Source organism: Bacillus sp. CR71 (genome assembly GCF_003429245.1).
Taxonomy (GTDB): Bacteria; Bacillota; Bacilli; order Bacillales; family Bacillaceae_G; genus Bacillus_A; species Bacillus_A thuringiensis_S.
The window spans coordinates 3,321,676-3,379,159 of record NZ_CP031748.1 but is presented as its reverse complement, the minus strand read 5'-3'; the positions used below and the strand labels follow the sequence as shown (position 1 = coordinate 3,379,159).

Below are 57,484 nucleotides of genomic sequence, written 5' to 3'. Positions count from 1 at the left end.
TGAGATACGTTAGTTATGAGCTCATTTTTTGTACGTTCTAATCGTCTTTCTTGTTCAAATGTATTTTCCAATTCCTTGGACATATAGTTGATATTTTGAGCAAGTTGGGTCAATTCGTCCTTCCCCTTAATCCCAATTGTCAAACCCAGTTTTCCATTGGCAATATCATTTACATTATCCGAAATGAGCTTCAAATATACTATTTTCTTTCGAACCAATATCAAAAAAAGTATGATAAAGGTAAAGATTGCGAACGCGAATAAGAAAAACAATGCCAAATTGCCTTCAAACATACCAAATTCTTCGTTATTTACAAATAATGGATCTATGACGTATACCAAAATGAGGATTGTTAAACCAAATGAAATAAAAAAACTAACTGCAACAGCACCAAGAAGTTTTATAATGATCTTATTTCTGAAACTAACATTCTTCATATTTTATATCCAATTCCCCACACAGTTTTAATATAAATGGGATGTTTAGAATCCTCTTCTATTTTGTCTCTTATTTTTGTAATATGCACCATGACGGTATTGTCTGATTTATAAAAAACCTCTTCCCAAACTGCTTCATATATTTTTGCTACACTCAGGACAATCCCTTTATTGCGGGCAAGTAGTTCGAGAATAGCAAACTCTTTTGGAGTTAACCTTGTTTCTTTTCCTCTTATCCATACTTGACGTGTATCTGTATTCACGGTTAAGTCACCAATTTCTAGAATGCTTTTATTATGTTCTATTGATGAATTGTATTTTTTAAACCTTCTTAATTGGGATTTTACCCTAGCGATTAATTCCAATGGGTTAAACGGTTTTGATAAATAATCGTCTGCACCAGAGGCTAGACCCTGAATTTTGTCTATATCCTCAGATTTTGCAGATAGCATGATGATAGGTATATTGCGGTCTTCCCTAATCTTCATACACGCTTCAATACCATCCATATTAGGCATCATAATATCTAAAATAATCAAATCAAACTCCTTTTCTTCTAACAGTTGTAAAGCTTCCATAGCATCTTCTACCTTTTGAGTTTTCAGACCTTCATTTTCCAAATAAACAGAGATAAGATTTCTAATTTCTTTATCATCATCAACAATAAGAATTTTTGACTCCATAGGATTCCTCCATATTTTTTCTCGTATTAAACAGCTAAAGACATAAGCAGGTGAGACATTTTTATCTTCTCTTTATTGTAAACTTGCAAACGGAAGACAAGAAATAACATAATAGATATAAGTAATATCGTTCCCCTAATATATTGTTCAATATTTACTGCTGAACCATATATAATTAATACGTTCTCTTTTTCTTTAAATTTTGCTTTTAGTAAAAAAATAAAATTTCTTATTATTTTCCACTAATAAAATAATTGTCTTGTGATTTCTTCTTTTAATTAATTTTTCTGTGAATACACCTGTACTCAGTCCATATTTGACAATATAATTTACTTTCTTCAAATCAATTCCTTCAATTATTTTGTCTCTAAGAAACCTTGAACTTGGACTGGCTGCACCAATTGATTTTTAGTGAATTATATACAGAAATAAGAAAGCGAATTGTTTTCATACCTAATCATCCCACAGGTTTGAACTCATAATCATACTCTAGAGTCCAAACCTTAAGAAAAAGGGGCAAAAGTTCTTAAGAATTCTTAAGCTTTCTACAGCATTTTGTCATAAGAATATATGACGACTCTTGAAATGTTAGCGGGATCCCCAATAACACTTACTATTCGTCAATCCGAAGAACAAAAAGAACTTGTAGGAATCTCTACAAGTTCTTTTTTAGATAATGTAAAAAGTTAAAACAAACTATCTCATAATTTGAATCGGAGCAAACACTATAACCACGGGTTAATTTTATTATATGCCGATTCCTAACTTATGCCCTTTTTATATTTGAAAATTCTGTGAATTAGTAAAATGAGTTTTACGTTATAACTAACTATAATTCTTGAATATATGTAAATGGAATTGTCTTATCTTTTTTTATTTATGTGATAAAGAAATTAGGTATAGGAAGATTATACAAATGTTTATTTATAATATTTTAGCGATGAAACAATGTTTGAGATATGGAATGATTTACGGAGGCCAATGGTCCGCTTTGTTAAATTCCACGTTTATTATATGAATTTTATATAACAAAGAAAAAAGTACCGCTCAATTATATTTTCTATTATCGGTACAGCTTTAGGTAAACTATTTTGCTTTCATGTGTGTATGATGTATATTTAGTTTTGGTCTTGTCCGAGAGAAAACTCACAGCTTTACTGTGTCACGGAAGTATAAAAGCCTGGGAGAAACTGTTTAACAGTTTTCTCTTAGGCTTTTTTTGTTTTTTTTGGTAAGAATAAAATTGGAGGTGTCTTTTAGATGAGTAAAGACTGGATTAAAGTATTTATTGCTGCTTTCTTTGAAATTTTTTGGGTTATTGGTTTAAAAAATGCTGATGACTTTTGGACTTGGACGGGGACTATCATTGCTATATTTTTAAGCTTTTATTTAATGATCATGGCAGGAAGAAAACTTCCCGTGGGAACTGTTTATGCTGTTTTTGTTGGGTTAGGTACAGCTGGAACTGTCTTTTCTGAAATCCTGTTCTTTGGTGAACCATTTAAAGTGGGAAAAGTACTCTTGATTTTATTTTTATTAGCTGGAGTAATTGGCTTGAAATTAGTTACAGATAACAGAGTTCAGAAAGGTGATGAATCCTAATGGCATGGATTTCTTTAATCTTAGCAGGGCTTTTTGAAATGTTTGGTGTTGCTATGATAAATAAACTGCATAAAGATCGAAATTGGCAATCATTAGCTTTGTTAATTCTCGGATTTGGATTAAGTTTTATATTTCTTGCTTACGCAATGGAAACACTACCTATGGGAACAGCTTATGCAATTTGGACTGGAATTGGTGCGTCTGGAGGTGCAATTTTAGGCATGATTTTTTATGGAGAATCAAAAGACTGGAGAAGACTTGTCTTTATAGGTATGGTTTTAGGTGCTGCAATAGGTCTAAAACTCGTTTCATAAATGCTTTTTTAGATTGTACTATGAGGGGGCGCCATACATGCCCATCAACTTAAAAATGAAAACAAAGTGTACTTTCATTTTGTGGAGGTAAAGCATTCCTAAAATAGAAGCATACTCTTAATAATATGCATACCAAATAAACCCTAACGGGTTTCCTTTTTTAAATTATGCAACTTTCTTTTGTTTTTTCAACCCATTATACTCATAAACAACACCCATAATATCAAAAACAGTCTTCTTCTCATATCGATGAGATTTTCTTCCGTTCTTCTGTAGGAGGTGGAACAGGCTGATTAGGATCTTTGTTATTTCTTGGATGTTTTGTTGTATGGCTTGATACAAACTCGATAAGTGATCTTGAATCATTCCAATTGCTTTATATTCACTTAATTCTTGTTTCTTCTTTTGTAAAATTAATTGTCGCATCTTAAACATAGTAGAAGAACATAGAAAAATGGCAATGAGTTTTCCATAAACATGGCATTCTAATCGCTCTTGTTTAATATGTTGCCAATGATGAATTTGAAATAAGGATTTCCAATTTTTAAAAATGATTTCAATTTGCCAGCGGAGAGAGTAAAAATTATGGATTTGTTCCATCGGAGCAATCTCCCAAGGTGTATTGGTAACATATAGGTTCATGCCAGCTAATCGTTTGCTTTTTTCCGAATATGTAATCCCTTTTTTACTTTCTGTGTACACTTGTTTTTTCATACGCTCACGAAGTTGTTTTTCTGTTAATCGATACATAATCACCCGAGTAAATAGTTTTTTATCCTTTCCAATATAAGCTTCTTTTATTTCATAGGACTGTCCTGGTTTTAAGGTATTCATGATGTGCTCTAAATCAACTTTGATGTACTGAGATTGTTTTTTTATTGTTCCGTTTCGAAAGTATTCAGGAAATTCATTTTTGACATATACCCTATTGTTTAATTTGAGTCGCGATATATAGTACACACCACGTTGATCCATTTGATCTAAATCATCCAGTGAATAATAGCCTAAATCCCGAATACATAGGTCACCAGGGCGTAATGTTGATAAACACTCTGTTCCATAGGTTTTATCATTATTTTTCCCTGGTTCCACTTGGAAATTTAAAAACTGACCACTATGTAAATCATATTCTAACTGGATTTTTATACCCGCTGTTTGTGCACAACCACCTGATCCAGGATATACATTGGCCAAGTGTTTTGGTACGTGAAAAATGGTTGCATCTAAAATACGAATTCGCTGAAAATAGGTAAGTGAAGCACTTGGAATTGCTGACTTTCCACAAACTTTATTTTTTAATAATGTGGAGAAAATATGTTTCAAAAAGAACACTGCCTTTTTATTAAAGCACTTATTTAGTCCTTCAGGACTCATAAGAGTTCCTGTTGATGCATGTAGCTGACTACACAATCGGACTAATGAATCACTCGCTACTCGTTGACTAATCCAGACACATATAGTAGCTAAATCATACCCTGAAAATTTACGTTTTCGTTTTACAAAACCTAGCTCTCTAGCGAGATTTTCCAAAAATGAAGGGGTAAGATGTTCATATAATTCTTCAGCAAATAATTGTAATTCGTCAGAAATTGATAGATACATACAAAAACGCCATCCTTTCCTATGATTCTACAGAAAGAATAGCGTATTTTTTGGTTTTTGTGCAAAGGTAGTGGAAAAGAAAATATAACATATATATTTCTAGCATAATGGTAGGATAATCCTGGTTCCTCATCATTTCTACTCTTACTTTTTTCCATTTGATAAAAACACCCATCATATGGATAAAAATTTATCTTAGCTTGATAGTGATCGGGTACCGCTGTTTTGTGCAAGCAACAATCCCTGAAAAATGCAGAAAAAATTCCAGAGGCGCGCAGCTATTTTTTTAAATGTTAATTTTGGTATTTCCAGAAGATAAAGCATTTCGCAAATGATAACTTTCACCTGTGAATGCAATGATATGAGCATAGGTCCCCTTTTAATACTTATAAATAGCTTTCTTAAATGGATTTCATCATATCTATATTTGTAATTTCATAGCCTAACTTTTCATATAATCCACGAGCAACTTTGTTATGACCAAAAACATGAAGTCCAATTTTTTTCATTCCTAATTCTTTAGCAATCACTTCAATTTCTTTCATTGCCTTTTTACCATATCCTAACCCTTGATATTGCTCAAAAATAATAAAGTCATAAATAAAACCTTCCTCATTACTTGTAGGCGATTTTTGCGCAATCCAAATCATTCCAACTAGATTTTGATCATGAAAGATAGAGTATAAATAATTGTACTCCGTTTTTTCACCTTTTGGTAACAGCTGATCAAATTCTATTTTGGACAAGTTAACAGCTTCATCTTCACTCCAATTTCCAGCAGCAACCTTCTCTTTCGCATAATCTTCAATCTCATTCTCATAATAACGCTGAAACTCCTCTTCGGCCATAGGCTTTAGTGTAATCACGTATTTCCCCTCCCGCTATGTTAATTATTCTTTATTTTAAATTTTTAATCTGAGGCGTGCAAGCAACAATCCCTGAAAAATGCAGAAAAAATTCTAGAGGCGCGCAGCTATTTTTTTAAATGTTAATTTTGGTATTTCCAGAAGATAAAGCATTTCGCAAACGATAATTTTCACCTGTGTATGCAATGATATGAGCATGATGGACCAAACGGTCCACTAATGCAGAAGTAAGCCGGTTATCACCAAATAGGGATCACCATACATGCCCATCAACTTAACATTTTGAAGTATCCCCCAAACAAAAAAATTGCACTGTTAAAGGTAAATATAGAGCTAGAATGTAGGTTATTAAGAATTAATAATTATTAAAGTAGAAGATTTTAAGAATGTTTTAACCTGGCTGAATGAAGGTTCGTTTATTTCCCCCTTAAGTTGATGGGCATGGGGGGCGCCATACATGCCCATCAACTTAAGAACCCAAACAAAATGAACTTTCGTTCATATGAACGGAAAAACTCTTAAAATACTTTGTGTCCTTAAAAATGAGCATACTAAATAAACCTCAATCGACCCAATTTTAAAAATCATGCAATTTCCCTTTGTTTTTCCAATCCACTATACTCATAAATAACACCCAGGATATCAAAGACTGTTTTCTTCTCATATCGGTGAGACTTTCTTCCATTTTTCAGTAAGAGGTTGAATAGACGGCACAAGATTTTGGTTATTTTTTGAGTGTTTTGTTGTATTGCTTGATACAAGATGTATAGATGATCTTGTATCATTCCAATGGCTTTATATTCGCTTAATTCCTTTTGTTTCTTTTGTAAAATTAATTGTCTCATCTTAAACATAGTAGAAGAACATAGAAAAATAGCGATGAGTTTTCCATAAATGTGGCATTCTAATCGCTCTCGTTTGATATTTTGCCAATTATGAATTTGAAATAAGGATTTCCAAGTTTTAAAGATAATTTCAATCTGCCAACGAAGGGAATAAAAATCATGGATTTGTTCCATCGGAACCCATTCCAAAGGTGTATTGGTGACATAAATATTCATACCAGCTAATCGTTTGCTTTTCTCTGAGTACGTAATACCCTTTTTACTTTCCTTATACACTTGTTTTTTCTTACGTTCTCGAAGTTGCTTTTCAGTTAACCGATATATAATAACGCGTGTAAATAGTTTTTTATCCTTTCCAATATAAGGATCTGCTATTTCATAGACCTGTCCCGGTTTTAAGGTATTCATAATGTTTTCTAAATCAATCTTGATGTACTGAGATTGTTTTTTAGCTGTCCCATTTCGAAAGTATTCAGGAAGCTCATTTTTGATATACACCATATTATTTAATTTCAGCCGCGATATATAATATCCCCCACGTTGATCCATCTGATCTAAATCGTCCAGTGAATAATAGCCTAAATCTCGAATACATAAGTCGCCAGGCAGTAATGTCGCTAAACATTCTGTTCCAAAGGTTTTATCATTATTCTTCCCTGGTTCAACTTGAAAATTTAAAAACTGTCCACTATGTAAATCATATTCTAATTGAATCTTTATACCTGCTGTTTGTGCACAACCACCCGAGCCAGGATACACACTAGCTAAGTGTTTTGGTACTTGAAAAATTGTTGCATCTAAAATGCGAATCCGTTGAAAATGGGTAAGTGAAGAACTGGGAATCACTGAGGTTTCACAAACTTTATTTTTTAATAATGTAGAGAAAACTTGTTTTAAAAAGCAAACAGCTTTTTTATTGAAGCGTTTATTTAGTCCTTCTGGACTAATAAGAGTTCCTGTAGCTGCATGTAGTTGACTACACAGTCTAACTAAAGAATCACTCGCTATCCGTTGACTCACCCAAACACAGATAGTGGCTAAGTCATGCCCTGAAAACTTACGCTTTCTTTGAACAAAATCTAATTCTCTAGCAAGCTCCTCTAAGAATGAAGGAGTAAAATATTGATATAATTCCTCAGCAAATAATTGGAGTTCATCTTGAATCGAAAGATTCATAAAAAATACCATCCTTTCTGTATATTTCTACAAAAAGAATAGCGATTTTTTTGCTATATGGATACAAATTTATTTTAATTTGATGGTGATGGATGGTGACCACTATTAAAAAGATACTAACATACTTTATAAAATATAAGCATTTAAGAATCAAATTTTTAATTTGAATTATGCCCTTTTCCCTTAAGGGTCTTTACTATATTAATAAAGAAGATTAGTCCTACGGTAAAGAATGTAAGTGGATGTAGCCATGTTCTAAAATTAACCAAAGTTACAATAATCATTATTATAGAAGCTATAAAGCCTATAATATCAATGCTAGAAGATAGTTTCCCTTTTGTTGTTTTCATTTATAACATTTCCTCTCCAGATACAACTTTAATTTTAAATTCCCTATATAATAATAACACGGGCTTAGATTTTTAACTATTTTGTACATTAAATTACTTTCGTTGGTTCTGGTGCAAGAAATACTGTCATTGTGTACACTGGGGTATCTACCACATCGCCATCAACCGGAAATTTTATAGTACCCCCAGAACGAAATTTTGTGCTAACTTGTAACAAAAAAACTCATTTTTTCGTTTTGGGGTAATTCTAAATTCTTAAGTTGATGGGCATGGGGGCGCCATATCATTGCGGGAAAATTGTACGTTTAGACACATTTTAGACACAGAAAAACAAGGGTATAAATTTAGATGATGGTTATAATTTCAAAAGTGGAACTGATTTTTTTATTATGACTAAAAAATCAATCCCACTTATTTGTGTCTTTAAGAATAATGATTTTTTCAAAGATGATTAATATGTTCTATACTTTTATTCTATATAAAAGTAATTGTTTACTTTTCAGTGATATTTACAAAATTGACGGCTCTGTTTTCCTCAGTAGCCAAAGCCGCATTCACTTTATTTATTTCCTTTGTTAATTCTGGTGCTTTCCCCTGAGAGGACAAATTAAGATTCCCAAAAGATTTATTAAAAGATAGAAATTGTCTTGTTTTTTCTTTCCCATTTATTTCTTTAAATACTGTATCATCTACAATTAATAGGATTTCGTTGGATTCACCACGATATGGAGATAGCCATACATCCCCTTTGTATTGAACATTCATTTTTTTCTCATCAAATGTTAGTTCCTTCAAGTCTTTATATTCTTTATTTGCAAATAAGATAGTTTCATCTTTTTTTATTTTTGGTAACGAATCAATAGGGACTGAAGAGGTGAGCCCCTTATTATTATCTCTTTCACGTATAAGTCCTTTTTTGTCCATTTTTTCAGCAGTTGTTCTGCTTATAAATAATAAATTACTAGGAGCATCCTTAAACTCTGCCGGAAGCTTTACGTTGAGCTTATTATTATCTATGGTCCCTTCTTTTATTTGATATAGGTCTTGTGATGTTATTATATCTTTGTACAAGTCTATTATAGAGTTTCTTGTTTGTTCGTTTATCTCCCCTACTTCTATTGAAATTCCATTTGCTGGGGAGTTTTTTGTACCAAATAATGAACATGCTCCTAACATGGTACTCAAAATACCAGCTACTATTAATAATCCAAGTCTTTTTTTCATCCTATATTCCCCTTTCTTAAATTAAAAGATTGTTTTATACATTTTTTTCAAATATTGAGCACGAACAAAGTAAAAGTATATAATTTGCATAACTAAGAAACAAATCAATACCATAACGGAACTACCTAAGACTGAAAAATTGGCTAACTTTTGTAAGGCCATAAAAGCAACCGCACTATGTGTAATTGCTATTGCAATTGGTAAAAAGAATAACAATGCAAGTTGACGTGTCACAATTTTCTTTAATTCCGGTTTGCTTAAACCAACTTTTGCTATCATTTTATATTGCTGCTGATTTCGTTCTAAGTCTGTGTATAATCGGAAATATAAAAAGCTTGCAGCAAACGTAAAGAAAACAATGCCTATTAATACACTCATGATAGATGCAAGTCCAAAACTTTGCTTCATCACTATCCATGTAAGAATTAAAGTCGAAAATGTATATTTTTCGTTGTCTACTATATCCTCAATTTTACTTGTATTATCTTTCTGAAAAGCAGCTACAATATTTTCTGCAACTTTTTTTGTTTTCTCCCAATCTTTCACAATAAAACCATTAATAGTGGTTTCAAAATAGTAATTCTCTGGATCCGCTATCATTTGATTATATACAGCGTCTGGTACAATAATTATCGTTTTGATTGTATCTTGTAGTTCTTTCGGAGTAACTATTTTATTTACATGCATATCTTTTTTTATATCCCTATACAACAATTGAAAGTTATTTTGATTAGATTTTGTATTAGCAACTTTTTTTGAAGGTATGACAAGACTATCATTTTCATCTTTTAAATTTTCTTTTTCAAAACCAAATGCCTTAGCTAACTTATTATAATCACTTAATTTTATAACGGTTGATAATATATTATTATTATAGAGAGTATCTCGAATTTGTTTTGTTGAATAAGTCACCTGTTCGAAATTAAACTCACCATCATGGAGTTCGCTTTCTATTTTTTTTAAATGTTCTTTTTCTAAATGGTTATTATTATTAGACTGATAAATAAATGCAAAAGGGCTTTCCGATTCAGCCATGGATGAGTTGCCTAATCCCATACAAGTCCCCACTGCAGTGAAGGCAACTGTAGAAATAATAGTGACCATAAAAAACATTTTTGCATTATCTTTTAATTGATACACTAAATCTGAGATGGTGAGTATGTTTGTTTTCTTAAAGAAAATATTTTCCCGTTTCTTTAATGCACGTAACACATACACACTGAGCTGGGTAAATAAGAAGTACGTTCCAAGTACAACAAAGCTCACCCCTGCCGCCATCATGAAAAATACATAATTCGCACCCTTGTACTGAATTGCGTTAACACTATGGAAAACAGTCGTATATCCTAGTCCAATGCAAATAAGTGCAAATAAAGATAGCCCAAATGATGCTTTTGGTTCGGGCTTTGGCTTTTCTTCTGCTTTTATTAATTCTACTAGTTTCTCTACATTTACTAGTCGAGAAGTGAAAAGTGAAATAAATAAAAATAGTAAGAAGAAAGCTCCAAATGTTATTCCAATTGCTTTAAGAGGTAGGTAAAATGGGAGTCCTTTATCAATCATTAACAGATTGTTGCTCATAATTAAGATAAACTTAGAGAACACCATTCCAATTGTAATTCCTGTTAAAATAGAAGTGATACCAATTATTATATTTTCAATAAATACTAATTTGTTCAATTGTGAACGTGACATCCCATGTAGCATTAGAATTCCAAAATCTTTTTTTCTTGTTTTTAAAAATGCACTTACAGAATATAGGATGAAAAAGAATGAGAAGAAAAATATTAACCCCTGTGATATCTGTAATCCTGACTTTGCAAATGTATTGATTGTTACACTGGCAGCAAGATCGCCTTGTAAATTAGGATGAAACGCAAGTAATGCATAAGTAAAGAAAATCATAATAGCAAAGGTACTACTTAAAAAATGAGCCAAATATGTTCGTTTACTTCGAATGACGTTATTAAATGCGAATTGTCGAAAAGTCATGTGCATTTCCTCCTAATAATGCTAAAACCTCTAGAATTTTTTCATAGAATACTTTGCGATTATCTCCACAATAAATCTCATTGTATAACTGTCCATCTTTAATAAACACAATTCGATCACAATAACTTGCAGCCATTGCATCATGTGTCACTAGCATCATCGTTGTGCTATTTTCTTTATTAAGCCTTGTCAATAATTCCATCACATCACTAGCAGATTTTGAATCCAGATTTCCTGTAGGCTCATCCGCAAGTAATAATTTCGGATTATGAATAGTAGCTCGTGCGATTGCTGTTCTTTGTGCCTGTCCACCTGAAATTTCATACGTACGTTTATCTAATATTTCAGTTATCCCTAGTTTTTTAGCAATAGCTTCAACTTTCCCTTCCATTTCTCTAGGGCTTACACCATCAAGTGTAAGTGGAAGAACAATATTTTCTTTCACTGTCAATGTATTAAGGAGATTAAATGATTGAAAAACAAACCCTAATTCACGTCTTCGAAATAAAGACAACTGATCTGAAGATAACAGATATGGGTTTTCTCCATGAATTAATACTTCTCCTGATGTTGGAGCATCTATAGTAGACACCATATTTAATAGCGTTGTTTTACCACTCCCAGATGGTCCCATAATTCCTACAAATTCACCTTTGTTTATTTTCAAATCAATATGGGATAATGCTGTATAAGAAATTTTCCCAGGATAAACCTTTCCTAAATCTGAAACATGTAGTATCTCCACAAGTATTTCACCTTCCATTTCTCTTTTCGATACATGAAGTGTAACTTATATATAGTATGGCTCATATCGATTTCCCTAACATTTATCTAACAAGTTTGTAAGATTCAAAAGAAAAACCGATGAAAGGTATACCTTTCATCGGTTAACGAGATGCATATGGAAATATGATTCTAACTTTTGTCCCCTTACCTACCTCAGATTCTAGCTCAATCTTATGATTTAATTTTTCACATACTTCTTTAACAAGATATAATCCCATTCCCGTAGACTCTTTAAATTTCCTACCATTTTCTCCAGTATAGAATAGATTGAAAACACGTGGTAAATCAGCAGTAGGAATACCAACTCCATAATCTTTTACTTCCAAAATAATTGCTCGTCCTTTTGAATACGCCGATACAATTACTTTTTCTTTCTTACTTGATGAATATTTAATTGCATTTTCCAGTACTTGATTGAGTATAAATCGAAACCATTTCTTATCTGTTTCTACAATAAGATTCGGATCTACTTTTACCTCTGGATACACATAACTACGTATAAATAGACGTTTATTTTCATGAATAGCAGAATCAATCATTCCCAATAACTGCAATCTGTTCACTTGAAAATCTTGTTCAAATGTTTCTAAGCGAGCAACATATAAGACCATTTCTAGTCCTTTTTTGATTCTTTCTGTTTCTTCATTAATACTGTCAAATCGTGAGTCTTCTGCATCTTGTGTAATTAACTCAATAACAGAAATAGGTGTTTTCATTTGATGAACCCATTGATTCATAAAAGTCATTTGTTCTTGTTGTTTTCGTTCCCATTTTTTTAATTGGTTTTGATAATATTGATATTGAGATTGTAGTAATGTTTCTAAGGCCATTGATAATGGAGTCAAATCACTATCTTTTATTGACTCATTTAAAGTTTCCATTGGTGTTGATAGACGCTTGTAGAATGAACGATGACTATAATAACGATAGATTAAATAACCCATTAATAAAAAAACACCCAAAAATACAGAATATAATGCTGTCAATATATGTGGATAACCATCAAACCAATATATAAAAAGAATGATAAGCAATTGGGCAAATGTATAACAAATAAGTGGAATATGTTCTTGTAAAAATAATTTCATTATTCCTTTCCTTCCTTTTTCCAAGTAGCATGCAAACGATATCCAGCACCACGAACTGTCTCCAGTGCATTTTCAATACCTAAATCTTGCAGTTTCCTTCTAATTCTCCCTATATTTACACTCAATGTATTTTCGTCTATATATGAACTATCCCATAGTTGTTCTAAAATCACTTCACGTTTTACAAGGAGCGGAGACTTTGTTATTAATATTTCTAATAAAGTTGTTTCTTTTCTAGTAAGTAAAATTGTCTTATCATTTAGTTGAAGTTCCATTCTTTCTGGGAACAGGATTAACCCTGATTGCTCAACTATTCGTTCTTTTACTTTAGGAGCATATTCACCGTATGCTCTTCTGAGCTGGCTACGGATTTTAGACATAACAACTTCATAATAAAAAGGTTTCGTAATGTAATCATCACCACCATTTTCTAAAGCCATAACTTGATCCATCTCTCCACTCCTTGCAGATAGAAATAGAATTGGACAAGTAGAAATAGCCCGTATTTTACGACACCAATAATAACCGTCAAAATTAGGTAAATTCACATCTAATAGCACTATATCTGGTTTTATATCTTGAAATATATCTAAGACATTTTCGAAGTCCTCTATAATAACACTTTCATATCCATATTTTTTAATATGAGTTCCCAGTAATTCAGCAATTTTCATATCATCTTCTACAATCATGATTGTATTCATAACGTACTCTCCTTTAATTTAAGTGCAATTTCTAAAGTTCATTTGTTATTTAATATTTTACTTATGTAAAAAAGATGATATCTTACCTCTCCCCTTAAATGCAATAAGTATCCAATAAACCTTAATCTGTTGTTACTTAATTAATCATTTCAATAGGGATTGTTTCTATCTTTTTTCTTTACTTACGTAGACTCTTTTTAAAATACACAAAAAGACCGTCACAGTATTGTGACGGATAAACGGGAAAATATTAATAACTAATTACTATTATTATTTATTTGTCACTTTTAAAGCTTCTAACACTATCTTTGTTACTTCTGCAATAAACTTATCATCGTATTTAGCATCCTCTTTATCATGTTTAGAAAGTATCGAAATTATTTGGTGATCGAATAATTTCGATATCATTTCGGATTCCATAAGATTCCGAGTCAGTCTTATCAGCTACTTCCCATCCTCCTGGAACTCCAGCACGAATTAAGTTGTCTCCTGTAGTATTCCTTTGCATCCAATCTATTAATAAATCCCGTTTCTCAGTTGAAAGTACATCTCCTATCGTAAAATCCTGAAGACTAGTTGCTAATGCTTTTGGGGTACTAGTATCATGGGCGTCTCCTGGATGCACTACGTTTAACTCTGATTTAAAACGTTCAGTATTTGTAACGGCATCTCTTATTTCTCTCATTGAGTTTTGGAATTCTCTAGGTCGACCTAATTGTTTAAGAATAAGATTTTGTGCATTATTATCACTATATTGGAGGGAAGCATCTGCAAGCTCTTTCAGAATCATACCTGTATCAAAATTCTTCAATAAAATAAACCCGGTTTATTTCGTATGCAAACCTTTAAATTCCCTACATGTAGCCTAAAAAAGAAATAACTTCTACTATAAATTGATGTTGTATTTTCTTAGCTTGATAGCGATGTGGTACTACCCCATGCCCATCAAGCTGAGATTTCAAGACATTCCCAGAATTAAAACTTCATTTTTTTGCAGTTAAAAAACAAATAAAAAAGGTCCTTAACAATTTGTTAATGACTACGGAATAAAGCCGCAATTTGGGTTGAAATCCAATCAGTTTGTAGAAAATAAATTGCAACTATAATAGCAATTGTATTCCCAAAAGCAATGTTTCAAATGGATTTTAGCATACCTGTAACTGTAATGGTATCAATAAAATGTGGATTGGATTACAAATACTGGCTTCAAAGACTAAAAAAATCCTGCATGTCTAAACCATGCAGGATTTTTTTAATCTTTGTTTTTCATAATATAAGAAACCAGACGAAGGATTTCAAGGTATAACCATACTAATGTCATCATAAGTCCTACTGCACTGTACCATTCCATATACTTCGGTGCTCCACTTTGAGCACCATTTTCAATTGAATCAAAATCTAGTAATAGATCTAGTGCAGCAACAATAATTACAATCGTACTAATAATGATACTAATTGTCCCACCTTGGTGAATATATGGAACAGTCACCCCTAAGATGCCCAGTAAGAAAACAATAAAATACATAATAAGAATTCCAAGTGTTGCAACCGTTACAACTGCACGAAACTTTTTAGTTACTTTGACTACTCGAGTTGCGTATAACACTAACATGGCAAATAAAATTGAAATTGTCAGTAATACGGCAGTTAAAGCGATAGAATCTCCAAATCGCATTGTATAAAATGCTGAAATACTTCCTAATAAAATCCCTTGTAATACTGCGTAAATCGGTGCACAAATTGGTGATATACGAGGAATGAATATAACTACAAATGCGACAATTATAGTAACTATTACAATTCCACTTAATACAGGTATCTTCATTGTCCCTTGTGTCATCTGTACGTATGAATAGACAGACGCTGCAAGAAGTAAGGTAAGTAAAATAAATGTTTTTGCTATTGTTCCGCCAATAGTCATCGTAGAAGCATTTGTATTTTCTTTATGAAATTTTTCTTTTTTTAATATTGGATTAGTTGTTCTCATTTTTTCCTCCTAGATACACTCTACCTTTAAAGCAGATCTTTATATTTCTAATTTTTTATCAATGATACGACCTGTAATAGCTGTTAAGACAATTATGAATAAGCAAGTAAAACATACATCTAAAATAGTGAAGTCTTCACTAGGATACAGTGAAGTATCAATAAAACCATTTTTATCTATGAACCACGTACTCTTTATGGTGATTGCATATTCACCTAATTTACTTAAAAAATCCAATACTAATGTTTGTATGATTAAAAATAAAGCAAAGAGAGTTATTGATAAAAATCCTTTACTCACTGATGACTTTATAGGAATAAGTTTTGTAATTACTATGATGAAATAACAGGAAATTAATATACTCATGAAATCGATTCCCCATAACAAAACGGAAAGTATGTGATGTAGAATTCCATATGCATATAACTTATGAAATTCTTGTTGGTAGCCTTCGGTTACTTTTGCTCCAAGGTTACTTTGAGAAAAATAGTATAGAAAAATTAAGCCTATTACTAATAAAAGAATAAACATTAATGTGAAGAAAAATAAATTTGCATATATATACTTTTTTCCTGAGATGGCTGTATAACGAATCATCGTATTTTTTAGCATTTTATTGAAAGAAGGCAAAGCTATTAAAAGTAGTAAAAATGCAGCGCCACCTATGATGAATATAAATATACCTAATGTTATATCCTTTGTAAGTTGATTTGTTACCTTTGATAATCCCACCATCTTAAATAAAAGAAGTAATGAAATAGTAATAAATCCAAGGTAAAATACAGCAATTCTTTTTCTATTGCAATTAAATAAATAGCGGAAAAGTGGGCTCATTTCTCAAAAACCTCCTTAAATAACTCATGTACTGCTTTACCATGATGAAAACGAATTTCTTCTACATTTTCATATAATACAATCCCGCCGTCTTTTAAAAAGATTACCTCATCAAATATATTTTCGATTTCCTCTATTAAATGTGTTGAAATAAGAATGGTACTATCTTCACGATAAAATTTAAGAATTAAATCTAATACATGCTTTCTAGAAACAAGATCAATTCCACCTAATGGTTCGTCTAATACATATAACTTTGCTTTCCTTGAAAAAGTTAATATAAGCTGTAATATTCCTGTTGTTCCTTTTGATAAGATACTTATGTTCTCTTCTAGAGGTATTTTAAACTCGATTATCAAATCTATTGCATGCTGTAAATTAAAATCAGCATACATATCTCGATAGAACAACAAGGCATCTTTTACAGTCATCCATGTTTCAAAAACGGGATTATCGGGCATAAATGAAACGATTTCTTTGGTTGATAATCCCACCTTGTTATTTTCAATTCTAATACTTCCTTTAGAAGGAAAACGTAAACCCGAAATCATTTTTAATAATGTCGTTTTTCCACTACTATTTGGACCAACAAGACCGATAATTTTTCCTTCTGCTATTGTTAAGCTTACATCTTGAATCACTGTTTTCAAATCATATCTTTTTGATAGATTTTCAATTTTCAATAATTCTTTCATTCATTGCCCTCCTTTTTCTTTTCCAAAGAAGAATGGAGTATTGAGAGAATCTCCTCTTCCGTAAAACTTAAATTATTCATTCCATTTATAAAATTATCAAGCAACTCTTTAGCCATTTCTTTGCGTAGCTCTGTGATTTTTTCTTCATTCATTGTTACAAATCTTCCTGTTCCTCTACGTGTCTCCGCAATACCTTCCCGTTCTAGCTCTTGAAACGTACGTTGAATTGTATTTGGATTCACTTGTAATTCACCCGCTAATTCACGTACAGCAGGAATTTTTTCACCTGGTGCCAAACGTCCTGTTACAATTTCTTTTTTGATGTATTCCATTACCTAAACATAAATGGGGATATTAGGAGAAAACTCAGTTTTCATTTCTTTCCTCCTCTGTATTAGTGTACTAGACAAATAGTACACTAATGTAAATTATATGTAAATAGTTATTTTGAAAACCATAATAAATGGAAGGTGATATATTTAGTGAATTCATGTAAGCGTCCAAGTACCAAAAATCATATCCAAAAACAAAGTTCCTTATTTAAATTCAACAAGGTTTTGAGTACTATTGTTCTTCAACAATGTTTCAAATGCGTCAGTTTCTGCTTGAAAAGAAAAAGCAGGAGCTGAATGAATACAAAGCAATTTATATGATTAAAGATTACTTTCCGTTACTGTTTCAAGCGATAGCTTTTGGTACAGAAGAACTTTTAAAAATTCTACATCGTCTTTATCAACTACTCAAAAAGAACGGTCGTAAATGTCATAGGCATAAGAAGTTGACCGTCTTTGATATTCTAGGGATTGTGTATAAAACGACATTGAAGCATAGACAAGCTGCCTAGCGAAAAAATCAGATTTTAATAGGCTTCTTTAGCATGCCTACTTTTCTATCAATTACTAGATATGAAACAAGGATCGTTTCATATCTAGTAATTTACTTGGTTAGCTTGATGGGCATGTGGCGATACCCCATCGCTATCAAGCTAAGCTCATACAACGTCAATTATAGTAGAGATTATTTCTTTTTTCTAAAGGCTACGTATAGGGAATTTAAAGATTTGCATACGAAATAAACCCTAATGGGTTTCATTTTTTTGATTTAAGCCGCTTGATTATCAGACATGGTACAATTGTAAACGACACCTAATATATCAAAGACTGTTTTCTTCTCATATCTATGAGATTTTCGCCCGTTTTGCTGTAGGAGATTGAACAAGCGAATTAGAATCTTTGATAGCTCTTGGGTGTCTTTTTGTATAGCTTGAAAAAGAAGAAGAAAGTAATCTTTAATCATATATATGGCCTTATATTCACTCATTTCTCGCTTCTTTTTTCTAAGAAGTAATTGCCGCATTTGAAACATGGTAGAAGAACAGAGTAGAATGGCAATCAGTTGCCCGTACAAATGGCATTCCAATCGTTCTCGTTTTATCTTTTTACAACGATGAATATGAAAGAATGATTTCCACGTTTTAAATAAAATCTCAATTTGCCAACGTAAAGAATACCCCTACAGATATTGTCCCATTGGGACAATATCTGTAGGGGTATTTGTCATATATACATTGATACCGCTAAGTCGTTTACTACGAGCAGAATACTTCATTCCTTTCTTTTTTTCTCTTACAGTTTGATCTTGTAATCGTTTTTGTTGTTGTTCTTTTGTTAGTCGATGAATAATCACACGAGTTGGGACTTTATCCGTCATTCCTACATAAGCGTTGAATATTTCATATGTTTGTCCTGGTTGAAGAGAGCTCATTAATACCTCCATATCTATCTGGATATACTCTGTACCTTTCTTGATTCTGCCATCTTGAAAATAATCAGGATTAGGATTTTTTTGATAAATACGTGTATTCGATTTGATACGTGAGATATAATAAGCCTTTTTATCTTGTATATGTTGAAGATCTTTCAAATGGAAATAACCTAAATCTCGGATACATAAATCATTCGCTGTTACAGTTGGGACACACAGGGAACCGTAGGTTCGATCATGTTGTTTACCTGGACCTGTATGAATATGAAGGAATTGCCCACTTAATAAATCATACTCAAGCTGAATCTTTACTCCCGCTGTATGGCTGCATCCTCCTGCGCCCGGATAAACGAATGAAAAGGGATCTGGGAGTTGAAATGCAGTTGAATCTAAAATACGGATACGCTTGAAAAAAGAAGTATATGGAGACGAAATCTGTATAGATGAGGTCAATTTTCGGCTTAGTAGTTCAGCTAGTATGTGTTGTAAAAATTGAACGGCTGCTTTATTAAATCGTTGGTTCATTCCCTCGGGACTGATGAGCACTTCTGTCGAGGCTTCTAACTGCTAGATAACTGAGTTAAAGACGTCGTAGTGATATTTTGGTTCATCCATACACATAAAGCGACTAAATCTTTTGCTTGGTACTTACTGGTTCGTTGCACGAAACAAACATCTCTAGCAAGATTCCGTAAGGTATTTGGAGATAAAAAACGTTGAATCTCTTGAGCAAATAGTTGTAATTCATCAGACACAGAAACAGACATAAAAAACGCCATCCTTTCCTATGATTCTACAGAAAGAATAGCGTATTTTATCTTTTTATGGATACATTTTTTAGCTCGATGGCGATGTAGTGTTACCTCAAATATAATTATTTTATTTGAAGGTCTCTTTTAAATTTTTATCAAATCTTTTCATAGGTTGATATACAAGGACGTGCAGTGATAAACCTATCACTGCAGTAATGTTTAAAATAATACTTATAATCATTAAAGACCCTTCTATAACTGGAGAAAAGTATCCGTTCGTGCTTAATGTAGAAGAACTTATACCTAGTATTAAAATCACTATTAGTAAAGGTAAGTTTTTAACCAATTTGAATCCCCCCTTTAAATATAATATCTTTATATTATTATACAACACTTAACTATGTACTTAATATAAGATAATTATCTATGAGAATTTAACATATTTCCTCTTTTTGGGGGTGACCTACTTCTTTAGCTTGATAGCGATGTGGCGAGACCCCTACCAATAAATAGAGAGCTAATCAGTAATGTGGAAACTGAATAAGCAAAAACTCTCATACATGTTGCAACTCCAATTAAAATAAGACAAGCTAGAATTGCCTTTTTTGCTCCATACTTCTTATTCACCTTACCTGTAAATAATGCAAACACACCCATACATAATACGGGAATAGATGTTTGGTGGTGTAATTATTTATTTAATCGTTTCAGTAATAACTCTCGTAAGCTGTCCGATAGTGCATCCACCTCAATTATCTGTTCTATTGCTTCTATATTGTATTTGTCGTGGAACTTAACATGATTGACTTGTGAAATTGATACTTTTTTAGGATGCGATGCAACGAGTTGTAAAAAAACGAACTTTAATCAATCCTTTTTTTTACATTCCCTTTTTCTAAAACCACAGAAAAGATAAGTACTATAGTTAACACCATAATAAACCTTACTTCACTTCCATCACTTACAAAAAATGAATACAAAGTATAAATTAAAATTAATATTCCATAAATAATTTTGTGCAATGAACTTCCACCTTTTTCTATATATATTTTAGTATAAAAGTTTAATTCAAGTCCTAGATCAAAATAAAAAGCACCTGTGATATACACAAAGTGCTTTTCTCTTGTCAATTTATCTATTTTCACTATACTTATCTATTTTCTTTTTATAACTCAAACTTCTTAGAACCGTACTTTTAGCTTGTTGCAATTCATTTTGTTTATATGGAATATGTTTATCTGTCTGTACATCTTCAACATTTTCTCCATCTGCTAATAATCTCCTGTACTTAAAAGAGTGCCCTGTTAATACTGTTGTAACCCCCTCCTTTTGTTTGATTATTTGTATCATAAAACAAGTATCTGAAGTTTATATGTAGTCTATCTAGAGTCTATGTAAATTTAAAAAATCTCTAACAAAATGTTTGTATTGTAACGTTACCACCAAAACTATTGCTCTAAACACCATAATTTGAAGAAACAGTACCCTATGTTCTAATCCTCAATTCCCCATACAGCTCTATGTTGAGTAAAACTAGTTAATCCCTATAATATAAAAAGGGCACCCCTTTTGGGATGCCCTTCGTTATAACTATATATTATTTAATTTTCTTCATTTGTTGGTACCATTTTTCCTTATTGAGAATCCGTACCTGTACCTTCTGATTTTTCAACAGTTTTTGCATGTTTTCCAGGTTGTGATTCTGTACCTCCATTTGTTTCTACCATTTTTCCTTCTTGAGAATCTGTACCTGTACCTTCTGTTCTTTCAACAGTTTTTGCATGTTTTCCAGGTTGTGATTCTGTACCTTCTTTTGTTTCTACCATTTTTCCTTCTTGAGAATCTGTACCTGTACCTTCTGATTTTTCAACAGTTTTTACATCTCCTTTAGATGCTGGCACTGCATCTTTAGGTAAATCAAAGTTTTGTGAGGAAGACGTTGTTCCATCTACACTCTGTGTAATTACTTGATTTGAATTTTCATTTGACTTTAAATTGTCCGTTTTCGCATCATCTGCACCAATTGCACCACCCGCTAATAATCCTGTACTTAAAAATGCTCCTGCTAATAATGTTTTAATCATTTTCCATTACCTCCTGTTTATTTGTAATATTCATCAAAAAAGTATCTAGAGTTAATGTTTTAGACATTATCTTTATCTACTTGCTTTTGATTACATTTAGCATAAGGCAAGAATCTATAGTTGATATGGACTGTATCTGGAGATTATGTAAAGAAAAATAGATGATCAATTGTATATCCTAATGAATGCTTAGACAAGATTAAAATTTTATATGAGGTTGATAGTTGAATTACCCTTTGTTTTTGATCGTAAGGTTTATGGCTGGGGTAAAGCCCATTGAGGACCTAATCTTTTCTAATTTGAAAGTAAACTTTTGGGTAAAAGTTTACTTTGGAGTTTTGAATCATTTTATAACTAATTTTGCAAAAAATTTCTCAATATAGATATAATTGTTAATTATAGTTATAATATTCAAAATTAACAAAAAATAAATTATAATAAAAATATGATGGTTATTCCCTTTGTTTACTCCTTGTGCTAAAGATAAGATTGTGTTCCCGATCTTATCTTTTTTCTTTGTAGATTTTTGATACAAAAAAAGAATCCTTATAACAAGGATTCTGCAACAGGAAATAACAAAATATAAACGATTGTAGCATATATAAATTTAGTTCTTATTATAATGGTAATCCTTTGGCTACTCTATTTTGATATTCTTTAAGGGGTAGTGTAATAGATTTATTTGGTGCATCTATTGGAGTTGCTTTAACATATATCTCAGAATAATGACCACCTTCACCGCTAAACTCAGATTGAATATCTACTACTGGTATTTGTATATTTTTATTATCTGGTTGTACATAAGATTCAAAGTTTAAATATGATGGTGTTGGTTTTGAACCATTCGTAAGTAAATAATACACTTTTGAATTGTAAAAATTAGGACGTGATTCCTGCCACGTCCATCCATATCCATTTTGATCATAGTAGGATAGTTTCGGAACATGAACTTTTGATTTTGTTTTAAATGTTCCTGAGAAATTAGCGGCTTTCACTATACCAAAATATGTTGTGGTATAACCAGCCTTACAAATTACAGGCTGTGATTTAAATATAATTTGTTCTTCATGAGTAGATGTGTTAGAACTTGTATGAGTATAATTAAATTCAGATGAAAGTGTAATCTCTTGACCGCCTTCAGCAACAAAAGGAATTTTAACTGCTAACGTTGATTTTGAAGATACTCCTAATTTAACCCCTTCTTGGTTTGAATAGGTAAAAGACTCTGTTGTTTTGATACTTTTTTCAGGAGAATACCATGTTTGGTCTACTAATCCATCATTTTTGTATGATAGTAGTTCGATTTGTTGTGTAGGTCCCCAACTATCAAAATGTGCTGTTATATCTAAGTTATTAACATCAGTATGATATTCGGGCTTAGATACATATTTAGTTGCAGTATTTGGATTAGCTGCAGTACCTTCTGGAGTCATTCTATCTTTTATATCTTGTATAAACTTATCTTCATTATAAACATTATCACTCTTTGTATTAACATTTAATATTGTACTTTTTGTAGCATCTGCAAAAGAAGTAGTAGGCATACTTACTACTCCTATACTTAACATACATGCGAATAGCATCATTACAGCCATTTTTTTATATGATTTCATCAATATTCCACCTCTCTTAATAGATTTAGCATTATGCTATTAATATATCTAATTGACGGAAAATACTCAATATTCCGTTTGATCAGTCACTATTGGATAAAATTAACTAGTTTTTTATGTTTTATTACATATATGCATCTAGAAATATGTTAATTTTTTTTGTTAATGTCATATTTAAGATAAAAAGATATATAGAAATTAAGAAATCTACTGTTAATTGTCATAAATTCTACAATGTTTTTAAATGTGTTTATCTTTCTGGCGTACCGCCAGCATTTCGGAAAAAAACCACGTTAAGCAAAAAATAAAATAAGCTGTCCAGATGGACAGCTTATTTACATAACTACCGTTAGCGGAAGTTGATTTATAAAAAATGTTCCAAGTATTTTCAATTTCTTTTTAAAAGATATCTTTCACGGGAACCGTAATTTTGCTCAGCTTGAAAATATGCAAGTTTGTCTGGGACACATGAAATGATAGAAGATAAACCATAAAAAGCTATTTTTTCTACCGCAATGTGTAAAGGTAAGTGTTTACCGTCTATATCTTCGTTTAAGGACATAACATAACAGTTATCATCGGCACCATGATTTTTTAATAGTTGTAGGAGTTCGTCGATGTTAGCTATACGTTGTGTGATGCTTACGATGTATTTCTCATTCAAGGCAACGCTGTAGTTATGATTTAAACGCCATAAGGCATCTCTTCTTTTTTTAGGAGAAAATAATTCAAATAGAACCCTGTCACGTAATCTCTTAGAAAAAAATTTTTTGACAAATGCTTCTTCATATTCTTTGTCCATATATAGTCCTCCGAGTAAATGATTTCTTTAAGGTTGTATTCCATACTAATCAGAGGTAACCTTCTCCGTATATCATATTCATAGTTGGTTAACATAACGTCCTATTATCGGTAGCAAAGAAAAAGACGTCCCCTTACTCTCACAAGGGATTCGCCTTTTTCTTTTTCTATGACCCTATGCATCTTTTTATACATTCCTATTCTGAAGTGCCTTTTGGCTTCCCTATGTCTCCCTATTTTTCGCATAAAATCTTGCATACTCTTAGCGTGGTTTTTTTCCGAAATGTTGGCGGTACCTCAGTATGTATTACATAGCAAGTGTAGAGATTGCTTGTTTGTAGATTAGTTGTTGTTTACCATTAACCATCATTAGGACGGTAAATTTATCTATTGCAAGGATCTTCCCACGTACTGGAACGCCATTCTTTAAAAATACTGTAACTGCCCCTTTTTTCTCTTTCAATTGTTCATACATATCTTCTTGTAAATTAAACATGAAATGCGCCCCCCCCTGGTTTGTTTGTATTTACTTTTCTTCTAATACCTGCTGCTTTTCACTGTTGGATATTTTTGATTCCCATTCACTTTCTATTTTTCTAAACCATTTTCCTATTTTGCTTAGATAATATCTTTTTACTTCACCATTAGGTATCCAAATTTCACGTTCCTGTATTTGATTCATCACTTCATGAAGAATCTCATCATGTTCATACTTTTTAGGTTTTCTATAATGTGTTTTTACAAATTGTGTATATTCTCTACGTAACCAATTAGAAATATGTTGTCTTTGTCTTTGCTTGAGATGTGACCATTTTTTATTTGTTTGAAGGATTTTTCCATTTACTTTTATGTGGTTTTTCATCGACACTCATCCCCTTTCACTAGCAAAACGAATATATCACTATCGTATCACATTTAAATTGAAATACTGCTCTAGGTACATATTTCGCAAGAAATCTATCCAAAATATACAATACATTCTCTATTTAGCTGATTAAGTCTACACAAGATTAAATGTAGACTATTATTGTAGTGTTTTAGTTTTTTAAATCATTACGGTACGTGAAATTATTTTGTTAACCATAAAAAAAGCCCCTTGAAAGGAGCACTTATTTGACAAGGTACTGTTCTATTTCTTTTATTAATAGTTCTGCACCTTCTGGACTCAATGAGATCTTACCCTTTGCTAATGCCATATTACGATTTGACACTTCTCCTGTTAATGCACAAACATGACCAGGCTGATACTTCTTTAAAATGATGTCTTCCCCTTCTACAAAAATCTCTAATGGTGATTTTTCTTTAATCCCAAGCGTATTTCTAAGTTCCTTTGGAATTACTATACGCCCTAATTCATCCACTTTTCTAGTTACTCCGGTTGCTTTCATCCAGCATATTTCCCCATTTCATTATCAATTTGTACCCAATTTATTCTTTACTATTGTAACAGAATTTCTCCATATATGAGAAACATAATAATCCCAAAACTAACGATCATAACCAGAAATTATTTAAATCTTTGCTGAAAGGAAATACGCCCTTCTTCCTCTTTTCGCAATACTGCGTAAAATAACTATACTTTTATGGATTAAGGCATGAATTTCCTGTCAAGGAGTTACTTCAACTCGTTAATATTACTCGTAGTACGTACTATTATTGGATGAAACAGCTCAATCATCCTAATCCAAATGCGGAGGTAAAAGAACTGATACAAGCTATTTATGATTAACACGATGGGTGTTATGGCTAGTAACAATACAGCTCATTCTTTCGTTTTGGAGTATTTCAAAATGTTAACTGGATGGGTATGTACGGTGACCTCTACTTAATTATCAGAAAAACATTAGCCTTTACTTGTACACACAATAATTACCATTATTTTCCGATGTTAGCATCATAATAAATCTTTCCTTTTCCTCTTTTTATCAGTATTGGTAGGTAAAGAGGGGCTAGGCACAAAAACAGGTTGTGGAGAAAGTCTTCTTCACAACCTGAGAGTAAGTTATATATCCAAATATGACCTGTTCTTTTAACTATTTAGTCTTTTATAATCTGTTATAGTCGATATAACTAGAGTCATAGTAAATCCACTGACCTGTTCCAATTCTTAGCCAACCATTCTTTTCTTCATATACTGTAACTTTTTCGCCTTTACTTGTCTTTCTAACAATAGAATAGTTTGTCCCTAATCCGCTTCGAACATTTACCCCAATACCATTAATTTGAGCCGTTCCAATTACCTTTTCAACACTACCATTTTCAATTACTTGTAGCATATTTAGAATGAATGTTGCTGTTTCACCACGAGTCGTTGTTCCTTTAGGGTCGTATTGATTGTCACCCTTACCTCTTACAATACCTAGGCCATACAGTCTTTGTACATCTTCTTTATAAATAATTTGGTCTTTGTCTGAGAATGGTAGGTTTACAACTGGTCCCCATATACCTTTATACTGTAAAGCCTTGTTTACAATAATTGCTGATTCTTCTCTTGTAATAGGTGTGTTTGGGTCAAAATAACCATCTCCTCTACCTTGAATGATACCTGCACTTGCAGTACGTTGAATACCATCTCGTAAAGTTGAATTTGCATCGTTTAGGTCTTTAAATGAAGCATCTCCAGCTGGCAGGTTTAGAGATTTAGAGATTAATTGAGCAAATTCGGCTCTTGTTATCGCTCTATTAGGTGCGAAAACTCCGTTTCCTTCCCCTATCATAATACCTCTTCTATTTAACTCTCGAATAGCTTCTTCATACCAACCTCCAGTAATGTCATCTTTTGGTTGATAAAGATTATTATAATACCCACCAACGCCATTTACGAATGCATCCCATTGTCCATTATTAATCATATTAGCAGGACAGATTTTACCACTCCATCTTTGGTGTTTTACAATGTTATTTAACGGTACACCAGTTTCTTTCATTAAATAAGCTACAAGTTTCTTAGCATTATCTACTGCTTTACTATAGTTACCGTCACTGTTAACTGCGATTTCAATTGCAATAGATTCTCTATTACCTGGACCATCACCGTCTCCTGCGTGCCATCCGTTCTCGTTTAATGGTAGATGTTGATAAATCTCTTTATCGTCTACTGTAAAATGCCACGATGCAGCTCGGTCTGTGTTCCCTACTGCTTGGTTATATAGGTATTGAGCGTGGTTTCTAGCACCTGCTCCTACACTTGTATTATCAGTCTCATGGATTGTAATATACTTTGGACTCATGTAGTTTTGAGGACGAATATTATCGTTACCTGCTGGAACAATCCATTCAGTGAATGGAACACCATTTATTGTACTAGAGGTGCTAGGTGATATGGGAGACAGACTACGTTTTGTTCTGTTTGAATTGTTAGGAACAGTTAATGTACCTGTTTCTTCATGAATGCCTTCTGAACGTTGAAGATTATCTACTTTCTTATTGTCGACAGTACCTCCACCACGTCCGTCTACCTCTTCAAAACTAGCTTCAATACTTTTTAAAGCCTGTTCATCTGTTGTTTGAAGTTGGTCTGTGTTACCTTGCACTTGAAGGCTTGTTGATTGCTTATTGTTTACTGATTGTTGTTCCTCTGCAAACGATACCAATGGTGAAGATAATACTGTTAATCCTGCCGTGAATGCTACTACTTTTTTATTAAATTTAATGTTCATTTCTAATTTGGTATACCTCACTATTTTAATAGATATACCTTCCTCCTTGTACTTCTTTTAGTCTGAATGTTAGTTTAAATAATGGTAGCCTGAACCCTCAAAATAACAGATTGATTTTACATTTCATATGTCAAACCGACATCTATAAGTCCTACTTGAAATGCTAGTACTTTAGAATTATAACACAGCACGATTGCAATACTCCCAAGACTCTTGCAAGTAATCTCCTAATCTTGGATATACTGATAGTATGACTCTAAAAAAGGGCATGATCACATCGCAATCAAGCTAACAAAATAAAATCCCCCCGATTAAAAGTGCCGCAGCAACGATTAATATTATTATTCCATCAGGACTATTAAGAATTTCTTTTATATGTTTTTTTGCTATTTGCTTAGTTTTTCCACTTGAAAAGAGATAAACAATGGAATAGAGAATTAGTAAGAAAAATACCGTAACTAACTCTATCATGGTTTATGTACCTCCTAATATATATGTACCTTTAATTATCCAGTAATTTTCTTGCACCTTGTATCAGCCAGAGTAACTGGAATACTTAGTTCAATAAAAGCCAAATGATAAAAATTACTCCCATAACTGCTCCAGTTCCAAAAAAACCTACCAACATTTTTCCCTCAGGACCATTAATAAGCTCTTTTAAAACTTCTTTTGCTATTCGCTGACCTTTACCACTTAAAGATATCGAAAGAATAAAGAATATTACCACTAATACAAATGAAAAAATTATTAGTTCCATGACTTGTGTACCTCCCTAATATATGTTCGCTATTAATTAAACAATAATTGCCTTATACATTATATCAACTAGGGTACATGGAAGTATAACAAATTATTTTTATAATTTAATTTATTAATTGGAACAGCATTAATACAGGATAGTTCAAGTCGGAGGAAGGCACCTTTGGGTGTCTTTTCTTTTATAGGGGTACAACCACATGCCCATCAAGCTTAACAAAACAGGTTGCCCCAAAAACGATAAAAATGAACTTCTTTGCGATAAAAAACACAAAATTTTCGTTAAAGGAGAAGCTCAAAATCTAAATTTGATGGGCTGAATCCCGTATTCCTCCTTTTCGAGGGGGGCAAAAACATCCGTATCAAAAATCTACAAAAAAAGAAAAGCTCAAAGAATACAATCTTATCTTTAACACAAGGAGAAAAAAGGCAGAATCTGTTTGATTAAAAATATGTTTTAGACTATTGAACAATAGTTGTAGACTGACAATATGTTTTCTGTACCCGAAGGATAATGTGTTAGACGAGATGACTGGGATAAACGGATAAGAAAACCGCCTGTGAGAGGGTCAATTTTTTTAAGTAGTAATTAAGTTCATGTTTCCATCGAAAAAATGCACCTTAACGAGGAGCATTAAGATATGTCTTTTTCACTTTAATGCTTTTATTATGTTATCTACAAATATTTTATCGATTTCATGTCCATGGTTTATTTGTTCTGGGTCCATAAGTAATGCTTTTGATCTATCTTTGTCAATCCACAAATGATACGTCTGGGTAGTTCCGTTTAAATAATGAACATTGATTTTAAAATTTGGTTCTTTTATGTTAGATGGATTTGTTGGGGTATCGAAGTGAGTGAATTTGATAGCATTCAAGAAGTCTCCAATCTCTAAGTCCTTAACGAATATGTATTTTTTATCACCCTCAACTTCAATAAATTCAACAGGTTTATTTTTTATGGAGTGTGATCCCTCACCATTCTTCGCTGTATATTTAAGTATAATACCATCTTCTGACTGGGTGCAATCTCTTAGCATATATGCAAGACCATGTGTTTCTTGAGGAGTAACGAACTTATTACATATATCCTTTCTATTGTCGTTTTTGTACTTGTGAATAAAAGTAAATTTCTCATTTTGATAAGTTACAGTGTCTAAACTCGGTACTTTTGCCTCCTCGTCAATTAAATAATTTTTAATGTGTATCTCGTCATTTTTCTTATCTTTTACATTTTGAGAAAATGTTTCAAATCGTTCTAGATTTCTAGATTTTTCTTTAGGTATGTGTATTACAATCTCATTTTTACTCGCTTCAGAAGATGCTTCTTCATTACCACATGCAGTTAAAGAAGCGAGCGATAAGCATATTGCTCCAACAATTAATGTTTTCTTCAAATTGAGTTCCTCCTTTGAATATATTGTAAATTTAATTATATCAATGATTAACTATTTTCCCCTAAAAAATTTATCGATACAAATCTTTTCCGTATCCCATCATCATTAAGTTAAAGCAAAGATGTATCCATAAACGGGTAATTTTTTAAGCATCTTTTGAGAAATCAGATGATGAGAATTCACTGGCTTGCTTTTCATTATAAGGATAAAATTTAAATTTCTTAGATTCGTTTATTTTTTGTAACTCTTCATATAAATTAAATGCAATATTAATTTCCTGTTTACTAGCGTTGCTGTCTTCTTTTATATGAGTTAGTTTAAACGCTTTCTCTATTAAATCTGTTCTTAATTTTAAAATAGTAATCACATCACTTTTCAAATCAAAATATTTAATTAAGGTTTTACACTTTCTCAATATTACAGTATCAGATTTCTTATATAATAAAATTATTCTCTTTATTTATTTTATGTATCTGTTCCCTTTGAACCCTACTATTATAGGGTTCCTTTTTTTATAATCATATATTTATTAATTAAGTTATCAATTTCCTGACTTAAATAGAGGACTTTCGTATGACTAAAGCCATGTTTATTTACCAATTCTACTAATTCTAATTTTTTATTTTCTATTAAATCATTTAACTTCGCTACTAACATAAACTTGTTTCTATCACACTCCCTCTGAGCAAAATAAAAAGAACTGCTCCCAGCTCTTATATACTAAAATCTTTATTATTGCAGTGTAAAATTTTCCATATTCTATTATAAATGAATATATATAACGCTAACAACAATAATTTCTAGTGTATAAATAAAAAGCAGCAATATTTAATTACTGCTACTCTTTTTAAATTCATTATTTATAAAAAAGTATTCTTCCGGTCCATCAGCCTCACCATATCAAACTTCCAGCCTTATAATATGTGCTGCTACTTCCTTTAAAACCACATTCATAAATAATATGATAGGTGCCACGTTATGTTCTAGATCTCTATAGTTCCTTAGATTGGCTATAAATGACCATTCATTATCTTTAAAATTTGTATAATAATCATTCTCTTCTTCCCAGATTCCTATGTGCCACCTCATATATAGAAAATCACCTTCTGCAAATGCTTCATTTATCTGTTTCTTTGTAAATGGAATATCTTTACTATGATTAACTTTTATATATTCTTTAACGAATGGAAACTTTAAAGCAGCTTCTTCCCAACTTCCTGTATTTATTAATTCCACCAATCCTTTATATTCATCTTTTATAATTACTTTATCTCGAAAGGCTGTATACATTTCAAAAGAAATTTACTTCACCCTCTTAAATTCATTATGAATTTAATTAACATATATACTTAACTACACAATAGAAGGTTTTAGAAATCGTATTACGTTTCCCTTTTCATTAAATTGACTCTCATTGTTACAATTCTTTGAGGTAAGATTCACTATATAACTCTCTGAAATTTTAAAAGTTCTTTCCTCATTAAACATTGTCAAAGGAACTGATACTCCAACATTATTATCTAAATGACTTAGTACCATTACAGGGATAGTTTCTCCTTTTAACAAATCAACATATGAGGTCTTAACTTTATAATAATGCCCTTCTAAAAAATGCATTTTTCCGTTTATTAAATCCACTGCAACTCCATTATTACAATACGCTAAGTTTTGATTTAAAAAATGAATATCGTCTGATACTTTAATAAATTTCATCGTTTTATTATCAAATATATAGTAACCATCTCTTACTACAAAAAGATTATGTGGATTGATAAACTCTAGCAGATAATGTGTAATTTCAAAACTAGTATCTCCCTTAATCATTTCTCTGTATTCTACATAAAGTTTTTCTAACTTTTTAAATGTACTTAGTTTGATCCCCTGATTTGGTCTTGATGCAAGTGTTAAGTCATCTAATACCCATTTAGCCACATATGTTGACGTTGGAATCATTTACAATTTCCCCCTTCAAAATTCTATATATGAACATATAAACTATTTAAATTTAATAAATTGGGCTCTACTTAAAGTATAGGCAGAATCTATTTAATAACTAAGATAATTCTCTAACTTTTTCATATTTACTTCTTATAAATTATAATTATCAAACTCCTACTATGAAATTTTCAAGAATCAAAAAACTAATACAATTTGATTTAGCTATTTGGCTGTATAAAAATATATCAACTACCAATTAACTGGATTTATACTTTAAAAAATGTACAAATCGTTCCTATTATTTCGAGACAATTGAAATATTTGAAAAGAAAACCCTACACAGAAAATCATATATGGATATTATGATTATATTTTATGTAATTACGTGTGAGATTCTAAACGATATTTACGTCCTTTCAGAGACAGTATCCCCTTGATTATCTGGTGTATAAAAATATATTAAACATATAGTACGTGAAATTTTTAAAGAACACTTTAGGAGGTTTTAAGTACATGGCAAATGTTGTTTTAATTATACGGAATTCAGATCTATTAAAATCTATGAATAAGATATTAGCTAATTCTAAATCTGCAGAAAAAGTACATGAATTACTAAACAAATCAAAAACTGGAATTTATTGTTTTGTCTAATTCAATAAGCACGAATATCATCACATTCAGTATCTATATAGTTTAACTCTACAAATTGCACATCTTTTTGGTGATTTAACAATTCTATTTTATTCATATTGTTCCAATCAAATACTTCTGCATGAGAAACTAAGCATTTTGCTTTCACAGTAGTTGTAATTCTCAGAAGTTGTTCTCTATCCTGCCATGTTGATATAAGACATGGCATCTCTAGCTCAATTAAAAATTTTTCTCCTACGGCAAAAAAATTCATTACACTGAGTGCATCTGATTCAAAAATCTCACATTCTGTTGTTTTTGAAATGACTTCTGCCCAACCATCTAAATAGTCAATACCTTTTAGCATAATGGGAAGCTGCTCTATCATTTCAACTTTTTGTGTTATAACCTCCAATAATAAGGTTTCAGCTAAAATATCAATCTTTTCTTGTTCCAATATTAAATTCCCTCCTTAATCGACGAAACAAAGAAATATTTTCTATATTATATTATGAATTGATCTATGAAAGAAAAATAAATGAATGCTCTATACAATTCGATTTAACATAAAGCATTATAATCGATAGCAAGAAAAAAACGGATCCCTCCTCTAAAAAGGAATCCACCCTTTCATTATGTACTTCTATACTTGATTTATTTTCTTTGCTCTTGCAACCTTCCACAAAGCCACAATTAGTATGAGGAGTGGTATTCCCTGAATGAAGAGAAATCCTCCCGAAAAATAAAGCACACGACTAACTAGAGGAGGCGCTGTTGCCGACTCACCCGCAAAATAAGCCCCATAATTAGCCGCCACACCTGCATAATCAGCTATCCCACCTATAAGAAAAGCCGCTGGACTTGTGATTAGATTTATCCCTAAACAGATCATTATCGATGATAGGTTTTTAGCCTTAATTTTTGGTGAAACAGACAATAAAAATAAGAATAACGCAGTGCCGTTTATAAGAAGTAGTGGTATTACATAATAAATCCCCATAATTCCCCTCCATGGCTTTAATTGTACCATCAGCAAGGATTGATTTGAACAAATAGGATATTTATGTAAGTCAGATATAGTGTCTCATTATCAGTAACAAGAAAAAAAGCCCTGATCAGGGCTTTTTTTTAAGATTACTATCATGAAATTTTTAATTGAAGAAAGACATGATTAGATTGATGCATCTTTTTTTGATGTCTGTTTTGTGAAATCATACAAAGCGATTGCACCTAAAAGAACAAGTATACCTCGAGGAGCATCTATCAAAATAGTTTCCCACATTTCTGGCATTGTCCATTTAATATCTCCTGCTGATGCAAGATATGATTGAAAATAACCGATTGAAAAATCAATTATACATAAAAATACAAATATTGTTAGACCAATTCGAATTAATTTTTTATTTGTAAACATATAACACCTCTCAAAACCCATTGGATATTTTTGATTTAAGGTTTTTTATATATAAAAATCTTTATATGTAATTTTAACATACAAAAAACCCAAATAAATACAATATGCATATTTACATATTGTATAAACAGTATTCCATGATGGTTAAGAAATTCCTGCAAGTAAAAAAAGGAGCCCAATAGGACTCCTTTTTGTTTTAAATCTTAATAGTTAATTATAGCTTGTCCAGCTGGATACCAGGTTCCGTTATTTGCTAGAGCGAAACCATAGACAGTCTGACCAGAGCCTATTTTTTGTTTAACATTATTTAATGATTCATATCCATATGCCTGATAACCATTCCCGCTTTGTGGATATGCTACTGCTAATGTATTGTAATTATTTGGATCCGAATAACTATTTGTCCAAGCTATTTTTTGATAATACTTTGAAGTGAATGGATTTTCTAAGCCTTTTACAGCAAATTCAACAGTGCTCCCATTGACATTAACAGTAGTATACGCCGTACTTAAAGTATTTAAGTCTGCAACCTTTTCCTTACTTAAAGCTGGTGTGTTTTCTGCCGCCATCACACCGCCAGCTCCAGACAACATAATCCCAGTTGCTAATGCTCCGATTGCTAGTTTCTTTAACATAAAAAATCCCCCTTTAATAGTTTTATGGCTTGCACCTTCATCATACTTTCGATTTTCATACATGTAAATATATTACAATTTCAGAAACATAAAACTATTTATTGCGAATGTTGAGTTAAGATATGTTGTCTGATAATAACGATAGATGGTTATTATCATATGAAAAAGTCCTACATTAAGTAGGACTAAATAGCCTTAGCAATCTCATAAATAACGGAATCATTTGCACCACTATATAACCGATACCTGCCCTTGAAATTAGACTGAATCCTCGCTCCTGACTACCAACCATAATGAACAAACTACCGCATAACGCTACAACGGATGCTATTGGGTATGACACCACTTTAATTAAGAATATAACCGGTTCAAACGCATTTACAATATGATTGTATAATTGGCCCTCTATATAATTCTTTATCTTTCCATCGTTTGATTGCACATCTTTAAATACCTCATTCACATCTGGATTTTAACCATCAGCAAATACATGAGGAATATCTATAATATTGCTGAATATAATTACACTGCCAATCATAATTCTCATTCGCGCCGCCACGGGTGCGTATTTTTTGCATCCTTTTTGAACAAGCTCCACTTTTTCTTCGTGCCATAGTTACCATATGGATCATCTCCTTATTTTTAAATGTCCATTTTGTTCAATAAAAAAAGAACACTATAAAGTGCCCTAAGCTTCTGAGTATAAAATATACGACAATGCCTTGCCCGTTCTAATGGCGCAACCTAAAAGAGCTTTATAGCGGAATATATATAGCTCTCGGAAAAGGAATAAGTTGGTTGGCATTGACTCGATATTGTATGTTTGGGAATTCCTTATGTGCAATAAAAAAGCTCTATACCTATTTATAGAGCTCTTTAAGTGAGTAACGGTGTATTTATATTGACCTGATATTATATGATGAAAGCCTCCTTATGTACAAACGAAAGAGAGCACTCCCCCAATAAGTGCTCTCCCTTGAAAAAATATAGGGGAACATGTTGGAAACCGTTCAGTGTCATTATATGATATTCTCATTCCCAACTATGCCTAAGTCATGTATTAAAGGGGGTTAATGTGTAATTTCTATACAACAAAGAAAAAAGCACCCGAATGGATGCTTAAATTAAACTTATTCATTATCAATATCTCTACTTTCATCATTAACTGATTTAGGGGCTAACATGATTCCTATATCCGGCGGCAAAATTAACTCTATACCAGCTACTGGTTGATTGTCCTCATTAAAATAATACTTCTTTATCTTATTCAATTCTTCATTTTTCTTATTTTCACTCATATTATCCCGCCTTTTATGTATGATATTAAAAACTTTTCTTAATATGTACATTGAGAAAGATAATATACTATTTTTCAACTCTCACACAACTTATAAAATTTTCACATAATAAAAGAACACCCATAATTGATAGGTGCTCTGATATATAAAGTGGTTTCCATCCACACATTCCAATATATGCTCGTCCATCTCGAAAGATGCAAACAAAAAAGCACCTAAATAGGTGCCTTTTCGAAACGTATAACGCGAGTAGCCCCCACCACTCTGTATGGTTCCGTTATCCATTAGGCCTTTAATAATTTGTGTTTCTTATTAGCCATCTTCTCTTTTGCTGCTTCAATGCTATTTACTAATTTCTTATGGTCCTGATCAAATTGAATCATTCCATCAAACATAGCTGGTGCTACTGCTTCTTCAACATAAGGAAGAAACAAATTGCTCCCATCTTCTCCGCTTTCTCCAGGTAATCCAATTGATGCTGTGCAATGTTCTTCAAATCAAAACGTGTATCTTTCTCTGTAGACTTCGCTTCAAATGCGATAGCTCGCTTATACACACCGTCATAGTCTACTGTACTTTTAGCTTCATAAAATTCATTTAGTACACGGCCACCTTTATTTAATACCTTCACAGGAGCCGGGCGCTTGCTTATAAGCACCACTCCCCCTCTTTGATACATTTTTTTCATTCGCTAGATTGATAAGCATTCCAAATGCAATCCCACGGTTTCCTAGTCCCGTTGTTACTCCTCACTTTCTATTAAAAGGAGTATTTTGTTCAGTTGTCTCCATTACATACAATAAACGTGCTTCATGATATAATATTTTCATTTACATAAATTTACTACTTCATAAAAGGAGGTAACTATTATGAAAAAATGGATTATTGCTATCATATATTGTTCTCTTTTAACAACATTTTCTTATTTATCTATTAAAACTGTACTTTTATCCGCTACTACCTCTACTTCATTCCCAAATCTTCATTTCTTTGTTGGAATGTTCGGATTAACCTTTGGCATTTGGCTATTCGTATTTGGAATACGAAAATATATTTTGTTTGCCACGGAGGATGAAAAAGAACGCCGAAAATTTAAAACCATGTTTTCTATTATTTCAGTTTTATCTTGCTACATTGCAACTCTGTTATTTTTTATTTAATTCAGCCTACAGTTTGTACATATACTATTTCTGCCCCTGAATAAAACTCAATATTCCGTCAATACTGTAAACAACCCATTTCGAACCATATTCCATTACCTGAGCAGTTAGCTTTTGCTAGCTGCTCTTTATTTGTACAAGGTACTCAATTGACTGGCGCACATATAATATTCTGAGTTCCTTTCTTTATAAAATAGTCGTTATAAAATGAGACTCGTCACGAGAGCACTTTACTAAGTGCTCTTTTTATATTCCAACTTAATACAAAATAAAATTTTTATTCTAATCTTCTCTAACATCTTCCTTAATGAAAAACGACTCACAGTTTGTATAAGCCAAGCATATATTTACTTAGACAAGACATAGTTTTTTACTGTACATGTACAATTTTTGTGCATGTTTTTTTGTTCAATACAATAACTATTTTATTAAAAATCCTTAATGAGCTACTCCTTAAAGTTTTGTAATATTAATGTCACTAAAATCAATTTTTCCACTATAAACTCTTTACTATAATTTTCTATATACACAAACAAGGAGAGTGTTATATGAAAAAATCATTAGTTATATCTGTATTACTCGCACTATTTTCTAGTTTTGCTATTGGATGCGAAAGATCACCTACTATAAATAGAATGGGAACCGAACAATATTATGTACAGATAACAAACAACGGTGAGATAAAAGGGAACCAACGATTCTATACTTTATCTACTTATAATAAGGATGGGATAGAAAAAACAGTTACATTTGGAAGTGTAAAACCTGGAAATAAACCTCTTAAAGAAAATGCCTTCATCCGCCTTTATGTCAACCAAAAATATGACAACAATACTGAGATAAATCATAGAGAGTTGAACTACCCCCACTTTCACTTTGTTTAGAAGTGAGGGATTCCTAAGTAAAGAGTTCTATCGAACTCTAATTGATTAGGCTAACCCCGCAGTCCTTGCGGTTAGAAGCCTTATCGCTTCATTCTTTATATTGATACTTGCGTTAATATCCCTATCATGGTGTGTACGTCAAGAAGGGCAGTCCCATTCACGTAGGTTTAGATTTTTAACGTCTTTATTTTGATATCCACAACAAGAACATAATTGGCTGGAAGGAAATGTTTTCGATACGACAATGACTTGTTTTCCATACCATTTTGCTTTATATTCCAACATTGTTCGAAATTGTGACCATGATACCTCACTAATTGCTTTTGCTAACTTATGATTCTTTAACATATTCGATACTTGCAAATCCTCTATACCGATAACATCGTGATTTTTGATGATTTCAGTTGAGATTTTGTGCAAGTAATCTTTCCTAGCATTTGATATGTATTCATGAATTCTAGCTACCTTTACTCGTTGTTTATTCCAGCGAGAAGATCCTTTCATTCTTCTAGAAAGAACACGCTGCGCTTTCGCCACCTTATCTTCTAATAATCGAAAAAACTTCGGATTTTTATAGGGTTTACCATCTGACAAAATAGCAAAATCTTTTAGTCCTACATCTATTCCAATGTAAGAATGTGTTTTCGGAAGTTCTTGTACTTCTGTTTCAACTAATAGTGACACAAAATATCTGCCAGAAGGGTTTCGTCTAACAGTCGCATTTACAATACGTCCCTTTACTTCGCGGCTTTTGGCAAATCGAACAAGGCCTAGTTTCGGCAACTTTATTTTGTTCCCTATAACGGCAATGTTTTCATTTGTTTGTTTTGTGGTGTAAGATTGTACGTTATTCTTCTTGGATTTGAAACGCGGGGCACTATTTTGTTTTTTGAAAAATCGTGTATATGCATCCGCAAGGTTGCGAACAGACGACTGAATCGCAATACTATCCACTTCTTTGAGCCAAACAAACTCTTTCTTCATGGCAGGAAGTTTGGCAGAGCATGTACCATATGTTAAACCTTTTCCAGTCTCTTTGTATACGTGATCCCATAGGGATAGGAAATGATTGAATACAAAGCGAGAACAACCTATCGTTTTGTTAATTAGAATTGCTTGTGCTTGATTTGGATAGATACGAAACTTAAAGGCTTTATTAATTATCATTTAATTCACCTCCATTTCAGTATATGACTATTATATACCAAACGTACATTCGATAGGTAGTGGAGTAAAACTTTCTGTAAGTCGAACAATTAAGATGGCTTCCTGCCATCCCTTGTTCGAAGCCAATTCATCTCCCACCTACTCACTCGGCTGTGACCCTTCACGCTCCTTGAGGAAGGAGTCTTCTTGGCTAAAATGATAAAAACATAATAAAAAAGAGTGCGATTAAGATATGCACTCCTTCAAAAGAATTTACCACTCTCGATGGTCACCGTGATCATGATTACGATCGCGTTCATGATCACGTCTACGACGACACTCATCACAATCGCAGTCACGTCTACAATGACAGTTGTTAAAATCGTTTCTTCTGCGTCTACGACCGCATCCACAAAATACTAAATCATCCCAAAATCTATTACAATCTCGAGAATGTCCAAAATTATTATTCCACCCCATAGATATGATTCCCTCCTCTAAAAATTGAATTTATCATATTCTATGATTAAAAGTTAGAAATGGTTTGTTTACTAGTCTATGTTTCAGACTAATAATATTTCAATTTGCAAGTCTATCTGATCCCTAATCTTTCCTTAATAACAAACAAGACGCCACCCAGATTACGGCAAGCGCCTACGATAATTGCTATAAACTTAATCAAACTTATTTATCCTGACTTTATTTATTCCTTTGTTTCCATACCCCATTCTCTTTACGATAAGTATTCTTGCCATCCATGAAGTCAGCTGTATTACCCGGAATGCTATATTTCTTATTTTTTTTCTTAGCCTTCTTCTTCAGTCTCTTCTCTTTTTGAATAACTTGCAAATCTGCCTTCCATTGTTTCAACAAATCCTTTTCACGTCGCATCGAATTTGTACCCCTTGGATTAAAATGTGAACTAAATAATTAGATTCTACCTATTTATATAGAATCCTTTAATCCAAATGTCCATTTTATTCTACCCCTCGTTTAATATGTACCAATTTATGTTTTTCCTTCTATATAGGCCAACGATATATTATAATCCTTTATATCACCAAGGAGGTTTACCATTCTTTATTTCCATAAAATATTTCCCGTCTTAGGATTCTTTTGGTTTTTATACGGTTTTATTGGTCTCATATTTTTATTACTTTCCTTAGCGTATCGTAACAATGCGTATACATGTATGCTTAATGTGTAATTTCTATATAACAAAGAAAAAAGCACCCGTTATGGATGCTTTTGATTACTTATGCGCTTAATTTTCCAGTAATCTCTTCTGCTGTTAAATCGTATTGTTATTCCTCACTGTCTATAAAAATAATTAGTTCGTTAAGTTTCAATATGTAATATTGTATACTCTTTACTTTCAATTTCCATATATGCAATAATTTATTTATAAAAATACAAAATATTAGTAAGGATGATTTATATGAACAAATTCCGGAAGAAGATAATTAAATCCTTACAAACTTCTTGGGGATGCTTAGCATTTGGTGTATTAATATTTGCTATCTTTTTAATTATAGATCTAACAGATACACCTTTAAATACATTAAGTTGGAGAGATTGGCTAGGTTCTTCAGTAGGTGCAGCCATTGTATCTGTAGGAATGTTTACTTTAAGTAACTTGGATTTAAAATAATTTTTCCGTCAATACTATATGTAGGCTGTATGTCAAAACTCATTTGAAGTAATTTTCTTTGTATCTCCTTGTATGGAGCAGTTAACTTTTACTAACTGCTCTTTTAGTCGTGAGCATTATTGACAAGCTATCATATAATGTAGTCATGCCTTTCTTAAAATTAAGTTCGTCACTTGAATTATAAAAATGGGATTAAACCCTATAATCTTTTCAAGAATCAGCCATATTTTATTCCTGAAAAAGTGCTTTATTTTACTGAAAGGTGGTTGCGGAAACAACTGCCTTTTTGTTTATGACAAAAGGATTATTTTTTTCAAATGTTTACTACTAATGATCAGTAAATATCTTATAATTGTTATATATGAAATAATTTGTTTAGGAGCAGATAAAATGCCAGTTACACTAGAACTTATTCTTTTTATTCTTATAGCAATTAGTGCTGTTGGCTATTTGATAAAAGAATCTCAAAAAACCAAGAAAAGAACACTTGGAATTTCACTAGAACTTTTAGTTCTTTTCTGGTCAATATGGAGAATATCGACTATTATAATCCAAATTTCGGAATATAATCTCTCGTGAATAAAACCCAATATTCCGTCAATACTTTATATGACATTAGATTTTCTCCCTGTTCCCCCTTGGAGAACCGAGCAGTTAGCTCTTGCTGGCTGCTCTTTGTCTGTAAAAATACACTCAATTAACAAGAAACGCATATAATATTCTGTGTTCCTTTCTTTATAAAATAAAGTAGTCTTCACAAAATGGATCTCGTCACGAGAGCACTTAATAAAGTGCTCTTTTTTGGTTTTAAAATAAACAAAATGAAATTTTTATTTATTTTTCTTTCATATATAATATTTTAATATTTGTTTATGATATAGTTGTAACTTTTGTACAACATATAGCTGTATCCAGTGAAACTTCTAAAATTGTACAACCGAGCAATTAGCTACTTTAGCTAGCTGCCTTGTTATGTAAAATAAGGCATTTATAAAAAGCTTTCTCAACACCCAACTGATGGAATCCAATTACCTTTTATGGTAATCTATTGGTAATCACGTAAAAATCTATCGTTCCATTAACAGGACCCGTCCCCCTAATCGGGTCCTGTTAAATGTTCTCTATTAAAATGGTGTTTTGGTTCGACTATCGTCTTTACTTCCCCACGTCCTACAATTCAATATGCAATATTACATATTTAGTATATCAAATTTATAAACATGTAATAATTGCTTTATACAATGTTTATAATTATTATCGAAAGGAGAATACTACATGTCTTTCTTTTCGTGGTCTCCTCTTATTTTCTTAACAGTTGTTGCAATCATCATTTCTATTAAAAAGACTAAGAAACAATAGCTTTAAATAGTTACAATAAGTTATTTTTAGGAGGTGTAGTTATGTCATTTGCAGCATGGAGTGCAATTTTTATGACTTTAATCGGAGCAATGTCAGGATTAATATTTGGTACAATTTCTTCTAAAAGAAGTAAAAATATCAACTAAAAACCTACTAATAAAAATAAATTTTTATTTTAGTGACAGCTGATACAATCTTAATATTCCAGCTGTCATTTTCTATTCAAATAACTATTTTTTCACTTTTTTGATACATTTATGAAACATTTATATGTTATCTTCAGTAGGTTCTTTTCTTTTCATAAATTGTGTGAATTATACCCACACAAGAAGCTCTAGATCCCTAAATCTAGGGCTCCTTCGTTTAAATAAATATTTTTTTAATTTGATGTATAGACAACTATATATTTAAATGTTAAAATGTTATTGTGATTCCCGCATGGTTTCACATACGACTTTTTTTCTTCGGTTATGGGGTTCTTACGTAATAGTAAGAGCCATTTTTTTATTCCAATAAGTTTTTTGTTAAAAATTTACACACACGTACTTTTCGATATATAATTAAATTATTAATATATTAGGAGTGTTAAGTATTTCAGGAACAATAATGATTTTGTTATATATTTGTTTCGGAATGAGTTTCGTTTTTAGCTTAATAAGGGAATTTCGAAAACCACAGAAAAACCAGTTCTTAATTTTAGTTGATTCTTTAATTTCGCTAGGAGCTCTATTCCTAGTAGGTAGTATCTTCATCTAAATTAATAGCTACGTAACTTGGCACCATTAAGATTTCTTTACCGCATACACTACATTTAGGATTTCCATATGCAGAAATCCCTTTAATAATTTCAATTTCTAATAAATCCATGTCTGTGTTATCAAATACTTCAATCACATGTAAAAGTTACGTAAAGATTGCTATGATTTAATTCTTCCACCCCAGAAACGTTATATAATGAAATTGCAAACATTAGGTTTTTACCTTTCTGTACGACATAATTCTTTGCTAGGAGCAAATCCTAGCCTTTTTTATTTCACCCTCCGTTGATCCGAAGTGCAGATTCCCTCTTTCAATTACATTAGCTTGCATGCTAGCCTCTTTAGGGAATTCAATGTAATCAACAAGTACACTAACCTTCCCTCTAAAACCACTATCCTCAGTTCCAAGAATCACGCGTCATACCACTACGCGGACGTACCTGCAATTCATATCCTGGTGGAATCTCCAAAGCTAATCAATCCCATTTGTACAACCTTTGTTTGGCCCGGCCATATAATCGTGTCCTCTGCTGCTACAAGATCAAAACCAGCATCACCAGACTTTGCATATCTTGGTAACTCCACATCTTTTATAGATTTTCCGCACGGGAAAGCCCACTACGGTGCGATAGCACCCACTTTAGGAATGGGATGAGAGTGAAGTCAAATGCGATGTACAAATAAAACACCGAAGGTACGTTCTCTACATCAAGAATTTGAATTGGTATCATTTTCATAATAGGCAAGTAAAAGTCTCTAAAACAATCTTGTTCTCTGAAAACAGAATACATAGGAGGTTGAAGTAACAAATTCTTCTACTCCGTAAAATGTATTGAGTCGTCAAGCACAAGACGCTAAAACACATTTGAGAACTCACAATCTGACTCGTTTGGTAATAGAATGAGTGCCGTATCTGCTATATGCACTGGATACGGCGTGGTGATGGCACACCGCAATCTTGCACGTCAGCGATACTAGAAATAGACTTCGCCTTTGGTAGTAAGAATCCCACTGACGTTAGCTAGCTTGTGGCTTTAGCCGTGGGAGTGTCAATTACCTCCCTTTGCTTTGATTAATAATTGAGTCACTTCGTAAACACCATGTTGTATTTCCATCATTCTTGATACACTCCTTTAATTAGATTCCACAATTCTTGTTCAGTCATCTCATAAAGTTGTCGACCTGTCTTTTCTTCTTTATAAATTCCTTTTTGTAGTAAAACATCGATATAGATTTGTTTCCTGTCCATGTTGCCTCCTAGCTGCTTTTCTTCTTAAGTCTCCTTATAGGTGTAGTTGCTGCCCTTTGTGGACTCCATCCTCCTTTTAATACTCTTTTACTAAATGTGCTATATGAAATACCGTTCTCTTCAGCTAAATTGACCATATCTTCCATTGTTGCTCTTAATTTCTTTACAGGCTTTTTTGCTGCTTCCTCTGGTGACATCCCTTTATAAACACGAGTTAAAAATGTCTTCTTTTTAACCCCATTTTCTAATGCTATCCTTAACCACTTTTGTTCCCTAAATTGATATTTCCGAGGCGGTGTATTAATTGCCTTACTAACATCCCATCCCATTTGATACACCCTACGATATAACATGTTATAGCCAATGCCGTTCTTCTCGGCTGCTTGATAATCTTCCTTTTCTAGCCATCTATTTATCATCATGGCGCTATGCCTCCTAATCCAAATTCATAATCTCCTCTAAAGTTCTATCTGAAATATGGGTGGTAATGATTTGTATATTCCCGTATTTCTTTTTAGCCATTTCTATAGCTGCGCCCCCGGACTTCGCGTCAAACCAACGAAGCTTCCATTTCTCGTCTTTATCGTAAAACTCTACTGAATACGTCATAATGCTATTACGTTTCAAAAACTTATCCGCTGTACTTGTTGCAGTATAATCAAAACTTCCGACTACATCCTCTAGTGTTAGTTGTTTCATGCTCCTAACCCCATTGGGCGAGATTTGATTTTGTTCTTATCTGCCTGATCCATGATTAATGCGGCGATTTCTAGTTGATACCTTCCTAGCTCTTTTGCTATTTCGAGAATACCTTTATCCTCATCCCACATTTTTCTTAATTGAATCACTTCACTTTCATCAAACACTAAGTCTAATTCTTCTAAAGCGATATATAAGTTACGACGCAATTTCTTCATGTACCTTTCCTGTTGCAACGCCATTATGTAATTCTCCTTTTCCAAATCCGTTCCAAGTCGTGGCATCCCATTTCCCCTCCAGTTGTAATTGGTGAATTTCCCTTAGCTCCGCCATAACGGCATGACGTCTTCTATCCACTTCTTCAGGACTGCGATTCCCTGCTTCGCAAATACAAGGTGCAAATTGAAAGCATCCATTACCCATATCGTTCTTAATTACTCCCGTTCCGTTACATGCACACATTTTAATTCCCCCTTTAAAAATGATAATGTCTTTCTTCTGTAATACTTTGTTTCTTTGAAAGTAATCGTTCTGAAGTTATTGAGAATCCGCGATACAATCCGTTCATAATACGCACCCTCTAAACACACTCCTGTAAGGCTTGTTGTAAATATAGTAGATTGAACCTTACTATTTTGTTTGATCTATTTTTAACTTGTTGTAATTCCTTTTTATAAGTAACCCTTGCTTCTCAAGTTTGTTTATTATCCTTCGTAATGTAGCAGAAGACCATAAAGGAAATTGCTTAAGCCATTCATCGTAACTGTTATAGCCTTCATTGAAATTCTTTAATTTATTTACCAATAATGAACTTGTTGTAAAATATCGCTTCATTTAATACAACTGTTTTATTAATCCTAATAAAACGATTAACGGTTGTTAATGTATAAGTAATTTGCTCATTTAGTTCACTTTCTTCATCCAACACTCATAACTCACATTGTCCTCCATGCCAGTAAACCGAACCTTTTCTCTCCCTCTGAACTTACCTTCATGATAAAAGGTTCTTTCTGCCCTATATATTCGTTTAATTGGCGTTACATAGTCATAACCTCGTTTTTCTAAATCACGAACTGCTATTAACATCTCCTTCATAGACCCACGCCTTACAGGTATCTTAAACATCACGCATTCGCCCTTTCGCATACTGCTATGTTGCCTTTAACCCACTTTGTTGATTTCTTAAGTGCTTCTTCTGCTTGTTTTAATGTCAATTCGCCAATTTCTTTAATACTTAATTGTCCTTTAATCCTGTCTTCATCTACTTTTCGACAAGTAGCTAATTTTTTATGTTTAATTTAATTGCACTAACTTGTTGAGCATTAATTATTTCCTCTTGGATTTCTAGTAAATCTTCACCCGCATAAATTTATAAACCTAATCCGTGAATTGCAATTGCTTTTACTAAGCACCGCTGGATACTCGTGTTAATGTCAAAGCTGTTACGCTCTGCAATTGGCTTGTTTTGATTGTTTTGTAGTGGGTGACTTTGACTTAGTGATTTTCTTGTACAGTTAATTCCCCCCCTACAAAGTAACCACAATCTGTTTTGAGGTAAGGCCCTCCATTAAATCGTTTTACTTCCCATATTGCTGTTGGATCTACTTTTTAACTGCCCATGATAAGTAGTTAAAACGCCCTTTCTTTTCAACATGTTCCGTGCAATCTATTTAAGCTAATTTAGAAAAGTAGTTTTCAGTTGTCATATGAATTTCCCCTTTTTAAAATGGTGCTATTTCCGTTTGTTTACTAGCTTCATAGACTTGCATAAGTGCTTGTAATCCATATTCGTAAGCTACAACCATTGATGCAGCGTTAGGCTCTTTGCTTTGCTTATATCGTTCAACCAAATTCATTAAAATTTGAATTTCAGCTTCAATTTTGGTTTGTAGTCCCACCTTATTCACCTGCCACTTTCTCTGTAGAATGAGACATTACATATTGCGTAATGCACTCTGTTTCTGCGTGTAAATAATCACCACCAAAATCTAAGTAACTTTCACCGAAGTATATTTCTCCATTGCAACCTTCACATTCTTCAATAAAGTCTCTTGCTGATGAGTCATGATAATTACCATAAGTAATTGGATTTTCAATCATATTTCATTCCTCCTTATTTACTGAGAGAAAACGTATGTTATAATACATGTAGCTAATTTTAGGGAATATTTTCTCTACAACGCTCGTTGCCATCGAGCGTTTTTTCATTTTTAACGAACTCCCCGAAAGAATTCTCCTTCCTCAAGCGTGTGAAGGGCGTATCCCAACGGTAGGTAGGAGATGAATTTCGGTTTGGCATAGCCAAAAACTTTTGATAAACTTGCTATATGAAGCTCTTCGATAACTTGATATATGAGGTTGCAGGAAGAAAATAGAGTGCGAAAACCAAGCCATTCGGTTCCCACGTAAAATATCAACCGTACCAAAAGAGCGTCCAAGCGTTGGACATCTAGGGGTGGAACACCCCGAAGTAACGCTCAGGGAGACGAAAGGTTACTTTCGTCGTGGAACTGAGAAGCTCCCACTTCAAGCTTTGCTAAGTGGCGAGTAGTTCACTAGATAACTACCTAACAATCTGTTAAAATTTAGTTACCGATATGTGTAACAACTGGCCTGTGCTTCTGTACGGGCTTTTTTGATGCTTTCAGGCATCATAATACTCAGGAACCAGTCTATTAGGTAGGGCACCCTATTAGATTACCGAATATTACGAAAAGCAAGAGCTTGTCGTATTCACTCTATAAAAACGCTATTACAAACATAATCCCTTTTGGCTCCTATGGATTATCAACTTTTTTCATAATTTTTATCTTTGTTTTTTTATATTCATAATTTCGTAACATCTTTATATAATGTTTTAATAGATTTTATGTTAAACTTATAACATTCCAAGAAGTCCTTTACTTTTAGAATCGACAATTCTTCAATACCCTTAGTCTTGCCCTACATCCCCTGTAGGGCTTTTATCATTAGCTAGGGTGGTATACCTCAACCTTATCTGTTCTGTTATGCACAACTCTAGTTCTTAAATTCCTTATGATCCACAAGATTTTCTTTTGTTCATATTCATCACGCTGCTGCTTATTCGTCATCTTGTTACCATCCCATTTTTTGTCCCAGACATCTATTCATTCGGTGTACCAGGTATTCCAATAAACATATTACTGACGATACTATTACCAGTGATAATGTGCTTTCCTCCATCATTTACATCGCTGCCCTATCGATTTCTGGAATAATTCCGCGTTTCGTTAGTATTTCATGAATAAATCTGTACTCATTGTAAACACTCCTCATAATTTTTTTAATAACAAAGCAAATCAACCATCTTCTCTGTTTTCTTAGAAATTTTTTTATAATAAAGAAAAGCTGATGGATAAAACCTCCATCAGCTTTTCTATTTCTTGCTATTCAATTAGAAGCTAACTGTCGCTGCTTCCTCTCCTGAATTAATCATTCGTTGTTCAATCTTTCCTAGCAGTTCCTTTATCTTACTTGAATAAAGTTTAACTGCTTTCGTAGATTGAGCATTCTTAAGCTCTTCTGTCCATTCTGCTAAATCTTCCTTTTCTTGATCATCTAGATAATCAAAAACTTCCTTTCGAGACATGGGGCTCACCTCAACTTAACTCTTTGTATTTGGCCGTTACATAACCAAATCTCCTCATCTCTCTATTTCTATTTATAACAGATTACTCCTCCTTTATTCCTTATTCTTTTTTTCGAGTTCGGTCAATTTCTTTGAAATAGACTGAAGCTCGTCAGTTTTTACTTGTTCCGTCGCCAAACGATTGTGCAGCAGGAAAGCTTGCCCTGAAATCCCAGCAAGAATACTCACCTTAAGAATATCCATCATTGTTTCAGGGTTAAACATTGCAACACCAACGAGTGAAGCAATACTGCCTACAAACATCTCTCCCAAGAAACTCGGGTGAAATGCAAGCTTGCTCTTACGAGGCAACAAAAACTTTTTGTTTGTGATGTAATGACTAGCCAATCCTGAGACCATACCAGCCACAACTGACACAATTACTGTAACCAACATAATATGCACCCCTTTTCGAAAAACTTTTGACATTGCAGCAGCAGTTTCTATTTAATAATTAGTTGCTATGACACAGCATCACCCCTTTCAGGCAAAAACAAATAACCTTCCAGGAAAATGAATTGTTTACACAATGAAATAAAGTAACATAAAGTTCCTTTTTGTGTAATTTCATTAACCCGAAAGGCTATAAGTAGTTAGTGATATAAAAAAGAAAAATAAAAAAATGCAACTAAATTATATCACAATGAAGTTCGTTTTATCTTTAAATTCAGAAAATTTATTCTGTTATTTAACTTTCTCAAGTTAACAAATCAAATTCTTTGATACCTTTACACTAATAATTCGAAAGCCTGATTATTATTTATTTTTTCAATCTGCCATCAATTATGCTATAGATTACAATACAATTTTGATGAATATAGAATTCCAGTATCTCAAATGCTACCTTTTTATCCTCTACATTTTCAAAGTTACATAAATTTATTATTCTATTTCCTGTGATTTCTCCTAAATTAGTATGATTTTCAAACAATTCAGGTCTCATATAATCCTCAGCTGCGACTATTGATTCAAGTTGAAAGTTCTGATTCAATAATTCTTTAACTGAGAATGACTCTTTACGTATAAACTTTAGAACTTCCGCTAAATCAATAGGTACCATTATAACGGCCACTTTTTTATAATTTTCATAGCCGATATATCCACCCTTCATAGAAAATAAAAAAGACAAGGAATTAATCCTCGTCTTTTTCATAACCGCAGTCATTTTTTTCTTCATATTCTATTACCATAACCAAAAGCGATTGGCCTTGTTCACGTTCCATGAACCCGTTTGGTGTTATTTTTTTAACCATTTTCTCGTAATTTGCACAATACTTCAAAAAGCTATTCACTTCTTCATCAATTCTTAATGCATCAGCAATAACAGTTCTAATTTGCAACATAATAAATCCCTCCAAGTAATTTTTTATTTTAAATATGTAATCTCAGAAATTCGAAATCCGTCTATTTCTGGTACATATTTAAATTCCAGAATTAAGTTGTTTTGTTTTACCAAAAACAATCCTTTTTTTACTTTTGTAACAGTTCTTGGTTTTTTATAATTAAATAGACTTGGTTTACTTATATAAGTAACTTTGTAATTCTTATTTGTACTAAAGTAGTCTGATATAAATTCATCAGCTAATTCTACAGTAGTTACATGATTTCCTAAAAACATTTCTAGTTCTTTTTTGTTTTGATAAATGGTTAGGTGGCCATTCTTATCAATATCATCAAATATTAATTTGAATTGCCCTCCTAAGTCATTAATCACATTTTGTGATAATTCATCTTCAAACAAATAATCGTATTGAATTTTTTGTTTCAAATCTTCTACTTTGATTGGAGTTAAAGCATCTGTTTGAGGTTCATCCTTTATAAAGGTGTTATAAAAAACAAACATCATAGCTAAAACGCCTAACACTAAGAACAATCTCTTAATCTTCATAAATTCTTCATCCTTTCACAATGTGATGTTCTCCAAAAAACGCAAAAAAGCCCTTTTCGGAGTAATATTTAAAAAGAAAGTAAAAGTAAAAAACTTAAACTATCTTTGAAAATCGAAACCCCGAAAGGGCTATAGTGGTTATAGATATAAAAAGTTGAAATTTAAAAAAGGTATACTTAATTTTAACAAATTACACCTTTAAAAACAACAATCTTCAGAATATTTAATCCGTTAAATTTATGTTATGATGAATATTATAAACCCTCAGAATGGAGTTTGATTTACAATTGAAAAAACGTCTAATTTCTGTTTTTCCAATATTAATATTTATAATTGGCGTTACCTTACTTTTACTAAGACAGTTCGTTTTTTTTCCATATAAGGTTTCTGGAGTCTCTATGGAAAATACCTTATTTAATAATGACAAGGTTTTAATTAATCATCTCACCCATTCAATAGACGATCTGCAAAGATTTGATATAGTTGTTGTTAATTCCCCCCTAGAAAACACTTCTAATAAAAAAACAATTATAAAAAGAGTAGTTGGTTTACCTGGAGATAGAATAGAATATAAATCACAGATGCTTTATATAAATGGACTTCAGGTAAAAGATGCATACTCAAAAGGTAAAACAGCTGATTTTTCATTGAAAAATATTTATGGTTTCGAAAGGGTTCCAAATAATACAATTTTTGTATTAGGGGATAATCGTGAAGAAAGCTTAGACAGTAGATTTAAAGAAATAGGATTTATATCTTTGAATGATATTGAAGGTAAGGTAATTTTACGCTATAAACCATTAAATAAATTTATGAAATTTTAATACAATTAATTAAACATATAAAAAAGGTCCAACTGTAGGAAAGTCGGACCTTTTTAAAATATGATTTTGATTAGTTAAGTTCGACTGATAAAAAACTTATAGATGAACCTTCTAAAATCTTCGCTATTATAGATTTCTGCTAAAATCTTATTTTAGCTACACCATTAAAATTTGATGCAAGTAATCCATTATCCTGCTCTTTAGAAGTTGTTCCTGCAGTTTTCTGTTCTGGTTTTTGTTCGGGTTTCTGCTCTGGCTTTTCTTTCTCAAGAACTATAACATTTACTGTTTCAGTTGAGCTATTTCCTACCTTATCGGTTGCCGTTACTTGAACTGATATTGTGCCTGGCTTACTTGTATCATACGCTCCTACTGTTATTACTGGATTTGGATCTTTATTATCTTTTACACTCACTAAACTTTCTGGACTTAATTTATCTCCCACATGTACGGTTACACCTTGTTTCGCTGTTATTACTGGTGCTTCCGTATCCTTCTCCTCTTCCTTTTCTACTACTTTTACTGTTACCGTTACAGTTGAGCTGTTACCCGTATTATCAGTTGCCGTTACTTGAACTGATATTGTACCCGGTTTACTTGTATCGTACACTCCCACTGTTATTACTGGATTTGGATCTTTATTATCTTTTACACTCACTAAACTTTCTGGACTTAATTTATCTCCCACATGTACGGTTACACCTTGTTTCGCTGTTATTACTGGTGCTTCCGTATCCTTCTCCTCTTCCTTTTCTACTACTTTTACTGTTACCGTTACAGTTGAGCTGTTACCCGTATTATCAGTTGCCGTTACTTGAACTGATATTGTACCCGGTTTACTTGTATCGTACACTCCCACTGTTACTACTGGGTTTGAATCTTTATTATCTTTTACACTCACTAAACTTTCTGGACTTAATTTATCTCCTACATGTACGGTTACACCTTGTTTCACTGTTATTACTGGTGCTTCTGTATCCTTTTCCTCTTCTTTTTCTACTACTTTAACGATTAGTGTTGTACTCGAGCTATTTCCTGATGCATCTGTTGCCGTTACTGTTACTTGAATTTCTCCTGCCTTACTTGTATCGTACGCTCCTACTATTACTACTGGGTTTAGATCTTTATTATCTCTTACGTCTACTAAATCGCCTGCATTTAAGCTATCTCCTACATAAACAGTTACACCTTGTTTCGCTGTAATTACTGGTGCTTCTGTATCCTTTTCTTCTTCTTTTTCGACTACGTTGACAGTTACTGTTGTACTTGAGCTATTTCCTGATGCATCTGTTGCCGTTACTGTTACTTGAATTTCTCCTGCCTTACTTGTATCGTACGCTCCTACTATTACTACTGGGTTTAGATCTTTATTATCTCTTACGTCTACTAAATCGCCTGCATTTAAGCTATCTCCTACATAAACAGTTACACCTTGTTTCGCTGTAATTACTGGTGCTTCTGTATCCTTTTCTTCTTCTTTTTCGACTACTTTTACTGTTACTGTTGTACTTGAGCTATTTCCTGATGCATCTGTTGCCGTTACTGTTACTTGAATTTCCCCTACCTTACCTGTATCGTACGCTCCCACTATTACCACTGGGTTTGGATCTTTATTATCTTTTACTTCTACTAAATCGCCTGCACTTAAACTATCTCCTACATGTATAGTTACACCTTGCTTTGCTGTAATTACTGGTGCCACTGTATCTTTTTCAGGTTTCTCCGGTTTTGTTGTACCACCATCATTACCATCTCCGCCTGTTGGTGGTTTTGTACCGCCTCCACCATCATTACCACCTCCACCATCATTACCTTCACCACCTGTTGGTGGTTTTATATCTCCCCCGCCACTATTACCTTCACCACCTGTTAGTGGTTTTGCATCTCCTACGTTACTAGAATCTCCAGAAGCTGGCGGTTTTTTATCATGATTAACTGGAGGCATTGAATTATCTGCAATAGCAACCCCATCATTGATATTTAAATCGCCACCAAATACAAAGTTCTTACTATCCTTATTATCCGAAACAGAAGGATTGTTTGTTGCTGATGCTATTGAAGTATTTAAATCTGAAAAACGATTATTTGATTTATCACCGTCAATAACTGATGCTAGATTTCTATCTGAATTTATAGCCGCGGTAGCAATTGAATCAGTTAAATCATCAAATTTCTTTTTAGTTTTGTTATTTTCAATGATTCCGGCTAAATTTTGATCAGAGCTACGTTTTGCATTATCAATGATTTCATCAAAATCGTTAGTATTTAAATTTTCATTCGTTTCATTCTTACTTTCATCTTTTTTCTCATCTTTTTTCTCATCTTTCTTCTTTTCTTTTTCAGTATCTTTTTTCTTTTTAGATACTGATGCTGTTTTGGTGCTCTTTTTTTCCGAAGAAAACAGCGAGCAGCCTGAAACTACCCCAACACTTAAGGTAGTAGCAGTAGTTGCAAGTAAAACTTTCTTGAAGATTTTTGAATAATCTAAAGGCACAATCAATTCCTCCCCATTACTTAACCTGCACTTATAGTTGCAACAGATGTAGCAGAACTATTAGGTGTAGAATTACTAATTTTTTCGAGTAAATCTTTATTTCCAACCTTTTGAGCAAACTTTTTAGCTTCCTCAGATTTATTTAATTTCAAATAACTATTAACAATAATTCCTTCTCTTCTACCATCTAGTGGCACTTGATCTATTAATTTGATAACTTCTTCATGTTTGTTATCTAACGCAGCAATTTCAAAATTAATTAGTGAATTTTTAGTTTTAAGTTCTTTTACCTTTTTCAAGTTATCAACAGCTATATAATATGAAACTACTGATTCTGCAAAACCTTGCTCTAAGTCAATAGCCTTTTGTGCTTTACCGCTTAAAAGATAAGTAAATAAAACTGCCTTTTTATCTTCTTTTCCTAATTTTTTATAATCAACTTTATCAAATTCCAAGGCAGCATCTTGATATTTTTGAACTGCAGATAGCCTTAATCCATTTATTAAATTCGCATTAACTTCTAAACTATTTACATTATTTGCAGATGCAGCCTGTGAATTCTTCAAATTACTAAAAGCAAAACCTGCTACTACTAATAAAACAATTGATGCGACTCCTATAATAGCGTACTTATATTTTTTCATATTATTTAAGATTCCTTTTTTATCGATTACTACTTTCTCTTTTTGTTCAAATTTAGTTTCATTTGGTAGATCTCTTTCCTTATTTAAATTAATCTCATCACTTTCTGGTTCACTTTTAGCTACAACTATTTTTTGTCTCTGTTGTGCTTCTTTTATTTTCTTTTCTTCCTCTAATCTTCTTTTTCTTACTTCTTCAAGTTTTCTCTCTTCTTCCTTCCGTCGAGCTTCTACCTCTTTTCTTGCTTCTTCTTCGGCCCTTCTATGCGCTTCTGCTTCTGCTCGTTTTCTTGCTTCTTCCTCTGCTTTTCTACGCGCTTCCGCTTCTGCCTGGTTTCTTGCTTCTTCTTCGGCTCTTCTACGCGCTTCTGCTTCTGCTCGTTTTCTTGCTTCTTCCTCTGCTTTTCTACGCGCTTCCGCTTCTGCCTGGTTTCTTGCTTCTTCTTCGGCTCTTCTACGCGCTTCTGCTTCTGCTCGTTTTCTTGCTTCTTCCTCTGCTTTTCTACGCGCTTCCGCTTCTGCCTGGTTTCTTGCTTCTTCTTCGGCTCTTCTACGCGCTTCTGCTTCTGCTCGTTTTCTTGCTTCTTCCTCTGCTTTTCTACGCGCTTCCGCTTCTGCCTGGTTTCTTGCTTCTTCTGCCCTTCTACGCGCTTCCGCTTCTTCACGTTTCCTTGCTTCTGCTTCTGCCTTTCTACGTGCTTCTACTTCTTCACGTTCCCTTGCTTCTTCTATTTTTAAATCATTTTCAGAAGTGCCTGCCTGTTTTTGAATTGTAGTGATCCAATCAAGAGCTGGGTTACTATTTGAAGATTCATTTTTAGGTGAATTTACATTTACACTTTCTTCACGTTGGTTCCGCGGTTGTTCTGAATGCTCTTGTGGTATTTGCTCACTTATTGTATCTTTATAGACATCCTTATATTGTTCTTCTTCCTCTGCTAGTAATCGCTCACGTCGTTCTTTTTCTTGTCTAATCCTTTCTTTAATTACGTTTCTTTTTCTATTATTATGCATATAACAACAATGGCCTCCTTTCTATTGGTACCTCATAAATGAGAGTAATTAAATTATTTATCCTTCATAATTAATCATGAGATATTTCTATAGAAAAACTAAGGAAAAATAAAGATAATATTATTTTTTTAAGCATGATAAATAAAAAAGGATAAACAGGTAGCACCCATTTATCCTTCTTTTTATTTTACATCTATTGAGTTTTTAGTACATGTTATCCCCTTAACACACCCCTTTTTTAAAATTTTCAGACAGAAAAAGGATACAACACGCTCGTTATACTGTATATTCTGATGAATACAAAAATATATTTTCACACCATATTAAGTTCATCCATTACTTTCAACTTTTCATGTAATAGATTAAAAATTTCTTCTTTATAGTCACATTTCTTCAATTTTTTAATTGCTTCATCCTTTATTTGTGACACTCTTTCAGTTGTTATCATAAGTGCTTTTGCAATTTCTTTATGCAAATATATTTTACCATCTAGAAGACCAAAACATAGATTTAGTACCATCTTTTGCTTTGGGTTTAATACTTCATCAAATATTAACCATATCTCGTAATTTAAGTCTTCAATTACCATCTCATTTGTTGACGGAATTGCTGAACTATCATCATAGAATGGATTTAATATACCTATATCTTCATTTATTGTATCTACATCCAAAGTAATAGTAGTAGCTCGCTTATAATATACGTTGTGCTTAATGACTGTTTCGCTAGTTACATTTAACTCTTTTGCTACTTCTTCCACTGAAGGGGTTCTGTTGTACATTTGTAGATATTTATCTTCTAACTCGACATATCTTAAATTAAATTGATTCACATAATTAGGGATTTTAAAAGATCCGGACTTTTTTTTACATATAATTCCTAACATACTTTTTTGTATCCACCAAAAAGCGTACGTGGAAAAGCAATACCCTAATGCCGGATTAAAATCTTCCATTGCCCGTAACATTCCCTCATTACCTTCTTGGACCAGATCATCAAACTCTATATCAGGGTGCTTGTTTTTGTACTTTCTTGCAATAGATAATACTAGTCCTACATTCACATGAAACAAATAATCACGTAGATCCTTTTCACCATGTTTGTACCGCTGAAATAATTTTAAACTTTCTTGTTTTGATAGTACCTTATAATTCCCAATTTCCTTAATTTCAAAAGTGTTTTCTTCTAGATTTGCCATTGGCTTAATACTTCTTGCAGTAGAACTTTGTGTTATAGTTTTATCTAATGATTCATCGCGATTCAAGCTACTATATGAATGATTCATACTTATTCCTCCCTTCTCATTTTTAACGAATTGTTTCTAAAAACATCTTTGTCTCCTTTTGTACGTTACTAATCAACTTACAATTCCTTGCACATGTATTGGCAACTTCTTTATGTGCTTTCGTTTTTCTCAATTCTATATAAATATCGCATCCTTTGCAGATGCTACTAATACCTTTCATTATTTCTAATTGTCTTCTTCTCTCATATAAAAACTGCTCTTTTGTTTTCTTCTCGCTTACTCGTCTCCCCATTTGTTTCACCTCGTATACATGAATAGTATTATTTAGTAATTAAAAACTACTATCGGTATTACATAGATACGAAACTTCGCCTTCAAAACTCTTCCAAATTTATCCTGTATGTATATGATATAGGATTATAACAAAATGTAAAATTAATTATTCTAAAAATTTCAAAAAATTACCGATATATTAAAATATCCATCATTTCCTTATGATTAAACTAATTATATTTATATAAATCTTGATAATCATCAAAGTTTATATATACAATTTAAACCCTTATGACTATCAAGAACACGTATAAAACAATGGATGTATTGTATTCTTCTATACAATACATCCTTCGATTTTATAAAAACCACTCATTCTAGTTATGGTATAGAAAAGTACTTAATCATTTCTAGCCCTTATTAATATATCTCTTAATTTATTTCAAGTGAACTACCCGCCACTTAACGTCCTAACGGACTGTTTGAAGTCGGGGCTTCTCGGTTAGTCGTTACTTTTGGTAGCTAACGAATTCGTCCTAAGACAGCCGAGCTAACTCCCTTGTTCCAAGGGTTATTTTATTGCTATCTATGCTAACGCTAATAGGCGTATTGCTTCATTTTTG

The 57,484-nt window shown here is 32.5% G+C and carries 62 protein-coding genes and 13 pseudogenes; 9 read left to right on the top strand and 66 right to left on the bottom strand.

Annotated features, from left to right (window positions below; all coding sequences use genetic code 11):
• Together DOS87_RS17040 and DOS87_RS17035 are read right to left on the bottom strand one after the other, a co-directional pair.
• Positions 1-437: HAMP domain-containing protein (locus DOS87_RS17040; protein WP_208730384.1), on the bottom strand; the 437-nt coding region annotated here is incomplete at its 3' end.
• Positions 434-1,120 carry a response regulator transcription factor gene (locus DOS87_RS17035; RefSeq protein ID WP_000444090.1) on the bottom strand — a complete coding sequence of 229 codons (687 nt, stop codon included), beginning with the start codon at positions 1,118-1,120 and terminating at the stop codon, positions 434-436. The genes DOS87_RS17040 and DOS87_RS17035, both read right to left, overlap by 4 nt.
• Positions 1,121-2,380: 1,260 nt before the next feature.
• On the opposite strand from DOS87_RS17035, the gene DOS87_RS17030 reads away from it, so the two are divergent.
• Entirely contained in the window at positions 2,381-2,722 is a 342-nt protein-coding gene (locus DOS87_RS17030; RefSeq protein ID WP_208730035.1) for a DMT family transporter, read from the top strand.
• The gene (locus DOS87_RS17025; RefSeq protein ID WP_000312327.1) at positions 2,722-3,036 is read left to right on the top strand and encodes a DMT family transporter; all 315 of its coding nucleotides are present in this window, start codon (positions 2,722-2,724) and stop codon (positions 3,034-3,036) included. The genes DOS87_RS17030 and DOS87_RS17025 overlap by 1 nt, the downstream gene beginning before the upstream one ends.
• A gap of 165 nt (positions 3,037-3,201) precedes the next feature.
• Here the strand turns inward: DOS87_RS17025 and DOS87_RS17020 are convergent, their stop codons facing one another.
• From DOS87_RS17020 to DOS87_RS16960, 14 genes and pseudogenes are all read right to left on the bottom strand, one after another.
• Positions 3,202-4,638 carry an IS4 family transposase gene (locus DOS87_RS17020; protein WP_208730034.1) on the bottom strand — a complete coding sequence of 479 codons (1,437 nt, stop codon included), beginning with the start codon at positions 4,636-4,638 and terminating at the stop codon, positions 3,202-3,204.
• A 401-nt stretch (positions 4,639-5,039) separates the two neighbouring features.
• Positions 5,040-5,504 (bottom strand): GNAT family N-acetyltransferase, encoded by a 465-nt coding sequence (locus DOS87_RS17015; protein WP_000631398.1) that lies wholly within the window; start codon positions 5,502-5,504, stop codon positions 5,040-5,042.
• A gap of 115 nt (positions 5,505-5,619) precedes the next feature.
• Positions 5,620-5,754: pseudogene (locus DOS87_RS29905) on the bottom strand (ATP-binding protein); the annotation flags it as partial.
• Positions 5,755-6,088: 334 nt separating this feature from the next.
• Complete coding sequence (locus tag DOS87_RS17010) at positions 6,089-7,525, bottom strand: IS4 family transposase (RefSeq protein ID WP_208730033.1); 1,437 nt, start codon at positions 7,523-7,525, stop codon at positions 6,089-6,091.
• An 842-nt stretch (positions 7,526-8,367) separates the two neighbouring features.
• The gene (locus tag DOS87_RS17005) at positions 8,368-9,099 is read right to left on the bottom strand and encodes a lipoprotein BA_5634 family protein (protein WP_086398107.1); all 732 of its coding nucleotides are present in this window, start codon (positions 9,097-9,099) and stop codon (positions 8,368-8,370) included.
• Between the two features lie 21 nt (positions 9,100-9,120).
• Positions 9,121-11,091 carry an FtsX-like permease family protein gene (locus tag DOS87_RS17000; RefSeq protein WP_184121659.1) on the bottom strand — a complete coding sequence of 657 codons (1,971 nt, stop codon included), beginning with the start codon at positions 11,089-11,091 and terminating at the stop codon, positions 9,121-9,123.
• Positions 11,066-11,836, bottom strand: coding sequence for an ABC transporter ATP-binding protein (locus DOS87_RS16995; protein ID WP_016078492.1), 771 nt, complete (start codon positions 11,834-11,836; stop codon positions 11,066-11,068). The genes DOS87_RS17000 and DOS87_RS16995 overlap by 26 nt, the downstream gene beginning before the upstream one ends.
• 142 nt (positions 11,837-11,978) lie before the next feature.
• Positions 11,979-12,965, bottom strand: coding sequence for a sensor histidine kinase (locus tag DOS87_RS16990; protein ID WP_098506576.1), 987 nt, complete (start codon positions 12,963-12,965; stop codon positions 11,979-11,981).
• A complete protein-coding gene (locus DOS87_RS16985) occupies positions 12,965-13,669 on the bottom strand; it encodes a response regulator transcription factor (protein ID WP_098506577.1) in 705 nt (234 codons plus the stop codon). The genes DOS87_RS16990 and DOS87_RS16985 overlap by 1 nt, the downstream gene beginning before the upstream one ends.
• A gap of 270 nt (positions 13,670-13,939) precedes the next feature.
• A pseudogene (locus tag DOS87_RS16980) lies at positions 13,940-14,477 on the bottom strand (serine hydrolase); the annotation flags it as partial.
• Between the two features lie 444 nt (positions 14,478-14,921).
• Complete coding sequence (locus DOS87_RS16975; protein ID WP_184121663.1) at positions 14,922-15,656, bottom strand: Bax inhibitor-1/YccA family protein; 735 nt, start codon at positions 15,654-15,656, stop codon at positions 14,922-14,924.
• A 39-nt stretch (positions 15,657-15,695) separates the two neighbouring features.
• Entirely contained in the window at positions 15,696-16,490 is a 795-nt protein-coding gene (locus tag DOS87_RS16970) for an ABC transporter permease (protein ID WP_133964069.1), read from the bottom strand.
• Positions 16,487-17,185, bottom strand: a complete 699-nt coding sequence (locus DOS87_RS16965) for an ABC transporter ATP-binding protein (protein ID WP_208730032.1) — start codon at positions 17,183-17,185, stop codon at positions 16,487-16,489. The genes DOS87_RS16970 and DOS87_RS16965 overlap by 4 nt, the downstream gene beginning before the upstream one ends.
• Positions 17,182-17,517, bottom strand: coding sequence for a GntR family transcriptional regulator (locus DOS87_RS16960; protein WP_261795522.1), 336 nt, complete (start codon positions 17,515-17,517; stop codon positions 17,182-17,184). The genes DOS87_RS16965 and DOS87_RS16960 overlap by 4 nt, the downstream gene beginning before the upstream one ends.
• Positions 17,518-17,753: 236 nt before the next feature.
• Between DOS87_RS16960 and DOS87_RS16955 the strand changes: the two are divergent.
• Positions 17,754-18,029: pseudogene (locus DOS87_RS16955) on the top strand (IS4 family transposase); the annotation flags it as partial.
• Between the two features lie 257 nt (positions 18,030-18,286).
• Here the strand turns inward: DOS87_RS16955 and DOS87_RS16950 are convergent.
• The 12 genes and pseudogenes from DOS87_RS16950 to DOS87_RS16895 form a co-directional block, all read right to left on the bottom strand.
• Positions 18,287-19,716: pseudogene (locus DOS87_RS16950) on the bottom strand (IS4 family transposase).
• Between the two features lie 112 nt (positions 19,717-19,828).
• A complete protein-coding gene (locus DOS87_RS16945) occupies positions 19,829-20,047 on the bottom strand; it encodes a hypothetical protein (RefSeq protein ID WP_000240382.1) in 219 nt (72 codons plus the stop codon).
• 143 nt (positions 20,048-20,190) lie between these two features.
• A pseudogene (locus tag DOS87_RS16940) lies at positions 20,191-20,379 on the bottom strand (MFS transporter); the annotation flags it as partial.
• Between the two features lie 12 nt (positions 20,380-20,391).
• Positions 20,392-20,517 carry a 3-alpha domain-containing protein gene (locus tag DOS87_RS16935; RefSeq protein ID WP_227023493.1) on the bottom strand — a complete coding sequence of 42 codons (126 nt, stop codon included), beginning with the start codon at positions 20,515-20,517 and terminating at the stop codon, positions 20,392-20,394.
• Between the two features lie 47 nt (positions 20,518-20,564).
• Positions 20,565-20,846, bottom strand: coding sequence for a hypothetical protein (locus tag DOS87_RS16930; RefSeq protein ID WP_133964186.1), 282 nt, complete (start codon positions 20,844-20,846; stop codon positions 20,565-20,567).
• 20 nt (positions 20,847-20,866) lie between these two features.
• Positions 20,867-21,051: pseudogene (locus DOS87_RS16925) on the bottom strand (hypothetical protein).
• 284 nt (positions 21,052-21,335) lie between these two features.
• Positions 21,336-21,785, bottom strand: a complete 450-nt coding sequence (locus DOS87_RS16920; RefSeq protein WP_208730031.1) for a hypothetical protein — start codon at positions 21,783-21,785, stop codon at positions 21,336-21,338.
• 617 nt (positions 21,786-22,402) lie between these two features.
• Entirely contained in the window at positions 22,403-23,398 is a 996-nt protein-coding gene (locus DOS87_RS16915; RefSeq protein WP_208730030.1) for an ETX/MTX2 family pore-forming toxin, read from the bottom strand.
• Positions 23,399-23,786: 388 nt separating this feature from the next.
• Positions 23,787-24,200: a hypothetical protein gene (locus tag DOS87_RS30260; protein WP_208730029.1), complete on the bottom strand. Its 414-nt coding sequence runs from the start codon at positions 24,198-24,200 to the stop codon at positions 23,787-23,789.
• A 306-nt stretch (positions 24,201-24,506) separates the two neighbouring features.
• Positions 24,507-24,695 (bottom strand): RNA chaperone Hfq, encoded by a 189-nt coding sequence (hfq, locus tag DOS87_RS16905; RefSeq protein ID WP_065845862.1) that lies wholly within the window; start codon positions 24,693-24,695, stop codon positions 24,507-24,509.
• 30 nt (positions 24,696-24,725) lie between these two features.
• Positions 24,726-25,061, bottom strand: a complete 336-nt coding sequence (locus DOS87_RS16900) for a transposase (RefSeq protein WP_097891782.1) — start codon at positions 25,059-25,061, stop codon at positions 24,726-24,728.
• 247 nt (positions 25,062-25,308) lie between these two features.
• Entirely contained in the window at positions 25,309-25,587 is a 279-nt protein-coding gene (locus tag DOS87_RS16895) for an AbrB/MazE/SpoVT family DNA-binding domain-containing protein (protein ID WP_097853798.1), read from the bottom strand.
• 194 nt (positions 25,588-25,781) lie between these two features.
• Here DOS87_RS16895 and DOS87_RS16890 point away from each other — a divergent pair.
• Positions 25,782-25,925, top strand: a pseudogene (locus tag DOS87_RS16890) (IS3 family transposase); the annotation flags it as partial.
• A gap of 319 nt (positions 25,926-26,244) precedes the next feature.
• Here the strand turns inward: DOS87_RS16890 and DOS87_RS16885 are convergent.
• From DOS87_RS16885 to DOS87_RS16810, 15 genes and pseudogenes are all read right to left on the bottom strand, one after another.
• Positions 26,245-27,858, bottom strand: a complete 1,614-nt coding sequence (locus DOS87_RS16885; RefSeq protein ID WP_133964188.1) for an S-layer homology domain-containing protein — start codon at positions 27,856-27,858, stop codon at positions 26,245-26,247.
• Between the two features lie 288 nt (positions 27,859-28,146).
• Positions 28,147-28,329, bottom strand: a complete 183-nt coding sequence (locus DOS87_RS16880; RefSeq protein ID WP_098392155.1) for a hypothetical protein — start codon at positions 28,327-28,329, stop codon at positions 28,147-28,149.
• 85 nt (positions 28,330-28,414) lie between these two features.
• On the bottom strand, positions 28,415-28,615 hold the full coding sequence (locus DOS87_RS16875) for a hypothetical protein (RefSeq protein WP_098392151.1): 201 nt from the start codon (positions 28,613-28,615) through the stop codon (positions 28,415-28,417).
• A 649-nt stretch (positions 28,616-29,264) separates the two neighbouring features.
• Positions 29,265-30,011 carry a DUF4362 domain-containing protein gene (locus tag DOS87_RS16870; protein ID WP_133964189.1) on the bottom strand — a complete coding sequence of 249 codons (747 nt, stop codon included), beginning with the start codon at positions 30,009-30,011 and terminating at the stop codon, positions 29,265-29,267.
• 145 nt (positions 30,012-30,156) lie between these two features.
• Complete coding sequence (locus tag DOS87_RS16865; RefSeq protein WP_241667546.1) at positions 30,157-30,378, bottom strand: hypothetical protein; 222 nt, start codon at positions 30,376-30,378, stop codon at positions 30,157-30,159.
• A gap of 128 nt (positions 30,379-30,506) precedes the next feature.
• A complete protein-coding gene (locus DOS87_RS16860) occupies positions 30,507-30,668 on the bottom strand; it encodes an aspartyl-phosphate phosphatase Spo0E family protein (protein WP_071729396.1) in 162 nt (53 codons plus the stop codon).
• Positions 30,669-30,911: 243 nt separating this feature from the next.
• A complete protein-coding gene (locus DOS87_RS16855; RefSeq protein ID WP_098392148.1) occupies positions 30,912-31,301 on the bottom strand; it encodes a hypothetical protein in 390 nt (129 codons plus the stop codon).
• A 63-nt stretch (positions 31,302-31,364) separates the two neighbouring features.
• The gene (locus DOS87_RS16850; RefSeq protein ID WP_208730028.1) at positions 31,365-31,964 is read right to left on the bottom strand and encodes a hypothetical protein; all 600 of its coding nucleotides are present in this window, start codon (positions 31,962-31,964) and stop codon (positions 31,365-31,367) included.
• 637 nt (positions 31,965-32,601) lie between these two features.
• Positions 32,602-33,036 (bottom strand): hypothetical protein, encoded by a 435-nt coding sequence (locus DOS87_RS16845; protein ID WP_176524331.1) that lies wholly within the window; start codon positions 33,034-33,036, stop codon positions 32,602-32,604.
• Between the two features lie 186 nt (positions 33,037-33,222).
• Positions 33,223-33,579 carry a hypothetical protein gene (locus DOS87_RS16840; RefSeq protein WP_000513528.1) on the bottom strand — a complete coding sequence of 119 codons (357 nt, stop codon included), beginning with the start codon at positions 33,577-33,579 and terminating at the stop codon, positions 33,223-33,225.
• 171 nt (positions 33,580-33,750) lie between these two features.
• Entirely contained in the window at positions 33,751-34,014 is a 264-nt protein-coding gene (locus tag DOS87_RS16835; RefSeq protein WP_133964191.1) for a DUF3937 family protein, read from the bottom strand.
• 182 nt (positions 34,015-34,196) lie between these two features.
• Positions 34,197-34,628, bottom strand: coding sequence for a hypothetical protein (locus DOS87_RS16830; RefSeq protein WP_098220127.1), 432 nt, complete (start codon positions 34,626-34,628; stop codon positions 34,197-34,199).
• Positions 34,629-34,803: 175 nt separating this feature from the next.
• Positions 34,804-35,249, bottom strand: a pseudogene (locus DOS87_RS30530) (hypothetical protein); the annotation flags it as partial.
• A gap of 509 nt (positions 35,250-35,758) precedes the next feature.
• Positions 35,759-35,926: a hypothetical protein gene (locus DOS87_RS16820; protein ID WP_166669685.1), complete on the bottom strand. Its 168-nt coding sequence runs from the start codon at positions 35,924-35,926 to the stop codon at positions 35,759-35,761.
• Between the two features lie 284 nt (positions 35,927-36,210).
• Positions 36,211-36,633, bottom strand: a pseudogene (locus tag DOS87_RS16810) (Holliday junction resolvase RecU).
• 162 nt (positions 36,634-36,795) lie between these two features.
• Between DOS87_RS16810 and DOS87_RS16805 the strand changes: the two are divergent.
• Together DOS87_RS16805 and DOS87_RS16800 are read left to right on the top strand one after the other, a co-directional pair.
• A complete protein-coding gene (locus DOS87_RS16805) occupies positions 36,796-37,086 on the top strand; it encodes a hypothetical protein (RefSeq protein ID WP_208730027.1) in 291 nt (96 codons plus the stop codon).
• 548 nt (positions 37,087-37,634) lie between these two features.
• Complete coding sequence (locus tag DOS87_RS16800; RefSeq protein ID WP_071715081.1) at positions 37,635-37,970, top strand: DUF1093 domain-containing protein; 336 nt, start codon at positions 37,635-37,637, stop codon at positions 37,968-37,970.
• Between the two features lie 45 nt (positions 37,971-38,015).
• On the opposite strand, the pseudogene tnpB reads toward DOS87_RS16800, so the two are convergent.
• From tnpB to DOS87_RS16785, 3 genes and pseudogenes are all read right to left on the bottom strand, one after another.
• Positions 38,016-39,137 (bottom strand): annotated as a pseudogene (gene tnpB, locus DOS87_RS16795) (IS200/IS605 family element RNA-guided endonuclease TnpB).
• A gap of 252 nt (positions 39,138-39,389) precedes the next feature.
• Positions 39,390-39,596 (bottom strand): hypothetical protein, encoded by a 207-nt coding sequence (locus tag DOS87_RS16790; RefSeq protein WP_002094308.1) that lies wholly within the window; start codon positions 39,594-39,596, stop codon positions 39,390-39,392.
• Positions 39,597-39,815: 219 nt separating this feature from the next.
• Complete coding sequence (locus DOS87_RS16785) at positions 39,816-40,007, bottom strand: hypothetical protein (protein ID WP_001250605.1); 192 nt, start codon at positions 40,005-40,007, stop codon at positions 39,816-39,818.
• A gap of 547 nt (positions 40,008-40,554) precedes the next feature.
• On the opposite strand from DOS87_RS16785, the gene DOS87_RS16780 reads away from it, so the two are divergent.
• Both DOS87_RS16780 and DOS87_RS16775 read left to right on the top strand, forming a co-directional pair.
• Positions 40,555-40,767 carry a hypothetical protein gene (locus DOS87_RS16780; RefSeq protein WP_001032093.1) on the top strand — a complete coding sequence of 71 codons (213 nt, stop codon included), beginning with the start codon at positions 40,555-40,557 and terminating at the stop codon, positions 40,765-40,767.
• A 390-nt stretch (positions 40,768-41,157) separates the two neighbouring features.
• Entirely contained in the window at positions 41,158-41,346 is a 189-nt protein-coding gene (locus DOS87_RS16775; RefSeq protein ID WP_001145518.1) for a hypothetical protein, read from the top strand.
• A gap of 1,842 nt (positions 41,347-43,188) precedes the next feature.
• Here DOS87_RS16775 and DOS87_RS16770 read toward each other — a convergent pair.
• The 16 genes and pseudogenes from DOS87_RS16770 to DOS87_RS16700 form a co-directional block, all read right to left on the bottom strand.
• Positions 43,189-43,469, bottom strand: a pseudogene (locus DOS87_RS16770) (deoxyuridine 5'-triphosphate nucleotidohydrolase); the annotation flags it as partial.
• 529 nt (positions 43,470-43,998) lie between these two features.
• The gene (locus DOS87_RS16765; RefSeq protein ID WP_000375383.1) at positions 43,999-44,133 is read right to left on the bottom strand and encodes a Fur-regulated basic protein FbpA; all 135 of its coding nucleotides are present in this window, start codon (positions 44,131-44,133) and stop codon (positions 43,999-44,001) included.
• Between the two features lie 8 nt (positions 44,134-44,141).
• Positions 44,142-44,555, bottom strand: a complete 414-nt coding sequence (locus DOS87_RS16760) for a hypothetical protein (RefSeq protein WP_133964194.1) — start codon at positions 44,553-44,555, stop codon at positions 44,142-44,144.
• Between the two features lie 13 nt (positions 44,556-44,568).
• Positions 44,569-44,832 carry a hypothetical protein gene (locus tag DOS87_RS16755; RefSeq protein WP_000811969.1) on the bottom strand — a complete coding sequence of 88 codons (264 nt, stop codon included), beginning with the start codon at positions 44,830-44,832 and terminating at the stop codon, positions 44,569-44,571.
• On the bottom strand, positions 44,829-45,116 hold the full coding sequence (locus tag DOS87_RS16750) for a helix-turn-helix domain-containing protein (RefSeq protein ID WP_170962304.1): 288 nt from the start codon (positions 45,114-45,116) through the stop codon (positions 44,829-44,831). The genes DOS87_RS16755 and DOS87_RS16750 overlap by 4 nt, the downstream gene beginning before the upstream one ends.
• The gene (locus DOS87_RS16745) at positions 45,031-45,294 is read right to left on the bottom strand and encodes a hypothetical protein (RefSeq protein WP_098833720.1); all 264 of its coding nucleotides are present in this window, start codon (positions 45,292-45,294) and stop codon (positions 45,031-45,033) included. The genes DOS87_RS16750 and DOS87_RS16745 overlap by 86 nt, the downstream gene beginning before the upstream one ends.
• A pseudogene (locus tag DOS87_RS30255) lies at positions 45,267-45,455 on the bottom strand (hypothetical protein); the annotation flags it as partial. The pseudogene DOS87_RS30255 and the gene DOS87_RS16745, both read right to left, overlap by 28 nt.
• 280 nt (positions 45,456-45,735) lie before the next feature.
• Positions 45,736-45,957, bottom strand: coding sequence for a hypothetical protein (locus tag DOS87_RS16740; RefSeq protein WP_000472844.1), 222 nt, complete (start codon positions 45,955-45,957; stop codon positions 45,736-45,738).
• Positions 45,957-46,502 (bottom strand): annotated as a pseudogene (locus DOS87_RS16735) (DUF1071 domain-containing protein). Before DOS87_RS16735 ends, DOS87_RS16740 begins: the two are co-directional and overlap by 1 nt.
• A 51-nt stretch (positions 46,503-46,553) precedes the next feature.
• Complete coding sequence (locus DOS87_RS16730; RefSeq protein WP_000524193.1) at positions 46,554-46,730, bottom strand: hypothetical protein; 177 nt, start codon at positions 46,728-46,730, stop codon at positions 46,554-46,556.
• Position 46,731: 1 nt separating this feature from the next.
• Positions 46,732-46,932, bottom strand: a complete 201-nt coding sequence (locus DOS87_RS16725) for a hypothetical protein (RefSeq protein ID WP_000572102.1) — start codon at positions 46,930-46,932, stop codon at positions 46,732-46,734.
• A gap of 1,315 nt (positions 46,933-48,247) precedes the next feature.
• Positions 48,248-48,442 (bottom strand): hypothetical protein, encoded by a 195-nt coding sequence (locus tag DOS87_RS16720; protein WP_000087400.1) that lies wholly within the window; start codon positions 48,440-48,442, stop codon positions 48,248-48,250.
• Between the two features lie 93 nt (positions 48,443-48,535).
• Positions 48,536-48,877 (bottom strand): DUF4257 domain-containing protein, encoded by a 342-nt coding sequence (locus tag DOS87_RS16715; protein WP_208730026.1) that lies wholly within the window; start codon positions 48,875-48,877, stop codon positions 48,536-48,538.
• Between the two features lie 364 nt (positions 48,878-49,241).
• Positions 49,242-49,610, bottom strand: coding sequence for a hypothetical protein (locus DOS87_RS16710; RefSeq protein WP_000008896.1), 369 nt, complete (start codon positions 49,608-49,610; stop codon positions 49,242-49,244).
• Positions 49,611-49,614: 4 nt separating this feature from the next.
• The gene (locus DOS87_RS16705; RefSeq protein ID WP_000939331.1) at positions 49,615-49,824 is read right to left on the bottom strand and encodes a hypothetical protein; all 210 of its coding nucleotides are present in this window, start codon (positions 49,822-49,824) and stop codon (positions 49,615-49,617) included.
• 23 nt (positions 49,825-49,847) lie between these two features.
• Positions 49,848-50,369, bottom strand: coding sequence for a hypothetical protein (locus tag DOS87_RS16700; RefSeq protein ID WP_000695113.1), 522 nt, complete (start codon positions 50,367-50,369; stop codon positions 49,848-49,850).
• A 287-nt stretch (positions 50,370-50,656) separates the two neighbouring features.
• Between DOS87_RS16700 and lepB the strand changes: the two genes are divergently transcribed.
• On the top strand, positions 50,657-51,193 hold the full coding sequence (lepB, locus tag DOS87_RS16695; protein ID WP_033657584.1) for a signal peptidase I: 537 nt from the start codon (positions 50,657-50,659) through the stop codon (positions 51,191-51,193).
• A gap of 139 nt (positions 51,194-51,332) precedes the next feature.
• On the opposite strand, the gene DOS87_RS16690 is transcribed toward lepB, so the two are convergent.
• The 4 genes from DOS87_RS16690 to DOS87_RS16675 form a co-directional block, all read right to left on the bottom strand.
• Positions 51,333-53,687 carry an adhesin gene (locus DOS87_RS16690; RefSeq protein WP_208730025.1) on the bottom strand — a complete coding sequence of 785 codons (2,355 nt, stop codon included), beginning with the start codon at positions 53,685-53,687 and terminating at the stop codon, positions 51,333-51,335.
• 20 nt (positions 53,688-53,707) lie between these two features.
• The gene (locus tag DOS87_RS16685; RefSeq protein ID WP_208730024.1) at positions 53,708-55,342 is read right to left on the bottom strand and encodes a hypothetical protein; all 1,635 of its coding nucleotides are present in this window, start codon (positions 55,340-55,342) and stop codon (positions 53,708-53,710) included.
• A gap of 313 nt (positions 55,343-55,655) precedes the next feature.
• Positions 55,656-56,627, bottom strand: a complete 972-nt coding sequence (locus DOS87_RS16680; protein ID WP_208730023.1) for a sigma-70 family RNA polymerase sigma factor — start codon at positions 56,625-56,627, stop codon at positions 55,656-55,658.
• A 22-nt stretch (positions 56,628-56,649) separates the two neighbouring features.
• Complete coding sequence (locus DOS87_RS16675; protein ID WP_208730022.1) at positions 56,650-56,880, bottom strand: hypothetical protein; 231 nt, start codon at positions 56,878-56,880, stop codon at positions 56,650-56,652.
• Between the last annotated feature and the right edge of the window lie 604 nt (positions 56,881-57,484).

What these genes read in the sequence shown, in the direction of transcription:
- DOS87_RS17035 (WP_000444090.1), bottom strand. Translation starts at nt 1,120, where the DNA reads ATGGAGTCAAAAATTCTTATTGTTGATGATGATAAAGAAATTAGAAAT.
- DOS87_RS17030 (WP_208730035.1), top strand. Translation starts at nt 2,381, where the DNA reads ATGAGTAAAGACTGGATTAAAGTATTTATTGCTGCTTTCTTTGAAATT.
- DOS87_RS17025 (WP_000312327.1), top strand. Translation starts at nt 2,722, where the DNA reads ATGGCATGGATTTCTTTAATCTTAGCAGGGCTTTTTGAAATGTTTGGT.
- DOS87_RS17020 (WP_208730034.1), bottom strand. Translation starts at nt 4,638, where the DNA reads ATGTATCTATCAATTTCTGACGAATTACAATTATTTGCTGAAGAATTA.
- DOS87_RS17010 (WP_208730033.1), bottom strand. Translation starts at nt 7,525, where the DNA reads ATGAATCTTTCGATTCAAGATGAACTCCAATTATTTGCTGAGGAATTA.
- DOS87_RS17005 (WP_086398107.1), bottom strand. Translation starts at nt 9,099, where the DNA reads ATGAAAAAAAGACTTGGATTATTAATAGTAGCTGGTATTTTGAGTACC.
- DOS87_RS17000 (WP_184121659.1), bottom strand. Translation starts at nt 11,091, where the DNA reads ATGACTTTTCGACAATTCGCATTTAATAACGTCATTCGAAGTAAACGA.
- DOS87_RS16990 (WP_098506576.1), bottom strand. Translation starts at nt 12,965, where the DNA reads ATGAAATTATTTTTACAAGAACATATTCCACTTATTTGTTATACATTT.
- DOS87_RS16985 (WP_098506577.1), bottom strand. Translation starts at nt 13,669, where the DNA reads ATGAATACAATCATGATTGTAGAAGATGATATGAAAATTGCTGAATTA.
- DOS87_RS16975 (WP_184121663.1), bottom strand. Translation starts at nt 15,656, where the DNA reads ATGAGAACAACTAATCCAATATTAAAAAAAGAAAAATTTCATAAAGAA.
- DOS87_RS16970 (WP_133964069.1), bottom strand. Translation starts at nt 16,490, where the DNA reads ATGAGCCCACTTTTCCGCTATTTATTTAATTGCAATAGAAAAAGAATT.
- DOS87_RS16965 (WP_208730032.1), bottom strand. Translation starts at nt 17,185, where the DNA reads ATGAAAGAATTATTGAAAATTGAAAATCTATCAAAAAGATATGATTTG.
- DOS87_RS16960 (WP_261795522.1), bottom strand. Translation starts at nt 17,517, where the DNA reads ATGGAATACATCAAAAAAGAAATTGTAACAGGACGTTTGGCACCAGGT.
- DOS87_RS16920 (WP_208730031.1), bottom strand. Translation starts at nt 21,785, where the DNA reads ATGATTAAAACATTATTAGCAGGAGCATTTTTAAGTACAGGATTATTA.
- DOS87_RS16915 (WP_208730030.1), bottom strand. Translation starts at nt 23,398, where the DNA reads ATGAAATCATATAAAAAAATGGCTGTAATGATGCTATTCGCATGTATG.
- DOS87_RS30260 (WP_208730029.1), bottom strand. Translation starts at nt 24,200, where the DNA reads ATGGACAAAGAATATGAAGAAGCATTTGTCAAAAAATTTTTTTCTAAG.
- hfq (WP_065845862.1), bottom strand. Translation starts at nt 24,695, where the DNA reads ATGTTTAATTTACAAGAAGATATGTATGAACAATTGAAAGAGAAAAAA.
- DOS87_RS16900 (WP_097891782.1), bottom strand. Translation starts at nt 25,061, where the DNA reads ATGAAAAACCACATAAAAGTAAATGGAAAAATCCTTCAAACAAATAAA.
- DOS87_RS16895 (WP_097853798.1), bottom strand. Translation starts at nt 25,587, where the DNA reads ATGAAAGCAACCGGAGTAACTAGAAAAGTGGATGAATTAGGGCGTATA.
- DOS87_RS16885 (WP_133964188.1), bottom strand. Translation starts at nt 27,858, where the DNA reads ATGAACATTAAATTTAATAAAAAAGTAGTAGCATTCACGGCAGGATTA.
- DOS87_RS16880 (WP_098392155.1), bottom strand. Translation starts at nt 28,329, where the DNA reads ATGATAGAGTTAGTTACGGTATTTTTCTTACTAATTCTCTATTCCATT.
- DOS87_RS16875 (WP_098392151.1), bottom strand. Translation starts at nt 28,615, where the DNA reads ATGGAACTAATAATTTTTTCATTTGTATTAGTGGTAATATTCTTTATT.
- DOS87_RS16860 (WP_071729396.1), bottom strand. Translation starts at nt 30,668, where the DNA reads ATGTTAGTAGCGAAGTTAAATGATTTAATAGAAAATAAAAAATTAGAA.
- DOS87_RS16855 (WP_098392148.1), bottom strand. Translation starts at nt 31,301, where the DNA reads ATGTATACAGCCTTTCGAGATAAAGTAATTATAAAAGATGAATATAAA.
- DOS87_RS16850 (WP_208730028.1), bottom strand. Translation starts at nt 31,964, where the DNA reads ATGATTCCAACGTCAACATATGTGGCTAAATGGGTATTAGATGACTTA.
- DOS87_RS16840 (WP_000513528.1), bottom strand. Translation starts at nt 33,579, where the DNA reads ATGGGGATTTATTATGTAATACCACTACTTCTTATAAACGGCACTGCG.
- DOS87_RS16835 (WP_133964191.1), bottom strand. Translation starts at nt 34,014, where the DNA reads ATGGGTTTTGAGAGGTGTTATATGTTTACAAATAAAAAATTAATTCGA.
- DOS87_RS16830 (WP_098220127.1), bottom strand. Translation starts at nt 34,628, where the DNA reads ATGTTAAAGAAACTAGCAATCGGAGCATTAGCAACTGGGATTATGTTG.
- DOS87_RS16820 (WP_166669685.1), bottom strand. Translation starts at nt 35,926, where the DNA reads ATGAGTGAAAATAAGAAAAATGAAGAATTGAATAAGATAAAGAAGTAT.
- DOS87_RS16805 (WP_208730027.1), top strand. Translation starts at nt 36,796, where the DNA reads ATGAAAAAATGGATTATTGCTATCATATATTGTTCTCTTTTAACAACA.
- DOS87_RS16800 (WP_071715081.1), top strand. Translation starts at nt 37,635, where the DNA reads ATGAAAAAATCATTAGTTATATCTGTATTACTCGCACTATTTTCTAGT.
- DOS87_RS16790 (WP_002094308.1), bottom strand. Translation starts at nt 39,596, where the DNA reads ATGGGGTGGAATAATAATTTTGGACATTCTCGAGATTGTAATAGATTT.
- DOS87_RS16785 (WP_001250605.1), bottom strand. Translation starts at nt 40,007, where the DNA reads ATGCGACGTGAAAAGGATTTGTTGAAACAATGGAAGGCAGATTTGCAA.
- DOS87_RS16780 (WP_001032093.1), top strand. Translation starts at nt 40,555, where the DNA reads ATGAACAAATTCCGGAAGAAGATAATTAAATCCTTACAAACTTCTTGG.
- DOS87_RS16775 (WP_001145518.1), top strand. Translation starts at nt 41,158, where the DNA reads ATGCCAGTTACACTAGAACTTATTCTTTTTATTCTTATAGCAATTAGT.
- DOS87_RS16765 (WP_000375383.1), bottom strand. Translation starts at nt 44,133, where the DNA reads ATGGACAGGAAACAAATCTATATCGATGTTTTACTACAAAAAGGAATT.
- DOS87_RS16760 (WP_133964194.1), bottom strand. Translation starts at nt 44,555, where the DNA reads ATGATGATAAATAGATGGCTAGAAAAGGAAGATTATCAAGCAGCCGAG.
- DOS87_RS16755 (WP_000811969.1), bottom strand. Translation starts at nt 44,832, where the DNA reads ATGAAACAACTAACACTAGAGGATGTAGTCGGAAGTTTTGATTATACT.
- DOS87_RS16750 (WP_170962304.1), bottom strand. Translation starts at nt 45,116, where the DNA reads ATGCCACGACTTGGAACGGATTTGGAAAAGGAGAATTACATAATGGCG.
- DOS87_RS16745 (WP_098833720.1), bottom strand. Translation starts at nt 45,294, where the DNA reads ATGTGTGCATGTAACGGAACGGGAGTAATTAAGAACGATATGGGTAAT.
- DOS87_RS16740 (WP_000472844.1), bottom strand. Translation starts at nt 45,957, where the DNA reads ATGTTTAAGATACCTGTAAGGCGTGGGTCTATGAAGGAGATGTTAATA.
- DOS87_RS16725 (WP_000572102.1), bottom strand. Translation starts at nt 46,932, where the DNA reads ATGATTGAAAATCCAATTACTTATGGTAATTATCATGACTCATCAGCA.
- DOS87_RS16720 (WP_000087400.1), bottom strand. Translation starts at nt 48,442, where the DNA reads ATGTCTCGAAAGGAAGTTTTTGATTATCTAGATGATCAAGAAAAGGAA.
- DOS87_RS16715 (WP_208730026.1), bottom strand. Translation starts at nt 48,877, where the DNA reads ATGTTGGTTACAGTAATTGTGTCAGTTGTGGCTGGTATGGTCTCAGGA.
- DOS87_RS16705 (WP_000939331.1), bottom strand. Translation starts at nt 49,824, where the DNA reads ATGTTGCAAATTAGAACTGTTATTGCTGATGCATTAAGAATTGATGAA.
- DOS87_RS16700 (WP_000695113.1), bottom strand. Translation starts at nt 50,369, where the DNA reads ATGAAGATTAAGAGATTGTTCTTAGTGTTAGGCGTTTTAGCTATGATG.
- DOS87_RS16685 (WP_208730024.1), bottom strand. Translation starts at nt 55,342, where the DNA reads ATGCATAATAATAGAAAAAGAAACGTAATTAAAGAAAGGATTAGACAA.
- DOS87_RS16680 (WP_208730023.1), bottom strand. Translation starts at nt 56,627, where the DNA reads ATGAATCATTCATATAGTAGCTTGAATCGCGATGAATCATTAGATAAA.
- DOS87_RS16675 (WP_208730022.1), bottom strand. Translation starts at nt 56,880, where the DNA reads ATGGGGAGACGAGTAAGCGAGAAGAAAACAAAAGAGCAGTTTTTATAT.